55 protein-coding genes and 5 tRNA genes (1 of these 60 running past the window's edge) are annotated in these 57,671 nt (G+C 39.3%); 40 read left to right on the top strand and 20 right to left on the bottom strand.

The window, feature by feature from the left end:
• Positions 1-129 precede the first annotated feature (129 nt).
• The 3 genes from AC5YCE_RS09340 to htpG all read left to right on the top strand — a co-directional run bounded on the left by AC5YCE_RS09340 (position 130) and on the right by htpG (position 3,314).
• A complete protein-coding gene (locus AC5YCE_RS09340; RefSeq protein WP_496125737.1) occupies positions 130-747 on the top strand; it encodes an OmpW/AlkL family protein in 618 nt (205 codons plus the stop codon).
• A gap of 172 nt (positions 748-919) precedes the next feature.
• The gene (locus tag AC5YCE_RS09345) at positions 920-1,267 is read left to right on the top strand and encodes a lysozyme inhibitor LprI family protein (RefSeq protein ID WP_496125738.1); all 348 of its coding nucleotides are present in this window, start codon (positions 920-922) and stop codon (positions 1,265-1,267) included.
• Positions 1,268-1,394: 127 nt separating this feature from the next.
• A complete protein-coding gene (gene htpG / locus AC5YCE_RS09350; protein ID WP_496171862.1) occupies positions 1,395-3,314 on the top strand; it encodes a molecular chaperone HtpG in 1,920 nt (639 codons plus the stop codon).
• Between the two features lie 376 nt (positions 3,315-3,690).
• Here the strand turns inward: htpG and AC5YCE_RS09355 are convergent, their stop codons facing one another.
• Positions 3,691-4,791, bottom strand: coding sequence for a hypothetical protein (locus AC5YCE_RS09355; protein WP_496171912.1), 1,101 nt, complete (start codon positions 4,789-4,791; stop codon positions 3,691-3,693).
• 676 nt (positions 4,792-5,467) lie between these two features.
• Between AC5YCE_RS09355 and AC5YCE_RS09360 the strand changes: the two genes are divergently transcribed.
• Positions 5,468-5,668, top strand: a complete 201-nt coding sequence (locus AC5YCE_RS09360) for a dodecin family protein (protein WP_496125742.1) — start codon at positions 5,468-5,470, stop codon at positions 5,666-5,668.
• 285 nt (positions 5,669-5,953) lie between these two features.
• Here AC5YCE_RS09360 and AC5YCE_RS09365 read toward each other — a convergent pair whose 3' ends face one another.
• Positions 5,954-6,685 (bottom strand): DsbA family oxidoreductase, encoded by a 732-nt coding sequence (locus AC5YCE_RS09365; RefSeq protein WP_496171863.1) that lies wholly within the window; start codon positions 6,683-6,685, stop codon positions 5,954-5,956.
• Between the two features lie 420 nt (positions 6,686-7,105).
• Between AC5YCE_RS09365 and AC5YCE_RS09370 the strand changes: the two genes are divergently transcribed.
• The 3 genes from AC5YCE_RS09370 (at position 7,106) to AC5YCE_RS09380 (ending at position 10,446) form a co-directional block, all read left to right on the top strand.
• On the top strand, positions 7,106-7,894 hold the full coding sequence (locus tag AC5YCE_RS09370) for a hypothetical protein (protein ID WP_496171864.1): 789 nt from the start codon (positions 7,106-7,108) through the stop codon (positions 7,892-7,894).
• A gap of 394 nt (positions 7,895-8,288) precedes the next feature.
• A complete protein-coding gene (locus tag AC5YCE_RS09375; protein WP_496171865.1) occupies positions 8,289-9,620 on the top strand; it encodes a GGDEF domain-containing protein in 1,332 nt (443 codons plus the stop codon).
• Between the two features lie 310 nt (positions 9,621-9,930).
• Positions 9,931-10,446, top strand: coding sequence for a hypothetical protein (locus tag AC5YCE_RS09380; protein ID WP_496171866.1), 516 nt, complete (start codon positions 9,931-9,933; stop codon positions 10,444-10,446).
• A 37-nt stretch (positions 10,447-10,483) separates the two neighbouring features.
• Here the strand turns inward: AC5YCE_RS09380 and AC5YCE_RS09385 are convergent, their stop codons facing one another.
• The 4 genes from AC5YCE_RS09385 to fadB all read right to left on the bottom strand — a co-directional run bounded on the left by AC5YCE_RS09385 (position 10,484) and on the right by fadB (position 15,825).
• Positions 10,484-11,593, bottom strand: a complete 1,110-nt coding sequence (locus AC5YCE_RS09385) for an ImmA/IrrE family metallo-endopeptidase (RefSeq protein WP_496171867.1) — start codon at positions 11,591-11,593, stop codon at positions 10,484-10,486.
• A gap of 39 nt (positions 11,594-11,632) precedes the next feature.
• The gene (locus tag AC5YCE_RS09390; protein ID WP_496171868.1) at positions 11,633-12,334 is read right to left on the bottom strand and encodes a hypothetical protein; all 702 of its coding nucleotides are present in this window, start codon (positions 12,332-12,334) and stop codon (positions 11,633-11,635) included.
• Between the two features lie 152 nt (positions 12,335-12,486).
• A complete protein-coding gene (gene fadA / locus AC5YCE_RS09395) occupies positions 12,487-13,659 on the bottom strand; it encodes an acetyl-CoA C-acyltransferase FadA (protein ID WP_496171869.1) in 1,173 nt (390 codons plus the stop codon).
• A gap of 12 nt (positions 13,660-13,671) precedes the next feature.
• Positions 13,672-15,825 (bottom strand): fatty acid oxidation complex subunit alpha FadB, encoded by a 2,154-nt coding sequence (gene fadB, locus AC5YCE_RS09400; RefSeq protein WP_496171870.1) that lies wholly within the window; start codon positions 15,823-15,825, stop codon positions 13,672-13,674.
• Positions 15,826-16,439: 614 nt separating this feature from the next.
• Between fadB and AC5YCE_RS09405 the strand changes: the two genes are divergently transcribed.
• From AC5YCE_RS09405 to AC5YCE_RS09430, 6 genes are all read left to right on the top strand, one after another.
• Positions 16,440-16,856, top strand: coding sequence for a PH domain-containing protein (locus AC5YCE_RS09405; protein ID WP_496171871.1), 417 nt, complete (start codon positions 16,440-16,442; stop codon positions 16,854-16,856).
• Positions 16,857-17,085: 229 nt separating this feature from the next.
• A complete protein-coding gene (gene uvrC, locus AC5YCE_RS09410) occupies positions 17,086-18,885 on the top strand; it encodes an excinuclease ABC subunit UvrC (protein ID WP_496171872.1) in 1,800 nt (599 codons plus the stop codon).
• Positions 18,886-18,955: 70 nt separating this feature from the next.
• Positions 18,956-19,279 carry a DOPA 4,5-dioxygenase family protein gene (locus AC5YCE_RS09415; RefSeq protein ID WP_496171873.1) on the top strand — a complete coding sequence of 108 codons (324 nt, stop codon included), beginning with the start codon at positions 18,956-18,958 and terminating at the stop codon, positions 19,277-19,279.
• A 177-nt stretch (positions 19,280-19,456) separates the two neighbouring features.
• The gene (locus AC5YCE_RS09420) at positions 19,457-20,251 is read left to right on the top strand and encodes a thioesterase family protein (protein ID WP_496171874.1); all 795 of its coding nucleotides are present in this window, start codon (positions 19,457-19,459) and stop codon (positions 20,249-20,251) included.
• Positions 20,252-20,351: 100 nt separating this feature from the next.
• Complete coding sequence (pgsA, locus tag AC5YCE_RS09425; RefSeq protein WP_496171913.1) at positions 20,352-20,936, top strand: CDP-diacylglycerol--glycerol-3-phosphate 3-phosphatidyltransferase; 585 nt, start codon at positions 20,352-20,354, stop codon at positions 20,934-20,936.
• 82 nt (positions 20,937-21,018) lie between these two features.
• A complete protein-coding gene (locus AC5YCE_RS09430; RefSeq protein ID WP_496171875.1) occupies positions 21,019-21,396 on the top strand; it encodes a T6SS amidase immunity protein Tai4 family protein in 378 nt (125 codons plus the stop codon).
• Between the two features lie 23 nt (positions 21,397-21,419).
• On the opposite strand, the gene AC5YCE_RS09435 is transcribed toward AC5YCE_RS09430, so the two are convergent.
• A complete protein-coding gene (locus tag AC5YCE_RS09435; protein WP_496125755.1) occupies positions 21,420-23,222 on the bottom strand; it encodes an ABC transporter ATP-binding protein in 1,803 nt (600 codons plus the stop codon).
• A gap of 132 nt (positions 23,223-23,354) precedes the next feature.
• Between AC5YCE_RS09435 and AC5YCE_RS09440 the strand changes: the two genes are divergently transcribed.
• Positions 23,355-23,978, top strand: a complete 624-nt coding sequence (locus AC5YCE_RS09440) for an alpha-ketoglutarate-dependent dioxygenase AlkB family protein (RefSeq protein ID WP_496171876.1) — start codon at positions 23,355-23,357, stop codon at positions 23,976-23,978.
• Between the two features lie 129 nt (positions 23,979-24,107).
• Here the strand turns inward: AC5YCE_RS09440 and ruvX are convergent, their stop codons facing one another.
• The 3 genes from ruvX to recN form a co-directional block, all read right to left on the bottom strand.
• Positions 24,108-24,551 (bottom strand): Holliday junction resolvase RuvX, encoded by a 444-nt coding sequence (gene ruvX, locus AC5YCE_RS09445; RefSeq protein ID WP_496125757.1) that lies wholly within the window; start codon positions 24,549-24,551, stop codon positions 24,108-24,110.
• Positions 24,544-25,098: a YqgE/AlgH family protein gene (locus tag AC5YCE_RS09450; RefSeq protein WP_496125758.1), complete on the bottom strand. Its 555-nt coding sequence runs from the start codon at positions 25,096-25,098 to the stop codon at positions 24,544-24,546. The genes ruvX and AC5YCE_RS09450 overlap by 8 nt, the downstream gene beginning before the upstream one ends.
• A 245-nt stretch (positions 25,099-25,343) precedes the next feature.
• Positions 25,344-27,005: a DNA repair protein RecN gene (gene recN, locus AC5YCE_RS09455; RefSeq protein ID WP_496171877.1), complete on the bottom strand. Its 1,662-nt coding sequence runs from the start codon at positions 27,003-27,005 to the stop codon at positions 25,344-25,346.
• A 115-nt stretch (positions 27,006-27,120) separates the two neighbouring features.
• Here recN and AC5YCE_RS09460 point away from each other — a divergent pair, with 115 nt between their 5' ends.
• The 4 genes from AC5YCE_RS09460 to AC5YCE_RS09475 all read left to right on the top strand — a co-directional run bounded on the left by AC5YCE_RS09460 (position 27,121) and on the right by AC5YCE_RS09475 (position 30,808).
• A complete protein-coding gene (locus tag AC5YCE_RS09460) occupies positions 27,121-28,434 on the top strand; it encodes a tetratricopeptide repeat protein (protein ID WP_496171878.1) in 1,314 nt (437 codons plus the stop codon).
• 70 nt (positions 28,435-28,504) lie between these two features.
• Positions 28,505-28,828 carry a pyrimidine/purine nucleoside phosphorylase gene (gene ppnP, locus AC5YCE_RS09465; protein ID WP_496125761.1) on the top strand — a complete coding sequence of 108 codons (324 nt, stop codon included), beginning with the start codon at positions 28,505-28,507 and terminating at the stop codon, positions 28,826-28,828.
• 169 nt (positions 28,829-28,997) lie between these two features.
• Positions 28,998-29,747 carry a 23S rRNA (guanosine(2251)-2'-O)-methyltransferase RlmB gene (rlmB, locus tag AC5YCE_RS09470; protein ID WP_496125762.1) on the top strand — a complete coding sequence of 250 codons (750 nt, stop codon included), beginning with the start codon at positions 28,998-29,000 and terminating at the stop codon, positions 29,745-29,747.
• 140 nt (positions 29,748-29,887) lie between these two features.
• Positions 29,888-30,808 (top strand): DMT family transporter, encoded by a 921-nt coding sequence (locus AC5YCE_RS09475; RefSeq protein ID WP_496171914.1) that lies wholly within the window; start codon positions 29,888-29,890, stop codon positions 30,806-30,808.
• Positions 30,809-30,841: 33 nt separating this feature from the next.
• Here AC5YCE_RS09475 and coaE read toward each other — a convergent pair whose 3' ends face one another.
• Genes coaE through pilB form a run of 4 tightly spaced genes read right to left on the bottom strand, consistent with a single transcriptional unit; the run spans position 30,842 to position 35,306 of the window.
• Complete coding sequence (gene coaE / locus AC5YCE_RS09480) at positions 30,842-31,447, bottom strand: dephospho-CoA kinase (protein ID WP_496171879.1); 606 nt, start codon at positions 31,445-31,447, stop codon at positions 30,842-30,844.
• 31 nt (positions 31,448-31,478) lie between these two features.
• Complete coding sequence (locus AC5YCE_RS09485; RefSeq protein ID WP_496171880.1) at positions 31,479-32,339, bottom strand: prepilin peptidase; 861 nt, start codon at positions 32,337-32,339, stop codon at positions 31,479-31,481.
• Positions 32,339-33,565: a type II secretion system F family protein gene (locus tag AC5YCE_RS09490; protein ID WP_496171881.1), complete on the bottom strand. Its 1,227-nt coding sequence runs from the start codon at positions 33,563-33,565 to the stop codon at positions 32,339-32,341. Before AC5YCE_RS09490 ends, AC5YCE_RS09485 begins: the two co-directional genes overlap by 1 nt.
• Before the next feature lie 28 nt (positions 33,566-33,593).
• Positions 33,594-35,306 carry a type IV-A pilus assembly ATPase PilB gene (pilB, locus tag AC5YCE_RS09495; RefSeq protein WP_496171882.1) on the bottom strand — a complete coding sequence of 571 codons (1,713 nt, stop codon included), beginning with the start codon at positions 35,304-35,306 and terminating at the stop codon, positions 33,594-33,596.
• Positions 35,307-35,572: 266 nt separating this feature from the next.
• Between pilB and tpiA the strand changes: the two genes are divergently transcribed.
• The 18 genes from tpiA to AC5YCE_RS09585 all read left to right on the top strand — a co-directional run bounded on the left by tpiA (position 35,573) and on the right by AC5YCE_RS09585 (position 50,022).
• Positions 35,573-36,364, top strand: a complete 792-nt coding sequence (tpiA, locus tag AC5YCE_RS09500) for a triose-phosphate isomerase (RefSeq protein ID WP_496171883.1) — start codon at positions 35,573-35,575, stop codon at positions 36,362-36,364.
• A gap of 13 nt (positions 36,365-36,377) precedes the next feature.
• The gene (gene secG, locus AC5YCE_RS09505) at positions 36,378-36,707 is read left to right on the top strand and encodes a preprotein translocase subunit SecG (protein ID WP_496125768.1); all 330 of its coding nucleotides are present in this window, start codon (positions 36,378-36,380) and stop codon (positions 36,705-36,707) included.
• Between the two features lie 53 nt (positions 36,708-36,760).
• Positions 36,761-36,845, top strand: a tRNA-Leu gene (locus AC5YCE_RS09510).
• Between the two features lie 50 nt (positions 36,846-36,895).
• Positions 36,896-36,972: transfer RNA gene (locus tag AC5YCE_RS09515), tRNA-Met, on the top strand.
• Positions 36,973-37,042: 70 nt separating this feature from the next.
• A tRNA-Met gene (locus tag AC5YCE_RS09520) sits at positions 37,043-37,119 on the top strand.
• Positions 37,120-37,283: 164 nt separating this feature from the next.
• Positions 37,284-37,360: transfer RNA gene (locus tag AC5YCE_RS09525), tRNA-Met, on the top strand.
• A 303-nt stretch (positions 37,361-37,663) separates the two neighbouring features.
• Positions 37,664-37,740 (top strand) — tRNA-Met (locus tag AC5YCE_RS09530).
• A 204-nt stretch (positions 37,741-37,944) separates the two neighbouring features.
• Positions 37,945-38,478, top strand: coding sequence for a ribosome maturation factor RimP (rimP, locus tag AC5YCE_RS09535; protein WP_496125769.1), 534 nt, complete (start codon positions 37,945-37,947; stop codon positions 38,476-38,478).
• Between the two features lie 41 nt (positions 38,479-38,519).
• Positions 38,520-40,004 carry a transcription termination factor NusA gene (gene nusA / locus AC5YCE_RS09540; RefSeq protein ID WP_496171884.1) on the top strand — a complete coding sequence of 495 codons (1,485 nt, stop codon included), beginning with the start codon at positions 38,520-38,522 and terminating at the stop codon, positions 40,002-40,004.
• Positions 40,005-40,014: 10 nt separating this feature from the next.
• A complete protein-coding gene (gene infB, locus AC5YCE_RS09545; protein WP_496171885.1) occupies positions 40,015-42,717 on the top strand; it encodes a translation initiation factor IF-2 in 2,703 nt (900 codons plus the stop codon).
• Positions 42,717-43,121 (top strand): ribosome-binding factor A, encoded by a 405-nt coding sequence (locus tag AC5YCE_RS09550; RefSeq protein ID WP_496171886.1) that lies wholly within the window; start codon positions 42,717-42,719, stop codon positions 43,119-43,121. Before infB ends, AC5YCE_RS09550 begins: the two co-directional genes overlap by 1 nt.
• Positions 43,122-43,210: 89 nt before the next feature.
• Entirely contained in the window at positions 43,211-44,011 is an 801-nt protein-coding gene (locus AC5YCE_RS09555) for a tetratricopeptide repeat protein (RefSeq protein ID WP_496171887.1), read from the top strand.
• 117 nt (positions 44,012-44,128) lie between these two features.
• Positions 44,129-44,719 (top strand): LemA family protein, encoded by a 591-nt coding sequence (locus AC5YCE_RS09560; RefSeq protein ID WP_496125774.1) that lies wholly within the window; start codon positions 44,129-44,131, stop codon positions 44,717-44,719.
• Positions 44,720-44,818: 99 nt separating this feature from the next.
• Entirely contained in the window at positions 44,819-45,886 is a 1,068-nt protein-coding gene (locus AC5YCE_RS09565) for a TPM domain-containing protein (RefSeq protein WP_496171888.1), read from the top strand.
• Complete coding sequence (locus AC5YCE_RS09570) at positions 45,880-46,440, top strand: TPM domain-containing protein (RefSeq protein WP_496171889.1); 561 nt, start codon at positions 45,880-45,882, stop codon at positions 46,438-46,440. Before AC5YCE_RS09565 ends, AC5YCE_RS09570 begins: the two co-directional genes overlap by 7 nt.
• 200 nt (positions 46,441-46,640) lie before the next feature.
• Positions 46,641-47,129, top strand: coding sequence for a pilin (locus tag AC5YCE_RS09575; protein WP_496171890.1), 489 nt, complete (start codon positions 46,641-46,643; stop codon positions 47,127-47,129).
• Between the two features lie 52 nt (positions 47,130-47,181).
• Complete coding sequence (locus AC5YCE_RS09580; protein ID WP_496171891.1) at positions 47,182-48,318, top strand: serine hydrolase domain-containing protein; 1,137 nt, start codon at positions 47,182-47,184, stop codon at positions 48,316-48,318.
• A gap of 204 nt (positions 48,319-48,522) precedes the next feature.
• The gene (locus AC5YCE_RS09585; RefSeq protein ID WP_496171892.1) at positions 48,523-50,022 is read left to right on the top strand and encodes a PglL family O-oligosaccharyltransferase; all 1,500 of its coding nucleotides are present in this window, start codon (positions 48,523-48,525) and stop codon (positions 50,020-50,022) included.
• Positions 50,023-50,130: 108 nt separating this feature from the next.
• On the opposite strand, the gene bfr is transcribed toward AC5YCE_RS09585, so the two are convergent.
• From bfr to gmk, 6 genes are all read right to left on the bottom strand, one after another.
• Positions 50,131-50,595, bottom strand: a complete 465-nt coding sequence (gene bfr, locus AC5YCE_RS09590) for a heteropolymeric bacterioferritin subunit Bfr (protein WP_496125796.1) — start codon at positions 50,593-50,595, stop codon at positions 50,131-50,133.
• Between the two features lie 307 nt (positions 50,596-50,902).
• Positions 50,903-51,097, bottom strand: coding sequence for a bacterioferritin-associated ferredoxin (locus tag AC5YCE_RS09595; RefSeq protein ID WP_496171893.1), 195 nt, complete (start codon positions 51,095-51,097; stop codon positions 50,903-50,905).
• Between the two features lie 217 nt (positions 51,098-51,314).
• Positions 51,315-51,701, bottom strand: coding sequence for a RidA family protein (locus AC5YCE_RS09600; RefSeq protein ID WP_496171894.1), 387 nt, complete (start codon positions 51,699-51,701; stop codon positions 51,315-51,317).
• Positions 51,702-51,818: 117 nt separating this feature from the next.
• Positions 51,819-53,921, bottom strand: coding sequence for a RelA/SpoT family protein (locus AC5YCE_RS09605; protein WP_496171895.1), 2,103 nt, complete (start codon positions 53,919-53,921; stop codon positions 51,819-51,821).
• A gap of 202 nt (positions 53,922-54,123) precedes the next feature.
• Positions 54,124-54,405 carry a DNA-directed RNA polymerase subunit omega gene (gene rpoZ, locus AC5YCE_RS09610; protein ID WP_496125781.1) on the bottom strand — a complete coding sequence of 94 codons (282 nt, stop codon included), beginning with the start codon at positions 54,403-54,405 and terminating at the stop codon, positions 54,124-54,126.
• A gap of 75 nt (positions 54,406-54,480) precedes the next feature.
• Positions 54,481-55,101 (bottom strand): guanylate kinase, encoded by a 621-nt coding sequence (gmk, locus tag AC5YCE_RS09615; RefSeq protein WP_496125782.1) that lies wholly within the window; start codon positions 55,099-55,101, stop codon positions 54,481-54,483.
• 134 nt (positions 55,102-55,235) lie between these two features.
• Between gmk and ispH the strand changes: the two genes are divergently transcribed.
• The 4 genes from ispH to pilV form a co-directional block, all read left to right on the top strand.
• Positions 55,236-56,186, top strand: coding sequence for a 4-hydroxy-3-methylbut-2-enyl diphosphate reductase (gene ispH, locus AC5YCE_RS09620; protein WP_496171896.1), 951 nt, complete (start codon positions 55,236-55,238; stop codon positions 56,184-56,186).
• Between the two features lie 163 nt (positions 56,187-56,349).
• Positions 56,350-56,793 carry a prepilin-type N-terminal cleavage/methylation domain-containing protein gene (locus tag AC5YCE_RS09625; RefSeq protein WP_496171897.1) on the top strand — a complete coding sequence of 148 codons (444 nt, stop codon included), beginning with the start codon at positions 56,350-56,352 and terminating at the stop codon, positions 56,791-56,793.
• A gap of 133 nt (positions 56,794-56,926) precedes the next feature.
• Positions 56,927-57,370 carry a GspH/FimT family pseudopilin gene (locus tag AC5YCE_RS09630; RefSeq protein ID WP_496171898.1) on the top strand — a complete coding sequence of 148 codons (444 nt, stop codon included), beginning with the start codon at positions 56,927-56,929 and terminating at the stop codon, positions 57,368-57,370.
• A protein-coding gene (gene pilV / locus AC5YCE_RS09635; protein WP_496171899.1) for a type IV pilus modification protein PilV crosses the window boundary here: on the top strand, positions 57,367-57,671 show its 5' portion. It continues 241 nt past the right edge of the window; only the first 305 of its 546 coding nucleotides appear in the window; it begins with the start codon at positions 57,367-57,369; its stop codon lies beyond the right edge, outside the window. Before AC5YCE_RS09630 ends, pilV begins: the two co-directional genes overlap by 4 nt.

The raw sequence follows: 57,671 nt of genomic DNA on the forward strand, positions 1-57,671 counted from the left end.
AAATATCAATTGTATATAAATATTGATAGATTGTTTTATTTAATGCTATTGCATATTAAGTCGATCAATGTTTATTATTGTTTTAAATATTTATTTAAATAGTAATATTCTTCCAGAGGTTAATTTAAAATGTTAAAGCAAGTTGCTCTCGTTGCGTTAATGGGTCTTTCTGCATCTGCAATGGCAGGTCAATGGCAAGTTAAGTTAGGTGGATCAGCAGTTGCGCCTACTCAAGAATCAAATGTAAATTCATTGGTTGGCCCAATTACTGTTGAGGCTGATAGTGAGTTGGCATTTACCCCATCGGTAGAATATTTCTTTAATGATAATTTTTCTGCAGAATTACTTTTAGCTACGCCGATTAATCATGATGTAGATGTAACAGCGGCAGGAGCAAATATCGCTGGTGTTAAATTAAAGCATTTGCCACCAACATTGACTGCAAAATACAACTTTAAAAACTCTACAGGGTTCACACCTTATATTGGTGTAGGTGCTACAGCATTTATTCCTTGGGATGAAGAAACTTCAGGTGCTTTAGCTGGCACAACAGTAAAAGTTAAAGAAGATTTTGGATACGCAGGTCAAATCGGTTTTAATTTCCAACCTGCTGATGCTAAAAATTGGGGTGTATTTGCAGATGTACGTTATGCAGATTTAAATCCAAAAGTTGAAACAGCTGTTGGTAATTTCAAGTTAGATATCGATCCAGTGATTTATACTTTGGGTTATAGCTACAAATTCTAAGTTCTATTTAGAGCTTGAAAAACCTTATCGAAAGATAAGGTTTTTTTTTGACAGTCCATTTTTAAGAATTTGGGGGGCATTAAAAGAGCTTCGAATATTAATGTGAACAATTTTACCATTTCTTTGATTTTATAAAGGCAGTAAGCTGTTTATAAGTCATGGGTAAAATAGAATGAAAAAAAATCTAAGCATTGGCATCGTTTTGACAGCTTTAATATTTATGGTGGAGTCCCATGCAGCAAGTTTTAACTGTTCCAAAGCACAAACAGGCACAGAACAACGCATTTGTAACACTCTGAGTTTGAATGATGCAGATGTGAAAATGGTGACTACTTATAATATTGTACGTCGTTTAGTCCCGATGGGAACACGTTCTGAGATTCGTTCAGAACAAGTACGTTGGTTGGAATTGAGAGATCAATGCCAAGATAATACTGAATGTTTGAAGCATGTTTATGAGATGCGCCAGCAGAAATTAGAAATGTATATGGATAGAGTCTATAAGCAGGGTCCATTTTAAGATCGATCAAATTTTATCGATCTCATGCTTTATGCTAATTTTTTTATCTATAGCTATTGAAAAATCAAGAAGTCACTCCATTCATTATGCATAAGTAAAATTGATGCTTAATTTTAAGGAGTGATTCATGAGCGAGAGCAGTACACAAAAGCATAGTTTCCAAGCAGAAGTAGCTCAACTATTACATTTAGTGACGCATTCTCTCTATTCAAACCCTGAAATTTTCCTACGTGAATTGATCTCAAATGCTTCGGATGCATGTGACAAATTACGTTTTGAAGGGATCAACCATCCTGAATATTATGAAAATGACTCTGAACTTCATGTTCGTGTCACTTTAGATAAAGAAAATAAGACCATCACCATTTCTGATAATGGAATTGGTTTAAGCCAACAAGAAGCGATTGATAATCTCGGTACGATTGCGAAATCGGGGACCAAAGACTTTATGTCTAAATTGAGCGGAGATCAAAAATCTGATGCTCAGTTGATTGGTCAGTTTGGTGTAGGCTTCTACTCAGGCTTCATCGTTGCGGATAAAATTACCGTTGAATCTCGACGTGCTGGAACAGATGCATCTGAAGGTGTGCGCTGGATCAGTGGCGGGACAGGGGATTTCGAAGTTGCTCAAATTGAAAAAGCTTCACGTGGAACAGATATCATTCTGCATTTACGTGATGATGCTTTAGATTATTTAGAGTCTTATAAAGTTAAGCAAATTATCAATAAATACTCTGACCACATCAGCTTGCCCATTGAAATGCAAAAAGAAGTTTGGCAGAAAGAAGAAGCTGCTGAAGGTGAGGAAGCAAAACCTGGTCAGTATGTGAAGACCGATGAATGGGAAGCCATCAACTCTGCGAGCGCACTTTGGACACGTAACAAAAGTGAAGTGACAGAAGAGCAGTACGTTGAGTTTTATAAGAACCTGAGTCATGACTATGAAGCCCCATTGGCTTGGGCACATAACCGTGTTGAAGGTAGCACTGAATATACGCAATTACTCTACATTCCAAGCAAAGCACCGCACAATATTTTCACACGTGAAGCAAAAGCAGGCATCAAACTGTATGTCAAACGCGTGTTCATTATGGATGATGCAGATAACTTGATTCCGAACTATTTACGTTTTGTGCAAGGTGTTGTAGATAGTGCAGACCTGCCACTCAACGTCAGTCGTGAATTACTGCAAGAAAGCCGTGATGTAAAAACCATTCGTGAGGGGAATGCGCGTCGTATCTTGACGACTTTAGATGCTTTAGCAAAATCAGAAGATGAAGCAGATCAAGAAAAGTTCAAAAAATTCTATGCTGAGTTTGGTTCTGTGATCAAAGAAGGTTTAGGCGAAGACATGGGTAACCGTGATCGTATCTTAAAACTTTTACGCTTCTCAACTTCAACCAATGATGAGGTGACAACTTCTTTAACTGCTTATAAAGAAGCAATGAAAGAAGGTCAAAAAGCAATTTACTACGTGACGGCTGATAGTCTGGCTGCTGCGAAGAACTCACCACAACTTGAATTATTCAAGAAGAAAGGTATCGAAGTTCTACTCATGGCAGATCGTGTCGATGAGTGGGCAATGGAATTCGTCCATGAGTTTGATGGCGTACCAATGCAGAACGTGTCTAAAGGTGCTGTTGATCTAGGGGATCTACAAGATGCTGAAGAGAAGAAGGCACTTGAAGCTGCGGCAGAACAGTTTAAGCCTGTGGTTGAGAAGCTGTCTGAGTCACTTAAGGATAAAACCAAAGAAGTACGTGTGACAACACGTTTGGTTGATTCACCAGCGTGCTTGGTCACTAGTGATGGAGAATTGTCTCCGCAGTTGATTCGTATGCTGAAACAAGCAGGTCAAGCTGTACCTGAAAGTAAGCCCATTCTTGAAATTAACCCTGAACATCCGTTGGTGAAAAAACTTGAAGGTTCAGCTCAGTTTGATGATCTAGCCAATGTGATCTTTGATCAAGCAGTGATTGCAGAGGGTGGTCTACCTGAAGATCCTGCGAGTTATTTAAAACGAATCAATAGTTTGTTATTAAAATAATCTGAATCAATAAAAAACCTCCTTCGGGAGGTTTTTTTATTGGATGTGATCGAATCGCATTTTTTGTCTTTAAATGTGCATCATCATTTCATGAATTGGAACGTTCAATTAAGCCTATAGCGCAATATGATATTAATCCGTTCTCTGATCAACAGCACGTTACTTATCATGGAATGATCGATTAAGTGAGACATTTTCGGATGCTGGAAAACTATTAATTGCAAAGGAAAACCGTATCAGAGCGAATGATGGAGTTTCAGTGATTCGATAATTGAATATGCGATTTGATCGAGATTTTTTTCGTAGTGTGATAAAAGCCCATGATGAGATGGGCTTTTTTTATAGTGTGCTATAACGTACGAGATATGTTTAAAAATTAAAAGATCGCTTCGAGTCGTACCAGCGCACGTGCATAGTGATTACGATCCTCACGACTATCATTGTAGTAATTCAAGTCGCCTTGTACAAAGAACCATTCACGCCAAACAGGTTGACGCCATGATACAAACGGCCCCCAACTGTTAAGTCGCAAATCGTCGTTGTTGTAATAACCACCTGTATAAATCCCATAGTTAAAGGTATTGCCATGGAAAAATTGATGTTGGCGATAGGTGCGGTTATCCCAAGTCAAGTCATCCTCTACTTCATCTGCATAAGTGAGATAAAACTGATTCGATAAAAAGGCTTCACCTGGTCGAGCATGAGTTAACTCTAAGTTAGTTCTCAGATAATTTTCGCTGTCGATTCCATAACGATAGAGTTGCTCTGCATGGAAGCTAAAATCATTGCTGAGTTCCCAATCTTTAGTGGCTTTAAGACGTGCGTAGATATCATCACCTGAACGGATACCAAGATCGGCATCCATATCAAATGGTAAAGATTTTGACAGTTGTGACCAACGGAGGGCAATAGAGCTATTGGCATCTCGTGTACGCTCTGAATCAAACTTTTTATCGGCAGCATTCGATGGGTTTTCGTCTGTAATTGCCACATTATTTTCGATTTCATTGTCGAGAGAGTCATCACCAAAAACGATACTGACCTTTTTCTCTAAGGTGGGTAAATCAATTTTTCCTCGAATTCTCGGCTTAATTTCATAGCCATCGTGTTTATCCCAACGGTTGTCAAAAATGACTCTTAAGGTCGCTTTAGCAGGATCGTTTGGATCGGTTTCACCAAACCAATGATCCATTTTTTGTGCAGTGCGATCAGCCCAATTGCGGATCGATTTTTGTTTACGATCTGCCCATGTTAAGTCTTCAGTCACAGCAGTGTCTTGTAATATTCGATGATCGGATTGTTGAGGTAAGAAAGTAGGCGTCAAATCGATTACATGTGGAATCGATTGAAGTAAACCCCAACTTTGCTTGGCACGTTGATCGATGGTCTCAACATTATTGGAAAATGTCGATAATCCATCTTCATTCACCTTTTTTTCTTTAAAAGAAAGAGGCGCTGTTTGTTGAGTCTCAACTATAGGTAGGGCTATATGTTGTGGTGAATCCTGATTATTCGCTAAAGCGTGTTGCATGGAAATCAAAGTAACTGCAAGCGTCAATATTGTTGGTTTAAAGGTTATTTTTTTGATCTTAATCATCATAATAAGTTCATGCTGAATGGTTGAATGAGGGGAATAATCCACATCAGATGAAGGATTTGTATTCTGTATAAAATTTAGGTTGCTTTATGGTTTTAACAAATTTTATGAAATGAATAAAGTTATTTTGAATCGTGTGAAAGATTCAAACTGTGATTCATTGATATCAATCAAGACAAGGCTGAATCCCAAGTTTTTTAAAAAATATATAAATAACAACAGGATATTATTATTTATAAGGATTCTGTGTGAAAAATAGGCATAAAAAAGCCTCCAAATATGGAGGCTTTTTTATCTTATAGAATAAGAAAAATAAATCAAAGAAATTACAGCGCGAGTAATTTGATAAACCAATTCTAAATCAAAATAACCGTTTGAAAGACATCATTTATGCAACGCTGTATTCTATTTCTGTAGTCTTGTATACAGGCGATGTACATGGATGAGAGGATTGTATTTTATCTGTAATTTTACTTTGTATAATTTTTAATCATGCGTTCTTTTTCAGGGATGAGGCATAAGATAAAAACTCACATTTTTAAAAGAGTACAGGGAAATGGCAATTGCAAAAGTCGTTGAAGTAAATTCAAGTAGTACCAAAAGTTTTGAAGATGCAATTCAGTCTGGAATTGCAAAAGTAACAGAAACGGTGAAAAACGTCCAAGGGGCTTGGATCAATGAGCAAAAAGTCATTATTAAAGAAGATAAAATTGTAGAGTATCGCGTTAATCTTAAAATTAGTTTTTTGGTCGACTAGGTTAAGGATCAATCTTGTTCATCCACGCCTGATTCATTCTTAGACGTTTTTTTCTTCGACATTGTGTTTGGCGATTAATCAGGATCAGAGTTTATCCATTTGACAATCATCACGTTGAAACCTGTTCATAACGATTGTTTGACCCTTTAATTCAACATCTAAGATAAAAACTTCAGATAAGATAAAAACTTTAGATAATAATAAAGCCCTCCATAGAGGGCTTTATGGCTGTTGATGGAGACCACACTGATTTATTTGTTGCTTAGTCATCAGCCAATGAGAAAATTAACTTTTTGGTACTTCACATGAATCATCAGAACAGATCAATGCATCATTTGGAGATGTGTTTTGAACGTTCTCTTCTTCTTCACGTTCTTCATCCGTTTTCATGCTTGCAACGGCTTTGGTTAAAACCTCTTTCATGACTTCAACAGGTTGAGCACCTGCCAAGGCAACACGTTGATCGAACACAAAGAAAGGAACACCTGTCACCTTTAACTGATCACGTGCAACTTCTTCATCGTATTTCACGAATTCAGAAAACTCATCTGAATTCAGTACGTCTTCAACTTGATTTGGATTCAGTCCAATTCGAGCAGCAACATCTTCAAGTGTTTCACGTTCACCGATTGCTAGACCTTGAGTCATATAGCTATAGAAGAATGCTTCTTTCGCTTCATTTCCTAAATTCAAGCTTTGAGCCAAGTGAATAATCCGGTGAGCATTAAAGGTATTGCCTGAATTGGCATTTTCCCAATTAAACTCAATCCCTTCTTCTTTTGCCATCGCTGCGATATTGCGTTGCATTTCTTCAACTTCAGCAATGCTACGATTATATTTTTCAGCAAGACGTTCAGAGTTGGATTTTTCTTGACGTATAGGTGCATCTGGATCAAGTTGATAGCTATGCCAAAATACTTCAAGCTCAACACCCGCTTGCTCAGCTGCTTTTTCTAGACGTTTTTTACCAATAAAACAAAAAGGGCATACTACATCTGACCAAATATCAACACGCATATTCTTTCTCTAAACCATAATCATTACGCATATAGTGTGGGCAATGAGATAAAAATTAAAGGGCTAAATCGGCAACACATCGTTTTATCTGTTTGATTGAATATATGATGACTCGATTTATTTGGATTTTTAGGGAGGTGTCTTGTTGATAGATTCGAAATAAATAATGTATTAAGGATAATAAGTTGTTTTTGTATGGTAAATAAGCGATAAAATATCAATAATTCAATGATATTATGAAGAATATATTCAACGTAGAACAAGTAAAAGTTAATAAGTGTGATGCATAACTAAATATTTCATAAAAGTGTTAAAATTATCATAACTTTATGATATAAAAGCCTAATTTTTAAAAGAGAAAGTCTATTGGCTGGATCTGCCTCAAGACATTAAAAAAACTGCTGAGTATTGGAGGTGCGTATGCGCCGCATCTTGATATTGATTACGCTCTTGATTCTGTCTCTGTGTGGGTATTTTTTCTATCAGGATCATTTAAACAATAAAGTATCAGACCAAAAAGTGTTTGATAAAGTCATGACTGAAAAAATGGAAACTTTGTATGTCCAAGCCAAAAATTGGAAAAAGCCGATTACATTGGATGTTGAAGATGATCGCTTAGATGGTGATTATAAAATCATGTCTGAATTTATCCTGAGCTATTGGGTGGATAATATTGAGGCGCGCAATAGCTATTTACGTCAGTTGGATGGAGCAGAATGGGATCAATTTCTCAATATTGCACGTTTAAATCAAGACCGGCAGCAAGCATACCAACAAACCAAGTCGATGCTGAATACTGTACGTAAGTCCACAGATGAGTTTCAAGCGAAGAATAAAGCCATTACTGAAAAAGCCATTGCTGACGTTGAAACGCTTCAGGTCAATACAAAGCTGAAACAAGCCATGTTGGATAAACTCAAGTTGACTCGTGATGCAAGCAATGAGGTGGCGTTATTGCATATCGAGCTTGAAGTTCTTAATCGCGCAGAAGAAATGTTTGAAATGTTAAAATCTAAAAAATGGGTTAAACAAGATAATCTGATTTTGTTTGAGCAAGATGAAGATGTGCGCAAGTTCAATGTGTTGTATGCAGAAGTGATTGAGTTCCAAGCTCAGATTGAGGAACTGAAAAAGCAAAACGCTTCAGTTTTTGAATCTGATGAGGAGACTTCATCACAAGCCGTTTTGAATTCACAGGTGGCTTCCTAATCGAACTCAATGATCAGATGAATTTCACTATCTCTAGTTCAATATCCCTAGCTCAATGTATATGACTAAAAATAGGTCAAAAGGTGAAGGTCAACTTTATAGAGTTAAATATTGTGATTAAATTAATCACACAATTGTTTCGACTAAATTGTTTAATATAAAAGCCAGTCAAATGAGGCTAATTTTTGAAGATTTTAATTTTTTTCAATTAAGTATGAGTTAAATATCAAATTCCTAGTAAAACGTGAGTGTCTTAAATTTCATATTCTTAAAGCTTATAGACTAAACAGCAAATGTTTCATTGAGTTATTATGCTTATAGTTTCTGCGACACATCTATCGCCTGTCTTTTTAGATCGGCTTTTCAGTGATGCCTACAAAAGATCATTATCCGCATGAAAAATATTGTTGTGCTTTGGCTGGTTGTTTTTATTCTTTCATCGTTGTCGATTGCCTATACGCATGAATGGATGATTAGCCCAGTTTGGATCATCAACATCATCACCGCATACTATTTGATTCAAAGTCGAAAAGTAATCAATAGCACACTGTTCACATTGTTATTTTCATTCAGTTCTATTTTTATCGCGTCTTTTCTCTTTGATCGAACAAAACCCATTGATTTTAAAGTACTACTGAGCTTGATTAGTGCGGTTCAAGTGGTGACTTTTATATGGGTGTATTACTGGATTGCTGAGCGTGCATCGCAATTTAAGTATTACCTCACTTTTGTGATTACTTTTTCAAATATTATCAGTGCTGCCGTCGGTGCCGTACTGTTCATGATGATCTTTGAATTCGGCTTAAATTATTACGAATTTTTGGATTATTTTCTGGAACAGTTTGCGACAGGCATGAGTGTAATGTGCATTTTGTATGGCATGAGTCACTGGAAAAATATTGCTTGGACTGATTATGCGTTGATTGGATTGGCATGGGTGATTCAGTACCTTATTTCGACTGATCCGATTTTTTATGCGTGTTTTATTTTTCCATTTTTGATGTGTTATTTCATTTTTAAATACAAGCTTCGAGAGTTTAGTTTTCTGATCGGGCTAATGTGTTTTGTGTGTAGTGTCTATGTCTCTTTACCGCTGGCAGGCGAATATTGGACAGCATTTGAAACGCATATGTTGTCACGTCTCAGTTCGTATCGACTGGCATTGGGATGTTGTCTCATTATTTTTCTCTTTGTTTGCGAAATTTCTTTGAACAATAAGCGCTTAAGTTCAAGCTACGAACGCCTGATGTTTAGAGATGAACTTACAGCGCTGAAAAATAGACGTTATGTGCATGAAAAAGTCCTCACAGATGAACATTTCAAAGCAGGCTATCTGTTACTTATAGATATCGATAACTTTAAAAAAGTGAATGATCAATATGGTCACTATGTCGGTGATTTGGTGATTAATCACATCACATCAATTCTTCGTCAGTTGCAGATTAAGCGGAGCATGATTGCGCGTTGGGGTGGGGAAGAGTTTTTGTTCATGGTGCCTGATGCGACAGCTCAACAATGTCGTGACACTTGTGATGCGATTCTCATTGCCTGCAAAAATCAGCCCTTTCGCTACAAAGGCGAGCAGATTGAGATTACCGTCAGTATTGGTGCAACGGTGTTTAATCAGTTTAATACCGATACACATATTGGGTTATTGCAACGTGCAGATCACGGGCTATATAGCGCGAAAGCCAATGGTAAAAAGCAGTACGTTTTTAATCATTGATCATTCTTAAGCATTAAAGTTTGAATGACATAGAGGGTGCGAGAGAGCACCCTTTTTCAATCGTGCTAACTGTACTATTCCAATCGTGATTACATCATAATCAGGTTTATCTCAATATTCTAAGCAGGAAGAGTTGAGCAGAGCTTGAGTCATTACCGCTTTTATAGATTTGTGAGCTGTCCCACCGTTTATCTGAGCTTACGTGAATCATGGTTATGATTGTTGTAGCCTATTTAATAGATTATTTTCTATTCGGCATTCTCCCGATGGCTCGATGTGTTTTGAGTTGTTCTGATCAAGAGGTCAGCTTATGAATTTTTCTAAATTTTGTTTGATTCTCAGTGTTGTCGCTTCTATCCCTTTTATCTTTGCGCAAGCTGAGGAAGTTGCGAGTCTGCCGTCGATTCAATTGATGGCAGATGATGAATTACGTGATGAAGTCGTGACGACGGTGACGCCGTTTCAGGAAGATGAAAAAGTTCGTAAAGCTTTACAGCATCAGATGATTAAGAAAGAGCAAGATATTCAGAATACGACATTTAATGATCAAATGGGTGCTTTGAATATTCAACCGCAAACGCCATTGCCTGATATGAGTCAGTTGACGCCTTTACAACAAGAGTATGTGTTGAGTGTGGCGGCAGGTTTTAAATCGACTGACCCGAGTTCTGGAATATTTAAGATACTTGAGCCATTGGGCATTGATCGTGAAAAAGCGTTGGATCATATACGGCATGGTGGAGGCGCGATTCAGATTAATTTTGATGAGCAACGTTTAAATCAGTTGTTTGGTGATCAATGGCGTGGTGGATTGAAAGGCAATTGATTTTTAATCTGATTTAAAAAAAAGCCCGGCAGGGCTTTTATTTAACGATAGTAAGTTTCGGTCTCTTGGATTTTTTGTACTCACTGAAAGCATCAAGAGATCGAAAAGTTAAATTATTGAAATCATTATAAGAAATACCAATTTCATCTAGCATATTATTAACTGAAAAATTCCCTTTAGCGTCTAGTAGTTTCAATAGCTTAAGATATAAGACAGATTGATCATGATGGGTCGGCTCTGGCTCATTTTTGTGATATCCCAAAGAGTTAATTTTCATGCAGTTACTTCTATATATCCAATCGGTAAGAAGATTTAATTTATGAGATTTGTAATTAATGGCTTGTAATGAAACACGCCAATAACTTTTGTATTTAAGCATATTACCGATACTCATTTCTTTAGGAGCTAAAGAAAGAAAGCTTTCATCAGGCATTAAAAAACATGATGCAAAGCGATCAGCTTCACTTTCACGCTTTTTATAATCAATATCATCATTAGGAGTTTGCGTATCGTAAATATGCAGAAAAATATGAGCCAATTCATGAGCAGCATCAAATCTAGTTCTCTCTGCCGATTTAAATGTATCTAATAAAACAAATGGTTGACCATCCAAAGAAATTGATAGGGCATCCACTTCTCGTACATTTAATGGGAGTGAAAAAACTTTAACTCCCTTAACTTCTAACAATGAAATAATATTGTTAATAGGTTGCATACCTAATCCCCATTCACTTCTCACACGTAGAGCTGCTATTTCTGGAGAGTCTTCACTATCTGGGTCAAGGTTATAGTCATCAAGAATATTAAAAACAGGTAGGTTTTTAATATTCCTATTAAAGTAATGACTTATTGATTCGGCTAGCGTGATATATTCAGCAATAGCATTTGAATACGAAGCTTTAATTCGTGCCCTAGCTCTAAAATTAACTTCAGTCATGCTGAAAGTTGTAGGGTTTTTATCTTTAAAGTAGGTTGTCGGTACATTGAAAATCTTAGATGCCTTTTGCCAGAAATCATGAGGTAATGTTCTGTCGCCACTTAGATACTTTTTGAAAGTAGCCAATGAGATATCTAAAGCTTCCGCTGTTTTTGAATGACTAAAACCGCGCAGATTTTGCGCGGCTTTGATACGGTCAAGTTGATACATACAAATTCTCGTTAAAGCAAATTATTTAACTAATACGTGTTAAATAGCTTGTAAGTCTCCGAAATCATCTTCGGTAATCGGATTATTTTCATCCGGAATAGGTGCTTCATATGCTTCGGGAGCATCTAGAGAGCTAGAAAAAATCAATCTTAAAGTATGATTAATAGGGTAGCACTTAGTTTTTTGACCTTCAGTAGATAACTTATAAATACCCGTGGCATATGCGATTTCAAAAGGTAAAAAGTCACTATTTTCTAGATCTATTAAATTGCTTGGCTGATAGTAAACTATAAAAGTTCTGAAAAAATTAGCGTCTGCATAATGTGATTTGTTTGCTAATAATTTGAGTTCAGTTGCACGCCCTTTATGACATTTAGAAGTAATAACATTTAATTCATTACCAAAAGCTTCATCATTAGGTGACATGAATATTAGTTGTAAATTTTTCTCAGAGTTCACAAGGCAAGGTTGACCATTTTTACGAATTAAAGACCAACCAAATAGTTCTAATACCGTATCAGCATGCTCACATATATCACCCCATCGCCCCATAGCGCGCCCAGGATTCTTTTTTTTGCGAATAGCATAAGCATTATTGGACAATCGAAAAGCAAGTTGTAGCTCTTTTATAACATCAATACCGAGTTCGATAAGTTTATTGTGGGCATCAGATCCGCTTAATATTTCGGAGGGAACTTGGTTTAACTCATTCCAATCGACGCTATGAAGTGTACGTTGCATAAATATACTCTAAGAAAATTTGTACACAAAATATAACATCAAATGATGAAAAAAAAAGTATACAAAATAGAGTTGTTACTTAAAACTTGTATCTAATTATTTCAAAAAAACCCCGCAATAAGCGGGGTTTTTATTGGTTACGTATCTAAAACTTAAACACGTTCGATCACTGTAGCAATACCTTGACCCAAACCGATACACATCGTTGCAAGACCGATTTGTGTATCTTGCTGTTCCATTACGTTCAACAACGTCGTTGTAATACGCGCACCAGAACAACCCAATGGATGACCCAGTGCAATTGCACCACCGTTCAAGTTGATGATGTCTTGCTTGTCATAGATCCCCAAACCTTTCATGACAGAAAGACCTTGAGCAGCAAACGCTTCGTTCAATTCAATCGTTTGAATATCACCGATGCTTAAGCCAGCACGTTTCAGCGCTTTTTGAGTCGCAGGTACAGGACCGTAACCCATGATCGCAGCATCACAACCTGCAACCGCCATAGAGCGAATCACAGCACGAGGCTTAAGACCTAAAGCTTGAGCACGCTCATAAGACATCAACAACATCGCAGAAGCACCATCAGACAATGCTGAAGATGTTGCAGCTGTTACCGTACCGCCTTTCGGATCGAATACAGGACGTAACGCTTTGAACGCTTCAAGGTTTGCATCTGGACGAATTACTTCATCGATATCGCAAAGTTGAAGTTTACCTTCAGCATCATGACCTTCAATGCCAACGATTTCATTTTTGAAACGACCCGCTTCAGTTGCAGCCCAAGCACGACGGTGAGATTCAACACCGAACGCATCTTGTTCTTCACGCGTAATGCCGTTCATACGACCGAGCATTTCAGCGGTTAAGCCCATCATGTTAGACGCTTTTGCATAATGCTTAGACGCTTGAGGGTTCAAGTCGATGCCGTGCATCATACCAACGTGACCCATATGCTCTACACCACCGATGATGAACACATCACCTTGGTTGGTTGCAATTTGAGCCGCAGCAGTATGAATCGCTTGCATAGAAGAACCGCATAGACGGTTCACCGTTTGACCTGCAACAGTCTTCGGTAAATCAGCCAATAACACAATGTTACGACCAATGTTCATACCTTGTTCTAGGGTTTGGTTGACACAACCCCAGATCACATCTTCAACTTCATTCGTGTCAAACTGGTTACGAGCAACCAAAGCACGTACGAGTTCAGCAGATAAATTGTCGGCACGGACGTTACGGAACATACCATTTTTGGTTTTACCCATTGCTGAACGAACGCCATCAACGATGACAACGTCACGTGGATTTAAATTAGCCATTCACGTTGCTCCTTAACCGTAGAATTTTTTGTTGTTAGCAGCCATGTCACGCAACAATTGTGGCGCTTCATAAGCTTTACCTAAGTGAGCATATTTGTCGCAAAGCGCAACATACTCAGCCACACCTGTTTGATCAATATAACGCGCTGGACCGCCACGGAATGGAGGGAAACCTACACCCATGATCATTGCCATATCCGCTTCGTTCGGTGTTGCGACGATATTATCTTCTAGGCAACGAACTGTTTCATTACAGAAAGCAAGCATCATACGGTCAATGATTTCTTGTGCATCAAATTCGCGTTTTTCACCTGTTACTACAGGGGCAATCACGTCGTATGCTGTTGGATCAACGGTTTTTGCTTTCTTGCCTTTACGGTCTAATTCATATTTGTAGAAACCAACGTCGTTCTTTTGACCCAAACGTTTTGCTTCATACATGGTTTGAATAGACCCTTTGAAACTTGGTTTCATACGGTCAGGGAAGCCTTCAGCCATCACTTCTGCACCGTGAACGCCAGTATCAATACCGACCACGTCCATCAAGTAAGCAGGACCCATCGGCCAGCCGAATTTCTCCATCACTTTGTCGATTTGTTGGAAGTCAGCGCCGTCTTTTAGAAGAAGGTCGAACGCACCAAAGTAAGGGAACAATACACGGTTCACAAGGAAGCCCGGGCAGTCATTCACCACGATTGGTGTTTTACCCATTTTCTGTGCAAGTACCACAGTTGTCGCAATCGCTTCAGGTGAAGTTTTCTCACCACGGATCACTTCAACCAACGGCATCATGTGTACTGGGTTAAAGAAGTGCATACCGACGAAGTTTTCAGGACGTTGTAAGCTTTCAGCCAAACGTGTGATTGAAATCGTAGAGGTATTTGATGCAATGATCGTGTTTTCACGAACATTCTTCTCAGTATCCGCAAGAACCGCTGCTTTGATTTTCGGGTTCTCAGTCACCGCTTCAATCACAATGTCGACTTCTTTGAATTCGTCATAGCTTAAGGTTGGACGGATACGCGCTAAGGTTTCACCCATTTTCGCAGCAGTGATTTTCTTACGTTCAACTTGTTTCGTCAGTAAACCATTGGCTTCTTTCATACCTAAAGCAAGTTGCGGATTACCAATGTCTTTCATGATGATCGATGTGCCTTTGCTTGCCGCTTGGTAAGCAATACCACCACCCATGATACCCGCACCTAGAACAGCTGCTTGGTTGACTGGATGTGCACCTTTCTCATGCTTTTTAGACGTTTTCTTTACCACTTGGTCGTTGATGAATAAACCAATCAATGCACCTGCTTGTGGTGTTACCGCAGCTTTAGCAAAATGCTCCGCTTCTTGACGGATGGCACCCGCGCGGTCAAGGCTCGAACCTGCTTGCATAGAATCAAGCAATAGTTTTGGCGCAGGGTATTGAGCTGGGTTTGCTTTTGCTAGAACCACACCTTTAGATGAGTTAAATGCCATCATCTGTTCAAGTGGGTTTAACTTGATTGGATCAAGTTTTTCTTGGCGTTTTGCTTTCCAGTCTAAACGACCGGCGATCGCTTGTTTAACCAAATCAATTGCAGCATCTTGTAGTTTATCTGCAGCTACAACTGCATCAACAGCACCGTCTTTCAGTGCAGCATCAGGGCGTTTAGGATTCGCCATTGCCATCCATTCAACGGCATTGTCGATACCGATGACACGGCTTAAACGAACCGTACCCCCGAAACCTGGGATGATCCCTAACTTGATTTCAGGTAGGCCCACCTGAGCTGCTTCTGACATGACACGGTAGTCACATACCAGACACATTTCAAAACCACCGCCCAATGCCATACCATTGATTGCAGCAACTTTAGGAATGTCTAAATCTTCAAAGCTGTTGAAAATGTCATGAACAGGCATTGCCCATTCCACGATTTTGTCAGCACCGAGTGCGAAGTTTTCACCAAATTCTGTGATATCGGCACCAACGATGAACGTTGATTTGCCTGAAGTAACGATAAGACCTTTAATCTCAGCGTTTGATTTGACAGCAGCAATTGCAGCTTTGAGATCTTCAATTGTTGCGCGGTCGAATTTGTTAACCGACTCACCTTGTAAGTCAAAGCGGAATTCTGCGATTCCGTCCGAAAGCATTTGGACGGTAATGGCATTGCCAGCGTGGATCATGCCCTGATCTCCTTTTTTTGGAGGACTTCTAAGTTGATGTTTTGAAGCGTGTGCGTATGTCCTGCGCACATGTATGCTTCGCTAATCTTACGATAACTATATCCAAAAAGAACATAACAAGTTGTATCAAGCCGTGACGCAAGGGTCATCTATTTTTATCTAGTTTTCCTTTGGTATTGTCATGCCTAGAGCAGCTTTAAAATGGGTATACGATATGAAGTTTTTGTTTCAATTCAAATTTTTATCATATCCCTTGTTTAATATAGGGGGTATAAACCGAAAATCAAGCTCAAACTAAATAAAATATAATTGTCAAAAAGGTCAATTGAGTTCAATACAGGCTCAGATAGTGTTTTAAACCGATTTCACAATGATCTTATGGCGATAAAAGCGGTGTCCAATCATTCATTCCATCAAAAGGTTTGAGCCAAAGTCTATGTGCCAAGTTTTTGACCAAAGGAGTTAGCCACTCATAATCAGGATGAACTAAAAATGATATGCATAATGATGTGCTGAGATTGATGAGAAAGCTGATCAATAATTCAGTACATTTTTTATCATTTATGATTGTGGTTCAGGTATGATTTGTTCATTAAGGCTTTTGGGGAAGGGCATTGCAGGTATTTTATTCTAAGAAAGATTGGTGGGTATTGGCATTTCTAATTTGCATGACAGGCTTATTGCTTCAACTGTTGATTACCATGTTCACCAAAGGGACAGCCTACCAATTTCCAGTGCATACCGCGGTTTATGTGATCACCATCTTGATGTTGTGGTGGCCAATGTTCAATACCAAATATACGGTGAACGCGGGTCAACTTCAGATTCGTTGCTTATTTTTGACGTGGAATATTCCATTAGCAGATATTCAATGCGTCTCTGAGACCAATAACTCAGTGGCTTCACCTGCATTGTCTTTGGATCGACTCAAAATTGAATATTTGAAAGAGGGAAAGCCTAAATTTATTTTGGTTGCACCGCGTAACAAAGCAAAGTTTTGTGAGGCGATTGGACAGAGTCTTTCCACCTAAAAGTGTATTCAAAGGACTGATCCCTACTGTTAGGCTAAGTTCATATGGATAAAGTGTTTGCGCTCTCTAGGCTTAACTTAAGCTGATCTAGTGGCTGATTCAGTTTATCGCCCTAAAAAATAACATTTCAACTCTGCGTCATGATTTGTCCTATATATAAATGTAGGGCTTGGAAATGTAGGTAAATTGCCCCATCATCTAAACATCTCTAATATTTTAAAAGCCGACAGTGAACGAAAACGCACGAGATAATATTGAAAAGATTTTAGCCAATATGACCACTTTGCCAGGTGTGTATCGCATGCTGGGAAAAGAGGGTGAATTGCTCTATGTGGGTAAGGCCAAAAATCTCAAAAATCGTGTATCGAGCTACTTTGTTAAAAATATCGAGCATCCGAAAACCTTAGCATTGGTTTCACGGATTTATGATATTGAAACCTTAGTCGTGCGTTCTGAAACCGAAGCCTTATTGCTCGAACAGAACCTGATTAAACTGCATCGTCCGCCGTATAACATCATGCTGCGAGATGATAAGTCCTATGTTTATATCTTCGTGTCCAGTGACAAACCTTATCCACGTATTGCCAGTGGGCGAGGTAAAGGCAAACATCAAGTCGGTAAATTTTTTGGACCCTATCCAAGTGCATATAATGCTAGAGATACCTTGGTCGTGTTACAAAAATTATTCAATGTACGCCAGTGTGAAAATAGCTATTTTTCACAACGTAAACGACCGTGTTTGCAGTATCAAATTAAACGCTGTTCGGCTCCTTGTGTTGGGCTGATCTCACCTGAAGACTATAAAGAAGATGTCAATAACTCGATTCGTTTTTTACAAGGCGATACCAAAGAGTTGAATCAAGAACTGATTTCAAAGATGGAAGCCGCTGCGGAAGCCTTAGAGTTTGAAAAAGCCGTGTTTTATCGTGATCGAATGGCTTTACTTCGGGATGTGCAGACGCAGCAAGCGATTTACACAGTTAAAGGTGAGGCTGATATTCTCGCGATTGCGTATCAGGCAGGGGTGACCTGTGTGCAAATTATGCATGTGCGGAATGGCAAAATGTTGGGCGGGAAAAGTTATTTCCCCGATATGTTGGGCGATGATTTGGGGCAAATGCTGGCAGACTTCATTGCTAACTTTTATTTCCAAGTGGCAGATGAAATACCGAATGAATTGATCGTGAATGTAGAGCTGCCGGATACCCAAGAGTTAGAACAAGCTTTACAGCAAAATTTTGAAAAGAAAATTCAAGTTAAACACAAGGTCAGAGAAACACGCTCCGAATGGCTTGAACTTGCTACCATGAATGTTCAGCATGCGATTAAAGGTCAATTGGGAAATCACTTTGAGTTGAATGAACGGTTTCATCAGCTTGAACAGGTGGTGGGACGCCCGATTGATCGGATTGAGTGTTTTGATATTTCACACACCATGGGTGAAGCCACGATCGCCTCATGTGTGGTGTTTGATAGTGGCGGTATTCGTAAACGTGATTATCGTCAATTTTCGATTGAAGATATTACAGGTGGCGATGACTATGCAGCTATGCGCCAAGCGCTTACGCGACGTTATAAAAAAGCCATGCTTCCCGATTTGTTGTTGATTGATGGGGGTAAAGGTCAGCTTCATATGGCCATGGATGTCATGAAAGATCTGGGACTAGATGCATTTATGATTGGGGTATCTAAAGGTGAAGGGCGTAAACCCGGCTTAGAAACGCTTCACTTTACCGATGGCACTAAGATTCAACTGCCAGAAGATCATAAAGCCTTACACCTGATTCAACAGGTTCGAGATGAAGCCCATCGTTTTGCGATTACCAAACACCGTGCGAAACGTGATAAACGCCGTGGACAGTCGGTTTTAGAAGCGATTCCGGGGCTAGGACCTAAACGCCGTCGTGATTTGTTGACTCATTTTGGTGGCATACAAGGGGTATTAAAAGCCTCTGAGAATGATTTGAAATTGGTCCCCGGCTTTGGGGATCTGTTGGCAAGAACCGTTTATAAGGTATTGCATGAGTAAGTCAGCATCGTTTGAATGGCTTGAAACAGCTTTAAAACTGACTTTGAATACTTTGGAATCTTAGAAATTTATGAAATATCACGCCCATGTCTATTTTGATTTAAATCAAATTCAGAGCATCAAATTATTGTACTCCCAGCTCCAGCAAGCATTTGGTGAAAACGTCAGATATGGTCGAATACATCAAAAAATGGTGGGTCCACACACCAAGCCGATGTTTCAACTGGAGTTTGATCAATTGATCTTATCGCAAATAAAAACCTCACTCAGTTCCAATGATCTAAATTTATCAGTATTGATTCATCCTTTATATGAGGATGCATATTTGGCACATACTCAAGGTGCTGAGTGGTTAGGAGAGCCTTTGGCATTAAACTTGGCTATCTTTTCATAAATTTTTAAGCTTATAAATATTCAGATTTACACATGTTCAAGCTCTATATAAATATTTTGCATTGAATAAAAGTGCTGAGATTTGCATAAATGTTCATTGACGCTTGAGTCATTGATCATTTACCTCGCTATGCTTTTAAATCATGCTCGAAAAAATGAATTCGATTGAGCATGTGAGATGCCTTTAAGTCAATTATTCAATGACCTAGAACACAAGGAATGGGTGGATATTCCGCAGGGTTGGTTGCAAGGTAGAACCATTTATGGTGGTTTAGCCACTGCGATGATGTTGCACAAATCTATATTGACGGTAAATGATCCGCTTAAACGTTTATTGACGGTCAGTGTTACCTTTGTCGCACCCGTTCAGCAAAAACCCGTTAAGGTCACGGTTGAAATTCTAAGACAGGGTAAATCTGTTACCTCTATCGAAGCACGCCTCTGGCAAGACGATCAAGTGATGAGCATTATGCTAGCAACGTTTGGTTCTGGACGCGAATCAACGCTGAATGTGCATCAACAGCGACCTGCACCACAATATCCTCAGCCAGAGCAATTAAAAATTTTGCCGTATCATTCACTCATGCCCGAGTGTTATCAAAATTTTGATTTAGTTTGGGCAGAAGGTGGCTATCCATGTACAGGAAATGAGCAAGCTGATTTTGGTGGATTGTTTAGGTTTACTGAAAAGTCGTTTAGGCAGGGGAAAATGAGTCCAGCTGAATTTTTAGCACTTTTGGATATCTGGCCTGCTGGTGCATTCACGGTATTAAAGACCCCTGCGCCTGGGAGTTCTTTGTCTTGGTATGTAACATTGTTAGACCAAATCGATTTTCAGCGTTTAGATTGGTTTAAATATAAAGTATTTACGGATTATGCTGAAAATGGCTACGCGACTGAATATGCACATATTTGGGATGTGAATGACCGCTTAATCGCCATTTCTAGACAAACGGTGACTATCTTTGCCTAGTCGACAGCGGATAATGAATCGTTTAAAGTATGCGAATTAAATATCTATGCTCAAGTATATTGCTGAATTTAAAGCAGTAGGGGACAAACTGGCGGTGTCTATGTCTACAGGTCGTATCCTGAATATTCCAAATATCTTGACGTTAGCTCGTATTGCGTTGATTCCTGTTTTTTTAGTGATTGCCTACTGGCCACCTGCGATTGGTGCTGATCAGGAAGGCAGTATGACGCGTCATATTGTTTTGACTGCGATTTTTGTGATTGCAGCAGTCACGGATTGGTTCGATGGTTATTTGGCTCGCACGCTGAATCAGACTTCAGCCTTTGGTCGTTTCCTTGACCCTGTTGCGGACAAGCTCATGGTGGCTGCGGCCTTAATTGTCTTGGTGCAATGGGTTCCCACCATTTCGATGGCATTTGCTGCGATTGTGATTATTTCACGTGAAATCACGGTGTCTGCTTTGCGTGAGTGGATGGCGGAGTTGGGCGCACGGACCAATGTGGCAGTTTCTACAGTCGGTAAATATAAAACCGCCTTTCAAATGATTGCGATTTCAGTGTTCTTGTTGAACTGGCCACCTTTAGAAATGGTCGCATATGGTTTGCTTTATACCGCTGTGATCTTAACGCTTTGGTCGATGTTTATTTATCTAAAGGCTGCATGGCCCTACCTAAAACAACCTTGATCTTAGAACAACTCCATATTGAAAAGCGCCATAAGGCGCTTTTTTATTGATAAATTCATTTAAAACAACACTTAAAAAAAATATGATTAAACTCAAAACATCCAAAATAATCGCTTATGCTGGACTATTAATTTCATTTAGTGGTTTAGCGCAGGCCAATGAAAATGAAAGAACGGCTGAATATTTGCATAATTATGGCATCGCATACTGTTTATCAAACTCAAAAATCTATACATATGAGGCAGATATTGCACAAGGTGGCTATTTTCAACTCGGTCATCATAGTATTGAGGCACAGAGCCATATTCAACGCTACATTGATCAGCAATTAGAAATCGAATTGCATGGATATCAAGATTCAAATATCAAAGCATACTTAATGCGCTGTTTAGAAATTTCCTATTCGAAAGACTATCAAGAACAGATCAAACTTGCTCTTGAATTACGGATCCCAGAGTAACCGTTGACTCATCTTGGCTGGGATTAACTATGCGTTTCTTCATCGCCATCATCTTCAAAGGTTTTGGCAATTTTTTCGATATTTAAGCTCTTTGCCATCGCATCAAAGATTTGTTTATACACGCCTTCTTGGCGGTAAAGTTCATTATGCTCACCATGTTCTGCAATTGCTCCCTCTTTCATCACATAGGTGTAATCGGCATCAATAATCTGCGATAAGCTATGCGAAATAATAATCACGGTTCGACCTTGTTTGATTTGATCTAAGCTTTGTTTAATTTGTTCGGAGGCAATGGCATCCAGACTTGCTGTAGGTTCATCGAGGAAAATAATCGGTGGATCTTTTAAGAACATGCGTGCAATCGCGATACGTTGCTGTTGACCACCTGAAAGCTGTAAGGCATCAGATTCATAGCCCTCAGGCAATTGTAAAATTTGCTCATGAATCGAGGCTTTCTCTGCCGCCTGAATCACTTGTTCTTTGGTTGCATCCATTTTTCCATAGCGAATATTGTCTAAAATCGTGCCTTGAAAAATATGATTTTTCTGTAAAACCAGTCCAATATGATCACGCAAATATTGGGTATCAATCTGATTGAGATCCACACCATCCAGTTCAATACAGCCTTGTTTTGGCTCATAAAATTTGTCTAAAAGACTAATCAAAGTTGATTTCCCCGCACCTGATAATCCAACCAGTGCAGTGATTTTATTGGGACGTATTTCCATGCTGATGTCTTTTAAGGCATGATGACCATTCGGATAAAAAAACTCGACATTTTTTAAGGTAAATTTACCTTCAATCTTAGGTTTCAGCGCACCACTGGGTTCGATTTGATCATCAGCTTCCAAAATTTTAAAGAAGCTCTCTGAGTAAATCATCGCATCATTGACTTCATCATAAATGCGGTGCAAAGAGCGAATCGGTGCAGAGACATTGTTAAACAGCAACACATGAAACATGATCATGCCGATGCTCATTTGCCCATCCAAAACAAAATAAGCGGTCAAAATGATGATCAAGACAATGCCGATCTGTTCAATAAAGGTCTTTACGCCGTCAAATAAAAAACTAATTTGACGCGTTTGCATTTGGTTGTCGGTCAGTTCTTTTTGCAGTTTGAGTTGTTTCGTCGATTCAATCGTTTCGCGATTAAAGGATTTAATCACGGTAATCGAGTTGATAATGCCTAAAATTCCTTGGCTTTTTTTCTCCCGGCCATCGCGTAGATTCCGTCGCCATCCACCGAGTTTTTGTGCTTGTTTGTAGGTGAGCCAAAAGTAAAGCGGGACAATCGTGGTTGCCACCAAACCGACATAGACATTGGCATAGTACATGAGCCCCAGTGCAACAAATGCACTGGTAAATAAAGGTAAAATATCAATAAAAAAGATTTGAACCAAACGGGTGAGTGAGCCGATGCCACGGTCAATACGGGTTTGTAATTTTCCTGCTTGGTTGTTGTCTTCATTAAAAAAAGCCAAACGATAGGTGAGGAATTTTTCAATAATGCCTTGAGCCAAATCTTGAGAAACCAAGATCCGAAGCTTTTCACCGTAAAATTTTTGTCCAAACTGCACAAAGGCATTCAGAATCTCTTTACCGAGTAAAATGGCAGAAATGGTGATCAGAATATTCCAACCTTCAGCCAGCCCAAAACCATTTTCAACCAATTCATTGATACTATCGACCGCATACTGAAGCGTGAGCGCATTCACCTGAGCAGTAAAAGAACCGATTAAGGTCAAAATGAGGGTTGCGATGACCAGTAGGCGATAGGGGCGTACAAAAGGTCTGAGTTTTTGAAAGAGTTGCCAAAGATTCATAAGCGATTGTTTTTATTGTCTCAATGCGCTAAGTCTAAGCTTGAATGTTCGATGTCACAAGCACATACAATGTTTCAATTTGTCAGCTTGAAAATTGAATTAAAATCATGTGATGCCTATGAGAGTGAAACTATGAATTTTGAATTATTTGCACCAGAGACTTCGGAGAATCTTTTGCCCCAAGATGGGATTGTTCAAGATTTCGGATTGATCTTAAATGCAGATGAAGCACAGCAATATTTTGATTATTTTCACCAATATCTGGCTTGGCAACATGATGAAGTGATTTTATATGGGCAACATTATCAAACTGATCGTAAGGTGGTTTGGTATGGCGATGAGGATTACCAATATCAGTATTCAGGCATGGCGAAGCAGGCACATCAGTGGAATCCATTGCTTTTTAATTTAAAACAGCACATTGAGGAATTAACAGGTCATTCGTTTAATTCGTGCCTCGCCAACTTGTATGAAAATGGCATGCAAGGTGTAGGCTGGCATAGTGATGATGAGCCATCCTTATTGTCCGAGGCGGGGGGAGATACAGTTATTGCTTCGCTGAGTTTAGGGGCGACTCGAAAGTTTCGCTTTAAACATAAATTCCAAGAGAAACATGTCGATATGATGTTGGTCAGTGGTCAATTGATCGTGATGAAAGGGCAGACTCAAAAATATTGGAAACATATGATAGCCAAATCGACAAAAATCATCGAACCACGTATTAATCTGACATTTCGATATTTTTATCCCCGCTAAAACGGCTGATGTACATAAAAGCGGATTTAAAAAAGCATTCTGATGAATGCTTTGGTCATCTTAAATTACTCAAAAATGCGTTTAGACAACTAGGTTTTATAGGATTAGATTTCTTTAGAATAAAATCCTTTAAGGTTGAATCCCTTCAGGATTGCGATACCAACTTTCAATAAATAAAGCTGCCGCAATACTGTCCGCAGAGATGTTTTTGCCACGGCCTTGTGCTTGATAATGATCAAGTTCATCTCGGGCTTCACGTGTGGTTAAGCGTTCATCCACCATTTGCGTCGTGATGTTGGTTTGATGACGTAAACGACGTGCAAATTTACGAGCGCGTGCTGAAAGTTCAGATTCAGAATCATCCATGTTTAAAGGTAATCCGACCAAAAACAAATTGGGTTGATGCTGTTTTACGATTTTTAAAAGCGCATCCCAGTTTGGAATACCATCTTTCATTGGAAATAGCGCCAATGGAGTCGCACTTTCAATCAGTGATGACCCAACCGCCATTCCCATTTTTTGTGTACCAAAATCAAAAGCCATAATGAGTTGTGGCTGTGACGTTTCAGGCATGTCCAATCTCTGAAGATAACCAAGTCCGATCTATGCCAATTTTCTTAAAGGCAGCATCCCAGCGATCGTCATAAGGTAAGTTAAAAATTAAATCCATGTCAGAGTCGCAAATGAGCCAATCACCACGAGACATCTCTTCTTCCAATTGGTTTTTATCCCAACTGGCATAGCCTAAAGCAATTTGATAGCGACCAACACCTTCATTGTGTGCAATTGCATCTAAAATGTCTTTGGAAGTGGTAATACAGATGTTTTCACCAACAGCGATAGACGAGTGCCATGTCGGTTGACCGGTATGGAGCACAAAACCCGCTTCGGGACGTAGAGGACCACCTTGCAGCACTTCGTGTGGATGCACATGGTCTGCTTCGATGTCTAAGTCATTTAATAATTCTTTGACTTGAATCCCTGAAGGTCTATTGACGATGATTCCTTGAGCACCATCTTCATCATGGCGTGCAATATAGACGACAGTATTGGCAAAAAAGTCGTCGGCCAAATCTGGTGGGGCAATAAGACAACGGTGGGTCAGATACTGTTTGCTCACCTAGTGGCTTCTCCTGTTTTTATATTCGAGTGGGTTAATTTTTAGCTATCTGATTTTTAGCGTGTTTTCATTCAAAATACGCCAGAATTGAACTGAGGACAATGTATTTTATTTGATGGATCAGTTATTTATTCAATCATTGAATGAAATGCATTTGCTTATGTTTAAATTGAGCACTTTTCTTTCACATGCTGTTCATACGGTCAGTGGCATATTTAAAACGGAGACGTCATTTGAGATGTAAATCAGCCCACTTGAAATTTAAGCTGTCTGAGCTGTCTTGCATGTTGTAATGTTGTTTCACTGATTTCAACGCCGCCGGTCATACGTGCAAGTTCTTGAATACGATCTTCTTCTTCAAGCGTTAGGATCGTACTGCTTGCAGGATCAGTTTGTCGTTTTTTCACCAATAGATGTTGATCAGATTGCGCTGCAACTTGAGCTTGATGGGTGATACATAGAATTTGAACATGTTCACCTAAACCACCGAGTAAACGACCGACTATCTCAGCCGTGCCACCACTGATACCGACATCAATCTCATCAAATACCAACACTTCAGCTTCTGTCTTTTCTGCATTCATGACTTGCATGACCAAGGCAATACGGGACAATTCACCACCTGAAGCGACGCGACCGAGCGGTTGTGCAGGGATGCCTTTGTTTGCAGTAAATAACAGTTGAATAAAGCTAAAACCTTCAGCCGATGGCTGTTCCAAAGGTTCAAATTTGAACTCAAAATAGGCTTCAGGCAGCGCAAGTTGTTTGACTTGCTCTGTGAGTTGTTTTGCCAGTGGTTCTGCCGCTTCACGACGAATATCATCCAGATATTGTGCTTTTTCCAAGAACACTTGATGCGACAGTTCAACCTGCTCAGCTAAAGTTTCAGGGTCTTCGAGTTGATTTAACTGTTCCAGTTCAGTGTGCCAAGTTTCATATTCTTGCTTCAATGCTTCGGGTTGAGTGCGATATTTCCGTGCTAAACGATGGAAAACTTCTAACTGTGTATTCAGTTCTTCCATTCGCTCAGGGTCAAAACTTTGCCGATCAATGAATTGCTTCAGATTGGCACTGGCATCATTTAACTCACTTTGAGCATTCACTAAAGACGTATAAATTTCGGAGAGTTGCTCACTACGACCCGCATGGGTTTCCAAGCGACGGATGATAGAAGACAGTTCTTGGGTCAGGTTTTGCTCTGCTTCGTCTAAAGAATTGATGGCATAACTACAATCCAACATGATGTGCTCATGATGGCTTAAACGATCAAACTCTTGCTCCGTCTCTTTGTAATCAATACGAATGACATCTTCAAGTTCTTCAATTTGAAGATTTAAACTCTCTATTCGCTGTAAACGTGTGGTTTGTGCATCAATCGCAGCTTGATGCTGACGAATATTTTTTTGCCATGTGTTATAGCTGTCTTTGACCGCTTGAGTGTGCGAAGCAAAATTACTATAACGGTCTAACCAATGCTTTGGGTAAGGTGGTTCTAAGAGTTGTTGCTGACTGTGCTGACTATACAGTTGAACCAATAAGCGCCCAATTTCTTTAAGTTCCGACAAGCTACTTGGGCGTCCATTAATCCACGCTTTACTACGTCCTGTGGCAAAAATCACACGGCGTAAATGAATTTCACCAGACTCATCATCCAGTTCATGGGTTTTGAGCCATTCTGCTTCAGGGCTGTGTTCTTGATAACTGAAAACTGCGGTAACATCTGCTTTATCAGAGCCATAGCGGACATAATTGGTATCGGTACGCTCACCTAAACATGCTGATAATGCATCAAGCAATAACGATTTTCCCGCACCAGTTTCACCAGTCAGGACGTTGAAACCTTGTTCGATATCGATTGCAAGGTTATCAGCTAGAGCAAAATTGATCAGGTTTAAGTGTGTCAGCATAAACGCATCCAAAGTGCGAGAGTGTTATTGCAAAGATAGTGAACTTTTGTTTTGGTAACAAGTCACTAAATATTCTAATATTCAATTAACTGGATAATTCTAACTTAAAAATAGCATGAAAATGAAACTACCTTTGCCGATTGCACCGGTAAAAAAGCAGAATAAACCGCAAGGAGCCAGTGGTCTGAATAAAAAATTGGATGATGCTTCAAAAGCATTTCGTGTTGCACTGGCTAAAAATGATTTTGAAGAAGCCTATCAACAAATTTTGCCCGCGTATAAATTGGTGCCTCAGCATCCGACCATTTTGATGGATATGGCTTATACCGAATTGCGTCTGGGGCAATATGAAAAATCCTATAAACGTTATTTAAGCGCAATAGAACACAGCAAAAATGCTGTTGATACTAATATTTATGATGGTTTGACAGAGGTATGTCATTTTTTAAAGGATCAAGAAGCACTAAAAAAATATGGTGGCTTAGCAATTGAATCAAAAAAGAAACAAGTTGCCAATCAGCCTAGGGTTGCTGAAATAACAGAACATCCGCCTGCTTTCAATCCGAGCCACCCACAAGAAAATATTATTGCTTATTCGTTGTTTGGCGCCTTGCCTCGTTATTGTGAAACATCCATCATCAACGTTGATCTCGCCAAAGAAATTTATCCCGAATGGACATGCCGTTTTTATGTCGATGAATCTGTACCAGAGAATATCCTAAAGCGTCTTCAAGAAAAAGGAGCTCAAGTCATGCTGGTCAATGAACAGCAGAAAAAATTGTCAGGGCTATTTTGGCGTTTCTTGGTGATGGATGATCCAACCGTCAACTGTTTCTTGATTCGTGATGCTGATTCTTTAGTGTCTTATCGGGAGCGAGCAGCAGTGGATGAATGGCTCAATAGTAAAAAATGGTTTCATACCATGCATGACTATTATTCACATACTGAATTAATTCTGGCAGGGATGTGGGGTGGTTTTAATGGGGTGTTCAGCAATATTGAACAACATATTTGTGACTATATTGCGACCGGTAATTTTCTCGCAGCACGTGTGATGGATCAGCACTATTTACGCCATTGTATTTGGCCAACGCTTCAATACAGTGTATTGAATCACGACAGTCAGGGGTTTGATCAGGGGGCAGCACCATTTCCAAGCTATAGCAAACAGACTGATTTTGAAGATTTAGAACAGTTTCATGTGGGCATGAATGAAGGTTCTTCACAAGTCTATGCGCAAGTGACTTTGCCGCATGCACGCTATGTAGAATGGGTGTTGAACGATGAACAGCAAAATGAGGTTTGTCGCTATGCTGCAGAGGTGCTCAGTACCCAACAAATTTTAGTGGAATTGCCGAGAAGCTATGCACGAAAACTGAATGCTAAGCAATGGAGTTTACACATGTATTTAGCCCAAAAGGATGATTGATTAGTTGTGAACTCGCATTTAAACTAGCTCAATTAAAATTCATACAATGCGCATTATTTGGAGAATACGCATGTCTACACAGTTTGATCATGTTTCTGTCTTAAAAAAATCAAATGTATATTTCGGCGGAACATGTATTAGCCATACTGTTCAGTTTGAAGATGGTACAAAGAAAACGCTTGGGGTGATTCTTCCAACTGAACAAGCACTCGTGTTTGAAACGCATGTACCTGAACGTATGGAAATTATTTCGGGTGAATGTCGCGTGACGATTGCTGACAATGAAGAGCATGAACTGTTCCGCGCAGGTCAGTCTTTCTATGTACCTGGGAGTAGCCGTTTTAAAATCGAAACGGATGATGTTTTAGATTACGTCTGCCATTTTGAAGGTTAAACCTTTTAAATCTGCTTTTAAGAAAATCGTTTCTCTGAATTTAGGCAAAGAAATTTTGACCTAAATCAGGTAAACTAGAATCCATATTAAATCCTGTAAAGTTGGCTTTGCGGGATTTTTCTTTTTTGTCGCTGTTCTCCTTTTTAAATTAAGTCACTTGAGGTTGTTCATGGCTAAGCCCGAATATTTTTATGGCGTGCATTCAGTTGAGTCATTATTGGAGTTAGAACCTGAACGTGTTTTAACTTTATTTGCTTTGAAGGGGCGTGATGATCAGCGTCTAAAACGTATTTTTGAATTGGCTGAGCCGTTTGGCGTCAGTATTCAAAAAGCCAGTCGCGATAGTTTAGAAAAATTGGCAGGTCAGCCTTTTCACCAAGGCGTAGTTGCTGCGGTTCGCCCACATCCAACATTGAATGAAGCGGATTTAGAAAAGCTGATTCAAGACAATAGCAATGCATTTTTATTGGCATTGGATCAAGTGACTGATCCACATAACTTGGGCGCATGTATTCGTACGGCTGCTGCAATGGGCATCCACGCTGTAATTGTAGCACGTGATCGTTCAGCAAGTTTAACGCCGACTGCACGTAAAGTTGCTGCGGGTGGTGCTGAAAAAGTGAAATTTATTCAAGTGACTAACTTGGCACGTACTTTGGATAAGATTAAGAAAGAGTTTAATGTTCGTGTTGTCGGTACAATGTTGGATGAAGAAGCATTACCGATTCATGAATGTGATTTGACGGGTCCAATTGCGATTATTATGGGTGCAGAAGACACAGGCTTACGCCCGATTACGCAAGCGCAATGTGATTATAAAGTTTATATTCCAATGCAAGGCAACTTACAGAGTTTGAACGTGAGTGTGGCAACAGGGATGGCACTGTATGAAGCATGTCGTCAGCGTCAAGGTCAATAATTTAAGTTAAAGATCAGTAATTTAAGTTAATTGAAAGACAATGACGTTGACTGAGTTAAAGGGTTTGATGTCATTGTCTCGATTGATTCTTTTGAGCAATACATTTTCATAATTAAGATTGATGTTAAGAGAATAGAATGATGATCCCGACACGTTACCAAGGTTATGCATTTGTAGCGATTACAATGTGTATTTGGGGAGGGTTCACCATCAGTTCTCGCTTAGGTGCGCTTTGGCATATCAGCCCTTGGGATATCACCGCATTACGCTTTATTCTGGCATTTTTGATTTTGATGCCCATTTTAATTTATAAAAAAGATACTGCCTTTTTACTTAAAAAAGAGCCATTTATTCTGGCTATGCTGGGTGGTGTCGCCTATTGCATCACTTGCTATAGCGCTTTTCATTATGTGCCAGCTGCACATGCTGCTATTTTTCTGAATGGCTTTATTCCACTGTGTACCGCCGTAGCAGGTTTGCTCTTATTTAAACAACCTTTCGATAAGCATATCTGGTTGAGCTTAAGCATTATGCTGTGTTCAATTATCGTGATGAGCTTTCTAATGTATCGCGCGACAGGCGTCGCATTTAGTTTTGGAGATGTGCTTTTTGTGGTCAGTGCAATGTGGTGGGGTGCTTTCACTGTTTTATTAAGACAATGGAAACTCTCTGCATGGCATGCCATGTCTGGGGTTGCGATTTGGTCTGCGGTTGTTTATGTGCCGATTTATCTGCTGTTTATTCCAAAACATTTAACAGCAGTTGAACCCCTACATTTGATCGGGCAAACTATTTTTCATGGCATATTTGTGGTGATTGTCGCCACATTGACCTATGTAGAAGCGATTAAACGTTTAGGTGCATTCAAGACCGGGAGTATCGTGACTTTGGCACCGTTTATTGCGGCGATTATTGCTGTACCACTATTGGATGAGCCTTTAAGTGTTGCGATGATTTTTGGCTTAATCGGGATGGGGATTGGTGCTTTACAGCCTTGGCGTTGGTTTCGTAAAGACAGTTTGACACAGCAAATCAGCCAACAAAAAAAACAGTCTGATTAGACTGCTTTGTTGATTCATGATTGCTATGTTGATCTATTGGGTACTTTGACTGAGCTGTAAATAATTCAGATGCAATTTTTGAAGTTCACTATACAGGTGCTCAAGATGACCATCATTGACAACGATATCATCAGCTAGGTCGAGCTTTCGATCTCTAGGCATTTGCGCTCGAATAATGTTTTCAATTTGCTCAATGCTTTGACCATCTCTTTGACTTGCTCTCTGGATTTGAAGTTCAATCGAGGCATCAATTAAAAGCGTTCGCTGAGTCAGTAGATGCTGATTGGTTTCAAATAATAGTGGTGAAACTAAAATCACATAAGGGCTGGTCGCTTGGTTTAATTGCTCAATAATAGATTGTCGAATTGCAGGATGTGTAATGTCTTCGAGCTGTTGGCGTGCAGAAGGGTGTTTAAAAATATACTCTCTTAAGGCTGGTCGATTGAGCTCACCATTCTCAAGCAAAACCCAATCACCAAATATGGATTGGATTTGAGTCAGTGCAGGTTGACCTTTCTCAACAACTTCCCGTGCAACAACATCGGCATCAACGACATTGATTCCTTGACTTTCAAACCATTGGCTGGCAGCTGATTTTCCGCTACCAATACCACCTGTTAATCCTACAATCAATGTCATCGTATTCCCTATGCTTTGAGTAAGTTCTCGTTTAACCGCCCAAATAGACCTTCATAATTTGCTCACCCCAAAGAAATGCAATCCAACCTGCAATGGCAATATAAGGACCGAACGCGAAGGGTTGATTCTCTTTTTTAATTTTTAACAGAATGATTCCAATAATCGCACCTACCAATGAGGATAGTAGAACAATCAGTGGAAGCATTAATGGCCCCATCCATGCACCTAAGGCTGCAAGGAGTTTAAAGTCTCCATAGCCCATCCCTTCTTTACCTGTGATGATTTTGAATGCGTAATACACCACCCACAGACATAAGAAACCAATCACATAGCCCCAAATCGAAGAGGTCGGAGACGTGTAAATTGAATAGCTGTTAATGGCTAAGCCTAATGCTGCTAGGGGGAGGGTATAACGATCTGGTAAAAGTTGTGTATCAAAATCGATAAAGGTCAGCGCGATGAGCACCCAAGTAAGAATCAAGCCAAACAGCATTTGGATCGTTGGACCTAATACAGCAACAACAACCAAGGAGCATACAGCGGTCAGCAATTCAATCAATGGATAACGAATGCTGATCGGGTTTTGACAAGATCCACATTGACCGCGCAGCATCAACCAACTGATCACTGGAATATTTTGAAACCAACGAATTTCAGTTTTACATTTTGGGCAAGTCGATGCAGGCTTGCTCAGTGTAAGTTTGGATGGGTCGATAATGGGTTGTTCTGGATGAAGTAGCATCTGACATTCTTGATGCCATTCTTGCTCCATCATTTTCGGTGTGCGGTAAATCACCACATTTAAAAAGCTACCGATACACAGACTGAGTAAACCTACTGCAAGATAAAGAGCAATAGGATTTTGAATAAAATAATCGATGATCTCGTACATTAAACCACAGAACCCATTTGGAAAATTGGAAGGTACATTGCAATCACCAAACCACCGACAAGGACGCCAAGCACTGCCATAATTAAAGGTTCCATCATTGAGGTGAGACCATCGACGGCATTATCCACTTCGTTTTCAAAGTGAGTTGCAACCTTATCGAGCATGGCATCTAGTGCTCCAGATTCTTCACCAATCGCAACCATTTGAATGGCCATAGAGGGGAATAGATTTGTTGCACGCATGGCAAATTGAAGTTGCTGACCTGTAGACACATCATCACGAATACGCATCACCGCTTCTTCATAAACGACATTGTTGGTTGCACCCGCTGTAGATTGAAGCGCATCAATTAGAGGAACACCCGCAGCGAAAGTGGTGGACAAGGTACGGCTATATCGCGCAATAATGGCTTTATAGACCAAATCACCAAAGATAGGCGCTTTCAGTGCCATCTTGTCCAAAGTATCACGGAACTTTTTACTGCGCTTTTTAGTTTCCATGAACGCTGTGATGGTCATGGCAATGACGATCAACAATATAAACCAATATTTCTGAGTCCAATTTGACATGCCAACGACCATTTGAGTGAAAGCAGGAAGCTCGGCACCAAATGAAGCAAACATTTCAGAGAATACAGGAACCACTTTAACCATCAAAATAACGGTTACGATTAAAGCAACCACAATCACGGCAATTGGGTATTTCATGGCTTTTTTAATTTTTTGCTTGAGTAACTCACTTTTTTCTTTATAGATCGCAACACGATCCAGCATCGTTTCAAGCGCACCCGATTGTTCCCCAGATTCTACCAATGAACAGAATAACTGATCGAAGTATTGTGGGTATTTTTTCAGTGCCCCAGCAAAAGTATTACCGCCTTCGACCTCACCTTTAATACCTAGTACCACTTCACGCATGGTGGGATTATCTAGACCCTCAGCCACAATTTCAAAGCTTTGTACTAAAGGCACACCTGCTTTCATCATGGTCGCCAATTGACGAGTGAAAATGGTGATGTCTAAAGTGGTGACTTTCTTTTTCATTAAACCTTCGAGAAGGTTTTTACGCTTTTCCCGAATATTTTTAATGGTAATGCCTTGCTTACGTAAGGTAACTTTTGCAAGTTGCATATTACGTGCAGGCAATTCCCCTTTAACTTTTGCCCCTTTACGATCAACCCCATCATAAGAAAAAGTTGGCATCATTTGCGCTTTCTTGACCGCCATAATATTGTCCTTTTTTAATCTTTTTTAATTATTCACTGGTCACTCGGTTAATCTCTTGTAAAGAGGTCAAACCACTGATCACCTTTTTAAGCCCTGAGCGACGAAGATTATTAAACCCCATTTTTTCAGATGCAGCTGCGATTTCTAGCGCATTTCCATCTTCCATAATAATCTTTGAAATCTCAGGAGTGACTTTCATGACTTCGTAAATACCTACACGCCCTTTATAACCTTCACGGCATTCTTCACATCCTACCGGTTGGTAAATTGTTAATTCAGGATCAGCCAAATCTTGTTCTGTGAAGCCCATTTCTAAGAGACTATTTTTAGGAACATCGACAGGTTTTTTACAGTGACTACACAATCTACGTGCAAGACGCTGTGCAATTACGAGATTGACTGAGGTTGCAATATTAAAAGAGGGAACCCCCATATTACGTAATCGAGTCAGTGTTTCAGGCGCACTGTTGGTATGCAGTGTAGACATGACCATATGACCTGTTTGCGCAGCTTTAATCGCAATTTCAGCTGTTTCTAAATCTCGAATCTCACCGACCATGATAATGTCTGGATCTTGACGTAAAAATGATTTAAGTGCAGCCGAGAAGGTGAGTCCAACTTTGGTGTTGACGTTGACCTGATTGATGCCTTCTAAGTTAATTTCGACTGGATCTTCGGCGGTTGAAATATTCGCACTTTCTGTGTTGAGAATATTTAAGCCGGTATATAACGATACCGTTTTACCAGAACCTGTAGGACCTGTGATAAGCAACATACCTTGAGGTTTTTCTAGCGCATCCATAAACAATTGCTTTTGGTCTTCTTCATAACCCAAAGCATCAATACCCAGCATGGCACTCGATGGATCCAAAATACGCAGTACCATTTTCTCACCAAATAATGTGGGTAGAGCATTGACACGAAAGTCAATCGCTTTAGTTTTGGAGAGTTTTAATTTGATACGACCATCTTGCGGAACACGTTTCTCAGAAATGTCCATTTGCGACATGACTTTTAAACGCGATGCAAGACGGTTGGCCAGTTGAAGCGGTGGGTTGGCAATGTGTCGCAAAACCCCATCGACACGATAACGCACGCGGTAAGATTTTTCATAAGGTTCAAAGTGTAAGTCCGAAGCCCCCATACGAATCGCATCAACTAATAATTTATTGATGTATTTGACAATCGGTGAGTCTTCCTCAGATGGTTCGTCTTCTTGCTGAGTCGCGTTATTACCATCGCCACCGACCAAATCAACATCAAGATCTTCACTGCCAAAATCAAAGGTTGAGGTATCAGCAAAGCTTTTTTCAATGAGCTTCTCAAGTTTATTTGCTTCAACGATGACAGGCGTAACATTGAGTTTGGTATTGAATTTAATCGCATCAAGTGCCTCAATATCTGTCGGGTCACTGGTTGCCACGTATAACATTTGACCGCGTTGGTAGAGCGGGAGCACTTGATATTTGGTAATGAGATTAGAGTCTGTAATTTCTTTAGGCAATAAATCAGGGTTGAATGCATCTAAATTTAGATAAGGCTCACCAAATTCTTGCGCAACTAAAGCTGCAATGACACTTGGATTAATCTTAAGATGCTCAATCAGATAAGGAATGAGTTTCTTTTTATTTTTTCTTGCACCCTCAATGGCCGCTTGCATTTGTTGCGCGGTCAGATGTCCCTCATCCACTAAACGACGATTGAGCCCCGAAAATTTTGGTACATTTGGTTCTAATGTCATCACCAACACGCCTTAAATTCATTTTATAATTTGAATACGAAAATTATACGTTTCTTCTTCAATAATTCTATACTTAAAACAATTAATGTATACAGAAATTAAAGTAAAAGAATGACTCATGAATTATTTTTGAGATTATCTTTGCTCAAATACTGCTTTATTTTTAAAGATCAAATTTTTAATTAAGAATTGAGTGATATTAAAAATTACTTTAATTGGGGAAATTCCGTGTAGAATGTGCGCATTTTAGAAAGAAGGTTAGATGTATGTCGGGTTCGACAATTACTCCTTGGGTTGTAGGCAATTGGAAAATGAACCCAATGCAGGCTAATGCTCAACAATGGGTTGAAGATTTTATTCAGCTTTTACAAGAACAGGCGATTGACTCTCAAAATTGCCGTATCGGTGTAGCACCGACGACTTTGGCATTGCTGAATATTAAAAATCAACTCAAAAATAGCCCGGTTGATATCATGACAGTGGCTCAAGATTTATCTCGTATGGCAGGCACTGGTGCATATACAGGTGATGTCAGTGCAGAGCTATTAAAAGACAGTGATATTGATTATGTCTTAGTTGGGCATTCTGAACGTAGAGAAATTTTTGGCGATCATACGCAAATTTTAAATGCAAAAATTAAAAATGCACTAAATGCAGGGTTAACTGTGATTTATTGTGTTGGCGAAAGCTTGGAGCAGCGTGAGTCAGGTCAAGCAGAGGCTGTGGTTTTACAGCAAATTTGTGATATTGCTGCAGTGGTTGAAGCAGAACAGTGGAAAAACATTGTGATTGCATATGAGCCGATTTGGGCGATAGGGACAGGCAAAACTGCTTCACCTGATGATGCACAAAACATGCATGCGAAAATTCGTGAGGGTTTAACTCAAATTACATCCGAAGGTAAAAATACTGCGATTTTATACGGTGGTAGTGTAAAGCCTGAGAATGCAGTAGAGTTGGCAGCTTGCCCAGATATTAATGGTGCGCTTGTTGGTGGTGCGTCATTAGATGCAAAATCTTTTTATCAAATTGCTCACGCATTTGCTCAATCAAAATAATTAGGAGTGCAGCATGCAAACATTTGTGCTGGTGGTACATATTATTTTAGCTGTTTTAATGATCGTGTTGATTTTGGTTCAACATGGTAAAGGTGCAGATGCAGGAGCTTCCTTCGGTGGCGGTGGTGCAGCGACTGTTTTTGGTGCTTCGGGTTCAGGTAATTTCTTAACTCGACTGACTGCGATTTTGACGGCATTGTTTTTTATTACCAGTATTACGCTGGCAGTATTTGCAAAAAAACAAACCACAGATGCTTATGGCTTAAAAACTATTAATACCACTGAACAGGTTGAGCAAAAAACGCCTGAAACTTCGACAACTGCACCAAAAACTGCTGAGTAATTGAATATTTCCCTTTCATTTTGATGCTGATGCTACTAGAATGCGACACAGCTGCGGTGGTGGTGGAATTGGTAGACACGCTACCTTGAGGTGGTAGTGCTTTCGGGCGTGGGGGTTCAAGTCCCCCCTTCCGCACCAACTTATAATCCAGAACATAAGTTGGTGTATGTGGCTAAGTTTTCTGTTGTTGCGGGATGGAGCAGTCTGGTAGCTCGTCGGGCTCATAACCCGAAGGTCGTTGGTTCAAATCCAGCTCCCGCTACCAATCCTTTTTAAAGAAACAAACTTTTTAAAGGCAGTTTATTTTAAGCTGAGAAACATAATTTGTTATTTGTTGCGGGATGGAGCAGTCTGGTAGCTCGTCGGGCTCATAACCCGAAGGTCGTTGGTTCAAATCCAGCTCCCGCTACCAATCTTTTGGTGGATTTATTTTATAAAAATTTCAGCTCATCGGGCTCAACACTTTATAAAATCTCGAAGGTTGTTGGTGAAAATCCAGCTTCCGCTACCAACTTATTTAAGATACAAACTTAAATAAGCAACTTATTTCTAAGTTGAACGTAAATTTGTATTTGTTGCGGGATGGAGCAGTCTGGTAGCTCGTCGGGCTCATAACCCGAAGGTCGTTGGTTCAAATCCAGCTCCCGCTACCAATTTTTTAGAGTGATTGTGGTATCGTTATTTTATAAGAGTTTAGCTCGTCGGGCTCAACTCTTTATAACAGGGCGAAGGTCGTTGGTTCAAATCCAGCTCCCGCTACCAAGTTTTTTTAAAGAGTGGTTTGTTTTAATTTTAGGTATAATGTCTAAGCTAGGCTTTAAGCTTATTTGAATAAACAAAGGTTCTTGGTCTAAACCAGTTCCAGCTACTCATCTGATTAAGATGCAACTTAATCAGTCGAATATGAGTTATTTGTTGAAAAATGCTTCATATTTGGTTATAATTTTGCACGTTGATGCGGGATGGAGCAGTCTGGTAGCTCGTCGGGCTCATAACCCGAAGGTCGTTGGTTCAAATCCAGCTCCCGCTACCAAGTTTCTTAAAAGAGGCTCACAACTAGGTGGGCCTTTTTGCACAGTGGACTTTGGTTTTCTGTGCAATAATAGGGGCGATTTCGCCCTTTTTTGTTATCTATCGTGTAGTGTGGACATCAATTGGTCAAATTATCATGCTATCACTATAGTAAGTTTATTACGGTCGTAGGGCCGGTTGAATCCCACGGAAATGACGAGAGTAAATGAAGTTATCAAATAAAACCCAAACACTCCTAGACTTAATCACACCTGCAGTAGAAGCATGTAATGTTGAGCTCTGGGGTCTTGAATTTACAGCTCAAGGTAAACGTTCATTATTGCGTATTTTTATCGACAAGCCAGTAGGTGAGAATGAATCTGCTGAACAAGGGGTCATTACCGAAGAAGGTGATATTGAGCTTGGACGAGGTGTAGGTGTACAAGATTGTGTACGTGTTACACAGCAAGTTGGTGCAATTTTAGATGTGCATGATCCGATTTCAGGTGAATACGCTTTAGAAGTATCTTCACCAGGTTGGGATCGTCAATTTTTCCATTTGGCACAGATGGAAGCCTATGTTGGACAGCAAGTGGCTTTACGCTTGATTTCTGCTGTAGAAAATCGTCGTAAATTCCAAGCCAAGCTTGTAAGTGTTGATGTGGCAAATGAACTGATTCAAGTCGAAGTAGAAAATCAACATGTGATTGAAATCGATAGTCATAATATCGACAAAGCCAATTTGATCTTTCAAGACTAAATTTAATTTTAATGAAGAAGAATTTGAATAGTAGGTGACTTATGGGCCGTGAAATTCTTACCGTTGCTGAAACGGTTAGTAATGAAAAAGGTGTTAGTCGTGAAGCGATCTTCGAGGCACTTGAGCAAGCTTTAGTTGCTGCAACGAAGAAAAAATTCTACGAAGGCACAAATTCTGAAGAAGCACAGCTTCGTGTTGAAATTGATCGTAAAACAGGTGAATACCGCACTTTCCGTCAATGGACAGTGGTTGCTGATGAAGATCATGAAATGCCGGCTTGTCAAGATGCAATTTCTGATGTTGATCCAGCACAGTGGTCAATCGGTGATGTGCGTGAACTTGAAGTTCCTTCAATTGAGTTCGGTCGTATTGCTGCACAAATTGCAAAACAAGTGATCGTACAAAAGATTCGCGAAGCTGAGCGTGCACTGATTGCTGATGCGTATGAAGCGAAAGTTGGCGAGTTGATTTACGGTGAAGTGAAAAAGCAAACTAAAGACGGTTTTATTATCGATCTTGGTGAAAATGCTGAAGCTTATCTTGCACGTGAAGAAATGATTGCAAAAGAAATTTTGCGTCCTAAGCAACGTGTCAATGCAATTCTGTACAATGTAAATCGTGAAGGTCGTGGTGCACAACTGCAATTAACACGTGCTAAGCCTGAAATGCTAATCGCTTTGATGAAGAAAGAAATTCCTGAAATTTCTGAAGAAATTATTGAGATAAAAGCTGCTGCTCGTCAGCCAGGTGTTCGTGCTAAAATTGCAGTGAAAACCAATGATCATCGTATTGACCCAGTGGGTGCATGTATTGGTATGCGTGGTACGCGTATTCAAGCAGTACAATCTGAGTTAAATGGTGAGCGTATTGATGTTGTTGTATGGTCTGATGATCCAGCTCAATATATCGCAAGTGCTTTAGAGCCTGCTGATGTATCGGGTATTGTGATTGATGAAGAAGAACGTACCGCAGATATCATTTTCGCTACCAGCGATCAATTGGCTCGTGCGATTGGTTCTCAAGGTCAAAACGTACGTTTGGCATCAGAACTCACAGGTTACAAGCTGAATATGATGCTAGAAGATGAATACCGCGCGCGTCAGCAAAATGAAGCGCAAGTGTATTTGGATATGTTTGTAAGTCGTCTTGATATTGAAGAAGATCTTGCAATGGCATTGGTGGAAATGGGCTTCACTTCTTTAGAAGAGATAGCTTACGTTCCTGCAGACACATTTGATGAAATCGAATTGGATGCAGAAACAGTTGAATTATTGCAAAGTCGTGCGAAAGAAATTGCATTGGCAGATGCTTTAAAACAACAGGAAGATATTCAAGACCCAAGCGCAGAATTATTGGCAATGGAAGGAATGACTTCTGAAATTGCATTTGCACTTGCGGCACGCGGTGTAGTAACAGTGGATGATCTTGCAGATCAAGCAACTGATGATATCTCTGATATCGAAGGTTTGGGCGCTGAGAAAGCGGGTCAATTCATTATGAAAGCACGTGAATCATGGTTTAACTAGGAGATCGTATATGACGGATAAGTCAATTCAAGAGTTAGCAGTCAGTGTCGGTCTTCCAGTTGAAAAACTATTAGATCAGGTCCGAGAAGCAGGATTGCCTCAGGCGAAGGCAGAAGACACAATCTCGATTGAACAGCAAGACCGCCTTGTTTCACACTTGAAAAAAGTGCATGGACAAGACAACGGCAGCGCAGGAAAAATCACGTTGAAACGTAAAACAACCAGTACTGCAAAAGTTGCAAGTACTTCAGGTAAAGCTAAAACGATTAATGTAGAAGTTCGCAAGAAGCACACATTTACAAAGCCAGACCCTGAACAAATTAAAGCAGAAGCTTTGGCTAAAGCTGCTGCTGATACACAAGTAAAAGTTGAGAACAAGGCATCTACACCTGTAGAAACCAAGCCTGCTCAGCCTGTAAATAACGCAAGTGCAGCATTAAATGCGATGCGTGCTGCGCAAAACAAAGAAACTGCGAAACAAGAAGTTTCTAAGGCAGCCGTTGTTGTTAAACGTAAATCGACCAATAAGCCGATCGTTAAACAAGTCACTAAGCCGACTGAAACCGCTGAACAGAAAAAAGCGCGTGAAGCAGAAGCAGCTAAATTAAAAGCAGTGGAAGAAGCAGCACGTCGTAAATCAGCTGAAGAAGCACAACAGCGTACGCTTGAGCAAATGCGTCAAATGGCAACCAAGTATTCAAATGAAGATACGACGGCAACCATTCGTGTAGTCGATGATTCTCCATTGGCAGCTGGTCTTGTAGGTCAGGCTTATGAAGATTCATTTGCAAAAGAAGACCGTGATATTAAGCGTGGTGCGAATACACCAACGACACGTGCACCGAAAAAAGGTGGACGTCGTGGTCAAGAAGAGCAAAGCTTTAGCAAACAGCCTAAACGTGGTTTGAAAACAAGTTCCTCAAACAAACATGGCTTTGAAAAACCAGTTAAAAAACAAGTATATGATGTTGAAATTGGTGAAACTATTGTTGTTGCTGATTTGGCATCGAAAATGGCAATCAAGGTTCGCGAAGTGATTAAATCACTTATGAAAATGGGTGAGCTCGTTACACAGAACCAAGCCATTGAACAAGATATTGCTGCACTTGTAGTTGAAGAAATGGGTCATAACCCAGTTCGTGTGTCTGATACTCAAGCAGAAGATAACTTGCTTGAAGCTGCTGAAGAAGCCCGTGGTGCTCAGTCAACTCGTGCGCCAGTGGTTACGATCATGGGTCACGTTGACCATGGTAAAACATCACTTCTTGACCGTATTCGTCGTGCGAAAGTTGCACAAGGCGAAGCAGGTGGTATTACACAGCATATTGGTGCTTACCACGTGACCACGGATAAGGGAATGATTACTTTCCTTGATACTCCGGGACATGCGGCATTTACTGCTATGCGTTCACGTGGTGCGAAAGCAACTGATATCGTTGTTTTAGTTGTGGCAGCAGATGATGGTGTAATGCCACAAACTGCAGAAGCCATTGATCATGCTCGTGCTGCGGGTACGCCGATCATTGTTGCAATCAACAAAATGGATAAAGAATCTGCTGATCCAGATCGCGTATTAAATGAATTGACTGTAAAAGAAATCGTACCTGAACAATGGGGTGGTGACGTTCCAGTGGCAATGGTTTCTGCGCACTCTGGTCAAGGTATTGATGAACTTCTTGATTTGATTTCAATCCAAGCTGAATTGTTAGAATTGAAAGCATCTGAAGAAGGTGCGGCTCAAGGTGTTGTTATTGAAGCGCGTGTAGACAACAGCCGTGGTGCGGTAACGTCTATTCTTGTTCAAAACGGTACATTGAAAGTAGGTGATTTGGTTCTTGCTGGTGCATCTTACGGTCGCGTACGTGCAATGACAGATGAAAACGGTAAACGTATTCAATCTGCAGGTCCTTCGATTCCAGTAGAAATCTTAGGTCTTCCAGAAGCGCCAATGGCGGGTGATGAAGTTCTTGTTGTAAGCGACGAGAAAAAAGCACGCGAAGTTGCTGATGCGCGTATGGATCGTGAACGTCAAAAACGTCTTGAGCGTCAATCTGCAATGCGTCTTGAGAACATCATGGCGTCTATGGGCAAGAAAGATGTGCCGATTGTGAACGTTGTATTGAAAACTGACGTACGTGGTACGTTGGAAGCTTTACATGTTGCGCTTGCTGACCTTGCAACTGACGAAGTTAAAGTCCGTATTATTGGTTCGGGCGTAGGTGCAATCACTGAATCTGACGTAACACTGGCTGAATCTTCAGAAGCGGTACTTCTAGGCTTTAACGTACGTGCGGACAATACTGCACGTCAAAAGGCAGATGCGGATAGTATCGACATTCGTTACTACTCAATCATTTACCAATTGATTGATGACGTGAAAGCAGCAATGAGCGGTAAGCTTGCTCCTGAGCATCGTGAGACGATCCTCGGTGTTGCACAAGTACGTGAAGTCTTCCACTCAAGTAAATTCGGTGCGGCTGCGGGCTGTATGGTACTTGAAGGTATGTTGTACCGTAACAAACCGATTCGCGTATTACGTGATGACGTGGTTGTATTCCAAGGTGAGCTTGAGTCTCTTCGTCGCTACAAAGAAGTGGTTGAAGAAGTTCGTGCGGGTATGGAATGTGGTCTTGCGGTTAAAGGTTATAAAGACATCAAAGCACTTGATAAAATCGAAGTGTACGATGTTCAATTGATTAAACGGAGTCTTTAATGGCGGGTAGTCAACGTCTTAAGCGTATGGCTGATACAGTTCAGAGAGAACTCTCTGAACTGATTCGTCAAGAGCTCAAAGATCCGCGCTTAGGTGGTCTAGTGACCATCTCTGCGGTGAAAGTGAGCCCAGATTTGGGTTACGCAGAAGTTTACGTGACTGTAATGGGTCGTGAACTGGGTGATGAGCAAAACGAAGAGGCAAACAAAGAAACACTTGATGTGTTAAATAAAGCATCAGGTTTCTTACGCCATGAGTTGAGCCGTCAAATCAAAACACGTATTACACCGCGTTTGCGTTTCCACTATGACAAAACCAATGCATATGGTAACTACATGTTTGGTCTAATTGCTGAAGCTGTGAAGGATTTACCTCCAGAAGAAGCAAAGAAAGATGACGAATAAGAGTTATTGATAAGAAAGCCACCTTCGGGTGGCTTTTTTATGGGTTAATTTATAATTTAAAAAATTACAAATAATGATAACTTCTTAAAATGAATTCTAAATTAGTATTGTCTATTGCACTTTTGCTGAATATTTCTCTTTCACACGCTTGTATAAATACTTATGAACAAGAATTGAGTTGGGGGTATACAGATGTTAAGCATGAACTTGCACAGGCAAAAAAAAATCCGCCTAAAACCTTTGAGCAATTAAATGACTATGGCGTAGTGCTCATCCAAGCACACCGTTATCAGGAAGCCATTGAGATTTTTCAACAGCTTGAAAAACAACGTCAAAATGTTGCTCAAACTGCTGCAAATTTAGGTACAGCTTATGAGTTAGCAGGTCAAATATCAAAGGCAAGATATTGGATTCAACAAGGAATAAAACGAAATGCTAAAATTCATGAAGGAAGTGAATGGATCCACCTTAAAATTTTAGATGCCCAGATTAAACAAAATGAAAACCCAGAATGGATTAAACAAAATGACGTCCTTGGTTTAAATTTTGGGAATGGTATTGCGCCAAGAGCCAAAGTAAAGCAAGTTGAGTTTAAAGGTGAACGTTATAATCTAGATCAAATTTTTGAGCACAGTAAAATTCAGATGGTGCAACGTCTTAGGTTGGTAGATAAAGATCCAATTACTGCACAAATTTTATTTAATATGGCAAATATTGAAGTGATTCAAATGAGGCAAGAGGATGATGCCGCACTTGTTCTATATTCGACTGCGAGCCGTCTAGGTTATCATCATCCTGAATTGTTGCAGATGCGCAAAGATTATATTTCTAATTCAAAATGGTATGCGTTCAAACGCTTTTTTGCTGAAATTATTCACATTTTTTCGTGATGATGAGTTTAAGCTGATAGTATCTGATTGAGTAAAGAAAAAATACAATAGAACTTAAAAATCTGTTTAAAATGCTTTTATATGAACAAATACAAATAAATAATGAGGATGAACTGAATGAAAATGTTAAAAATGACCATGGTTTCAATTGCACTCGCAAGCACACTCACACTGTCAGGTTGTGGCTATAATACTTTACAAGCCAAAGATGAGTCAGTCATTGGTGCATGGTCAGAAGTCCAAAACCAATATCAACGTCGAGCAGACCTTGTTCCAAATTTAGTCAATGTCGTGAAAGGCTATGCCAAGCATGAAGAGCAAGTATTGACTGAAGTGACGCAAGCACGTGCCAATGTCGCAGGTTTGAAAGTCGATAAGGAAGTATTAGAAAATCCTGAACTGTTTAAAAAATATCAAGAAGCGCAGTCTCAAATGACAAGTGCATTGTCTCGCTTATTGGCTGTGACAGAAAACTATCCAGATTTGAAAGCCAATGAACAGTTCCGCGACTTACAAGTGCAACTTGAAGGAACAGAAAACCGTATTGCGGTTGCACGTAATCGTTATATTTCGACTGTTCAAGATTACAACACGTATGTGCGTCAGTTCCCTCAAGCCATGACAGCCAAGGTGATTGGTATGGATACCAAAGAAAACTTCAGTGCTGAATCTAGTGCTCAAAAAGCACCGACTGTGTCATTCAATTAATATGAATGAATCAACTTCAAATCTGGGTCAAATTCGCTTCAATGCTGTATTTGATCCAGTATGAAAGACTGAGGAACATCTATGCTTGATCGGCACGTCATGAGAACTTTAAAAAAGCTGAATGCGATTATCGCTATGAGCCTTGTATTGCTTGCGGGGATTTCTACGTCAGTGGTCAATGCTGAAACAGCAACGGCGATAGATCAAGAAGAAGCGCTAGTTCTTAAAAAGATCATTCAACCTAATCAACAACAACAAGCAAACACAACGCAAAACAATACAGATCAAGTCACAGCAAATCAAAATTCAACAAGTACCGTTACTGTTGCCAATGATATGGCGGATGGTGAATCCATTCGCACACTGCCGACTTTAAATGCTCCTGTGATTGATCAAGCCAATATATTAACTGCCAATGAAAAAGCGGTGTTAGACAGCCAAATCCGAAATTTATACGAGCAGGGCAAAGGTCAAATTGGCATTGTGATTGTGCCAACAACAGGTCAAGAAGGTATTTTTGATTTTGCCATGCGCACAGCAGAACAATGGAAACTCGGTTCTGCCAAGCAAGACAATGGTTTACTGATTGCGGTTGCAATTAACGATCGACGTTTACACATTGCTACAGGCTACGGTTTAGAAGGCGTGATTCCAGACATTGTTGCGAATCGTATTATTCGTGAGCAGATCACACCTTATTTTAAAGCCAATCAGTATGGTCAAGGCTTAATTTCAGGGGTCACTGAGATTGAACGAATATTAAATTTAGATCCTGAAACTGCACAAAAAGCAGCACAAGATTTAAAAGATCGCCAAGAAGTAGCAGTCAAAGAGCAACAAGCGAAAGACCAAACGTTAAGTGCGGTATTTTTTATTCTGATAGCAGGAATTGTGGCGTCTTTTATCATAGGTAATCGACTGAGTGCATCGGTTGCAGGGGTAACTGCTTTTGCTGCCAGTATGATCTTTGGCTCTGGTCTAATCATGAGTTTAATCTTTGGGATTGGTATTTTCTTTTTATTGTTTACGTCTATTGCTCAGCTTTTATTTCAAGCATTTCTATCAGGTGCTGGTCGTGGTGGAGGTGGCGGTGGACTTGGCGGCGGTGGTGGTTTTAGTGGCGGCGGCGGCGGTTTTGGTGGGGGAGGGGCATCAGGCTCATGGTAACAAAGACAGAAACAACTGAAATTATTACTAAACCTAAGCTACAGCAAGGTGTATCACCAAGTTTGAAGCGCTGGTTTAAGCATTTCTTTTATATGCCTGCATCTAAACGCTATTTCACCAAACAAGATCAAACCAAGATTGCGCAAGCAGTAAAAGAGGCTGAGCATGGTCATGTCGGGGAGATCCAAGTGGTGATCGAGGGGTATATCCCCAGTGGTGTTGCTTATAGGCAGGACACGCGGTTACGCGCAAGACAGCTTTTTGCTGAACTGGGTGTTTGGGATACTGCATATAATAGTGGGGTTCTGTTGTATTTAAACTTATGTGAACAAGTTGTTGAGATCGTGATTGATCGTGGGATTGATCAAGCCACTGAACAACAAGAGTGGCAAGCAATATGTGATCATATGATTCAAGAGTTGAAAGCCAAGAATTATACGCAAGGTGTCATCAAAGGTGTAATTGAAATTGGTCAAATATTAGATCGTTTTTATGATGATCAAATCGAAGACTTGGAAAATGAATTAGGCAATGCGCCAATTATATTGAACTAAAAAGTATGGAAACTGACAAAAAATGTCAGTTTTTTACTTAAAATTACATATAAAAACATAATGTAAAATAAATATTGAAAAGCTCATCACAAAAATTAGAATAGGCATTAAGAAAGTTAGCAATGAAACATTTAAGACACATAATTTGCTAATTTAAATCAAACAAAAAGCTATTTAAATTTTTTCTTGGGAGAAAAGTTATGAACGCTCAAAAAGGTTTTACCCTTATTGAATTAATGATCGTTGTTGCGATTATCGGTATTTTGGCTGCGATTGCGATTCCGCAATATCAAAACTATATTGCTAAATCACAAGTGAGTCGTGTAATGGGTGAAGTTAGTTCACTTAAAACTACGATTGAAACATGTTTGTTGGAAGGTAAAAAGTCAGAAGCAACCTGTGAATTGGGTTGGACTGCCTCTAATTTAGTAACTGGTTTTGGTGCTTTTGGTTCATTTGGTGAAGAAGCGACATCTAAACTACAGTCTGGATTAAAAATTAATTGGCCTGGTGAAGGTAAAAATGGTATGACTGTTGTAGCACAATTTGGTTCTTCAGCTGCTACAGCAATTTCGGGTAAAGATTTAACTTGGACACGTTCAGAAGAAGGTTCATGGACTTGTTCAACTACAGTAGATGCTAAATATGCACCTGCAGGTTGCCCAGCTAAAGAAGCTGTAAAAGAATAAAAAATATTTCTTGAAAAAGCACCCTTAATGGGTGCTTTTTGATGAATAAATTATGAAAAAACTCCTGCTACTTTTATTGATAACTTTTTTTGTGGTTATCGTTCCTTTTGCATACGTATCTAATGCATATCATGCATATCTGCTTGAAAGGCAGATTACCTACCTAAAAGCTATCTCTTCAATTTCTTGTAAAGAAAACAGTCCAAGATTCTTAAAAAAAATATTGTTGAAAAGAATTTATATGGATTCTGTGAGTAATCAAATTATTTTTAAAAATGGAAATGAAATTTTCTGGTGTGTAAGTGGGTGGAAAGATCAAAATCATAAAATAAGACTAAAAATTTCGGATAATTATAAAATTGCAAGTTTATCAAAACTCTATACTTCTTCATTAATTGTAGATTTGCTTAATAAAAGAAAAATAAAACTAGAGGATAAAATTACAAAGTTTTTTCCTATGACTCAACCTAAAGATAAAGAGGTTTTAAATATAAAAATTATAGACTTACTTAGACATTCGGCAGGATTTGATCGTGGAGTATCTGGTGACCGTATATTTAGTGATCAAGAGTGGTGTGGTAAAAACTTAGTCTCTAGTTTGAATGAAGTAATTCTAGACTATAAACCAGGTTCAAAAATGGTGTATTCAAATGAAGGATACTGTATTTTAGGAGTGATTTTAGAGAGATATTACAATGAAAGTTTACATGAAATTATTTTAAAGAAATATAAAAATGTAGATTTGAAAATGCTTAGGATAGAAAATTATAATAGTGAGGTTTATTATAATTATAAATATAGCCCTGTTGACGCTCAATTTTATAGAAATATACCATTAGGTAATTTAAAAGGTTCAGCAGATATTGTGACTAATGCAGAGGCTTTTTTGAATTCTTTAGAAGTCATGGTGGAACAAAAGCCTTTAAATATTCTTTCCATGAACTATATGTTGCCTTGTGATGTGATGGCTTATAAAAGTTGCTATGGTATAGGTATGTCACCCTTAGAAAGAAATGGTTCTATTTTTTATACTCGTGATGGTGTGTTACCTGGTGTAATGACATATTCAGTTGTCGATAGCCAGAAAAATATTTTAATATTATTTACCAATTCAATGCCTTATAATATAGATAAGAAAAATGATGGTTTCAAAGATTTTATAATATCGGAATTGCATAACTTTAAATAGAATATATTTTTTATCACGTAATGTAATGATATATTAAATCTCGATATAATCTATTAGAAATTAAATTTTGCTGCTATGAGTTCTATTTTTTCATATTTTATTATTTTCTTATTGAGTATATCTTGGCTCATCCCATTCCATAAAACCCCATGGCCAACATTCTCCTCTGAGATTCTGACCTTTCTTTCAGCTTCATTTTTGCTATTGAGCTTTTATAAACAAAAAATAGACATTCCTAGACCACAACTAATCGCCATACCATTACTGAGTATTCCACTGCTACAGTTGGCTACAGGGCAGATACTGTATGCTTCTAATGCAATCTTATGCTTTGCCTATGTATTGATGTTTTGGTTGATGGTTATTACAGGATACAACCTCTCAAAAAATACTCAACAACGTGAAAAAGTATTTTCAGTCTTTTCACTTGTAGTCTTAATTGTTGGTCTAATTTCAAGTGTGATTGCTATTTGTCAGTGGTTGAATCTGAATGGATATTTTTCACCGTGGATGTACACCTTTAAAGGTAATCGCCCTTATGCCAACTTGGCACAGCCTAATAACTTGGCGACCTTATTGACGGTAGCATTGTTAGCATGTCTGTATTTCTATGAAAAAAAATGGCTCAAAAATATCTACTTGGTGCCTTATGCTCTCATCTTGATGTTTAGTATTGCCTTAACCCAATCACGCACGTCTTGGGTGGTGTGTCTATTTATCTTAATTTTCTTAGGCGTTAAACAATTTAACCGAAATAAACGATTTGGCTTTTTGAAATTGCTGAGTTGGGTTGCTGTATTTGCACTGATGATTGCTAATCTTCCATTTATTCATCAATTGATTGCAGACCTGTTTGGTTTGAAAATGGTAGAAACAGCCTCAGTCGTAGATCGAGCATCATCAGGTTACTTGCGATTGGATATGTGGCAACAGCAGTGGATCGCTTTGTTGCAACAACCTTGGTTTGGCTATGGTTGGAATCAAACGGGCATGGCGCAAATGGCTGCGTTCGATGCTTATCCCTCGCATGAGTGGTACAAGAGTGCGCATAATATTATTTTTGATCTATTGATTTGGAATGGAGCGATCATTGGTGGATTGATTGTTGTGTATTTAACGGCTTGGTTATTTTGGTTAAATAAAGGGGTTAAAGATACCATCTCGATTATTGCGACCTTAATGGTCTGTGCAATTTTGATTCATGGTCTGTTGGAGTTTCCACTGCATTATGCCTATTTCTTATTACCTGCTGGATTCTTGTTAGGTGTGATTCAAGCACAATATAAGAATCTACCTGCCATTCAGCTCAGTTCAAAAATAACCTCTGTGATTGCAATTGTATGTATTGTCGGTTGTGTGGTTTCTGTTCGAGATTATTTTTTGTATAAAGAACAAAGTAGTATTGCGAGTCTTAAAACACCTCTAACTACGTCGCAACAACAAGTGATGGATAAGGATATTATTTTACTGACGCAATTCAAAGAGCGTATTTGGTGGATTCAACTTAATCCAAAGACTCAAATGAATGATGCACAGCTCGCGCATATAGAGCGTATGGTTGCCAATATGGCAGCTAAATATGATTTATATAAGCATGCTCAAATATTGGCATTTAACGGAAAAGAGCAACAAGCAAGACAGCAGCTTTGGGTATTGGAAACGCTACATGGACAAAAACGCGCTTATGAAGACCTTTTAAAATAAAGTGAATCAAGCACTTTTAGAAAGTGTTGATCTTTTTAAAAAGTGAAGCCCAATAAAAATCCCCATTATGGTGTACATAGCGGGGATTTTTATTGCTCAATTTGAAACTTAAATTTGGCTTTGAATATAGTTTTCAATACCAACGCTTTCAATCAAATCGATTTGAGTGGTTGTCCAATCTAAGAATTCTTCTTCTTTCTCTAAAATTTCTCGCAATAAATCACGGGTCACATAATCCAGAGTCTGTTCCGCAAGTTTGACCGCAGATTGAATCGCTTCGATATTTTCTTTGACTTTACGCACGTCGCAATTTAAAACTTCAGCCGTGTGTTGGCCAATATAAAGTTTACCGAGATGTTGTAAGTTGGGTAGACCTTCTAAAAATAAAATACGCTCTATGACTTTATCTGCATGTTTCATTTGGCGGATTGACTCTTTGTATTCAGCAGAGCCTAGCTTTTCGATCCCCCAATCATTAAACATGCGTGAATGTAGGAAGTATTGATTGATCGCGGTTAAGTGGTGATACAACACTTGATTCAGTTGGTGAATAACGTCACGGTTGCCTTTCATTGTTCTTGCTCCAAAATCATCTTGTGCCTTATCAAGGCAATCCATAGGGAGCATCTTACATGATCTAGAGGGATACTGACGAGTGATTTATAGAACAGCAAATGAAAATCGCAATCAAATCCACTTGGGATCACTATCTATCAAGTTCGAAAATGAACATGGGAAAAATTAATATGGATAGTTGAATAAAAAATAACCCCGCTTGAGTCAAAGCGGGGGGAGAAATTTTTTTCAGCGTATTATTGTTATTCGGTATTATGTTTTGGTGTTGTATTTTTAGTTTCGACAATCAAAAAATAGTTTGGCTTTAAGCGGCAATCGAAATTTGAGCAGCGATTAATGATAGCTCTTCGTTGATAATACTTTTCGCTTCAGGAGCACAGCGCCCACAGCACGTGCCTAAATCTAATAGCTCACGAACTTCACGATAAGTCTCAGCACCATTTGCCATGGCATCTTTAATATCTTGATCTGTAATACCACGACATAAGCAAACGTACATTTTTGTAGAACCACAATGTTAAATGCGATAACTAATATTATTGATAATTATTATCGTTTGTCAATGAAATTCATTTAAATTCTCATTGATAGTGATTGGGTTTTTGAATAAAAAGATACCAACTTATCGGTGGTATCTTTTAAATATCTGTATCTATTTGAATTAAAAATAGATATATAAAATTTAATTTATTGTAAATTCAATTCTTGCTGCTTGCTTATGATTTGGTGATGATGACTACACCATCCATTTCAACCAAGGCACCTTTCGGTAGACTTGCAACACCCAAAGCTGCACGAGCTGGATAAGGTTGAGCAAAGTATTCGCCCATGATTTGGTTAACCAATTGAAAGTTTGAAAGATCAGTGAGGAAGATATTTAGCTTTGCAATATCAGCCAGCGACCCACCCGCAGCTTCACATACTGCTTTTAAATTATCAAAAACACGACGAATTTGAGCTTCGATGCCTTCAACCAATTCCATGCTATACGGATCTAAACCGATCTGACCCGATAGATAAAGCGTTTCACTGACGAGAATCGCTTGAGAGTAAGTACCAATCGCAGCAGGCGCATTTTCAGTATGAATCACTTGGCGGGACATCAATTTCTCCTTTATTTCATCTCATTTCATCATAAAGGATCAAAACGTTTCGTCAAACATTAAAGTGACTTAATTTAGTCATTTTGATTAAGCTACTGTATTCAATTGAATATAGGATTAGCCAGCTTTTGAAACTTCAGGTACAGCCAATGGCATGTGCTGACGTGATATACGTGGGAAACCGAATTGCATACGTAATTCACGAATGATTTGCGCAATTTGCTGACGGTTGTGTACCACAATATCTAAATAGGTTTTTGATTCGTATTTACGGACAGACTCGATCCCAATTTTTGCTTTTCGGCAAATGTAGATCAGTTCAGACACCTGTTCATCATTTAAAACAATATCGATGCGAAGGTAAGCATTAAAGTTAATCTCTGCTTCCTCCTCATCGTTCCACTGTAGTGGCATGATGTTTTCAGGGTGTAAATGTTGCTCATGCAATAAGTTATGACAACGCGAACGATGCACAATCAAACCACGACGGGATAAATGCCCTTGAATAGGATCGCCTAACACAGGGTTGCAGCAATGTGCATATTTTACATCGACGCCGTCTGTGCCTAAAATCAGACGAGAACTTTGGTTTTGATCGGTTTGATCTTGGGAAAAGAGGTGATTTGCAACCAATTGAGGCAATAAGTCGCCTACAGCGATTTGTTCATATAAATCGTTTCGATTTTGGATATGACGCCATTGTAAAAGCTCATGCCAATCCGCTGGACTCAAATCTTTTACGGATAAATTAAATAGCTTCAAAGCACGATTCAGGGCTTGTTGACCGACTAATCGCTGCTCCTCAATATCTTGTTCTTTCAATATGTTTTGGATGGAGCGACGGGCTTTTTGAGTATTAATGAAACTTAACCAATCTGGATTAGGTGAAGCAAGAACATCGGTGATCACTTCAATCACTTGCCCACTGGTAAGCGGGGTCGATAAAGGTTTTGTTTCACCATTAATCTTTACGCCGACCGCATGGTTGCCCAAAAACAAACTGGCAGAATAGGCAAAATCAACTGCGGTCGCACCTTGTGGTAACTCGTGAAGTTGACCATGCGGGGTGTACACCCAAATTTTGTCTTGATGTAAATAATCCAAAAGATCACTAAAGGTCGTCTTCGCACAATCACCACCGACCAAGGTGTTTAGGTTTTTCATGGATGCTTGAATGGCAGAACGACAGGTTTGAGGTGCATTTTCACCCAGAACAACACCGAAACGAGCTGCTTTACGCATCAACTCTGTTTGAATGGTGAGTGATAATGTAGTTTTTTCACCTTTTAAGCGAAGCATCAGCGATTGATTGCCACCAGGAAGAGGATAGCGAATATGATCTTGGAAGCTCAAGACTTGGAAGTTTTCCTTTAAAATATCAACCAAGCGGTCACAGTCTGCGATGCTTTGTAAAATAATTTCAAAGGCATGACTATGTGTTAATTCTTGCAGATCAATTTCATTTTTAACAAAGTGTCGGATCAGCTCAATATTGTTATTTTTCTTTTTAATTCGACCTGGAACGCTAAATTCGACGAGGAGTTGATTGAGGTTGATCTCCCAAGTCGTTTGATATTTACAACGTTCAGGTTTTGTCTGTAAGAGCGCTTCTTGGACATTATTAAACATGTCCAAATCTAAGTTTTGATAACACAGATGCTCAAGGTTATCTGCCATTTCATTCATACCCACCAAACGCGCCATCGGTACAAAAATATCAAAGGTTTCTTGAGCGATGCGTGCACGTTTATCTGGACGTAATGATTCAAGCGTAGTCATATTATGATAGCGATCTGCTAATTTAATAATAATGACACGTGGGTCTTGTAGAGTCGCCTGCAATATTTTTCGAAATGAAGCTGCTTTGTTATATTCTTTATCGCTTGAATGGCTCAGTTTGGTCACACCATCAACTAACTCAGCAACGGTCTTGCCAAATTTCTCAGTGATGTCTTGTTTGTTGAAATCAGTATCTTCAATGACATCATGCAGCAGTGCCGCCATTAATGTTTCGGCGTCTAAACGCATGTGCGCTAAAATACAACTGACTGCAATGGGGTGTAAAATATATGGCTCACCACTTTTTCGGGTAACACCATCATGTGCAATATCGGCATAATCGCAGGCAAGCAAAACCCTCTCGACATCAGCTTCAGATAAATATGCGTCGATAATGATTTTCAGTTGTTGCTTGGCTTCGCTGACCATTGGGCCTGGCATATTGCACCTTTTGTATTACAGAATTAACAAAAAATAAAGACATGTATTCATCAATCAGCATATCGCGTGGATTGTCAATTTGCTATTAAATAACTCATCTATTTATTTAACAAATTTTTCGGTTCTTGTCGATTGATTCTCTTAAAAAAAGACAATAAAAAAGCCCAGTAAAAATACTGAGCTCAATTATATAAATTAAAACTTACTGGAAAGAAAATCCGTCTAAGTTCAAGCTGTTAGCAGATAAAGCAAGATCTAAACTTGAAGTTTGATAATCTTGATCACGATGCTTAAGAATATCTTTGCTTACATGACCTTCAGCAATTTCACGCAATGCGACAACAGTCGGTTTATCGTTATCCCATTCAACAGTAGGTTCGATACCTTGACGAGCAAGTTGACGCGCGCGTTTGCTTGCCACTAGTACAAGCTCAAAGCGGTTGTCTACATGGTCTAAACAATCTTCAACGGTTACGCGTGCCATAAGAATTCTCGTTTGTGTGTAAAATTTTAACAGACTGAACAGTATAAATGCCTTCGTCTATAGACTCAAGTTTAATCAACGTTTCGGTGTAATTAATTTTTGAATCAGTTCTTGGTGACGGACTGCTTGCTGGGATAAAGCAAGGCGATTTGCATTAATCACCGATTCAAGATCGTGCAAAGCTTTATTAAAGTCATCATTTAAAATAATGTAATCGAAATTGACGTATTGCTGCATATCTTCAACCGCACAGCTTAATCGGTGTTCAATCACATCCACCGCATCAGTACCACGATTAGATAAACGTTGACGTAAATCAAACTGTGTAGGCGGCAATATAAAAATTTGTTTTGATTCAGGAAATAGTTTGCGAACTTGTTCGGCACCTTGCCAATCAATTTCAAGTAAAACGTCATGTCCTTTAGAGAGTTGCTTCTGCACAGTCTCTTGAGAAGTACCGTAGTAATTCCCAAAAACTTCAGCATATTCAATAAAACCACCTTGGTTTACTTGCTCTAAAAAAACTTCTTTAGACGTGAAGTGGTAATGTACACCTTCAAGTTCACCAGGACGTTGTCCGCGAGTCGTATGTGAAACAGAAACGTGTAAGTTGCTTACGCGCTCAAGTAGGGCTTTTACTAGTGATGTTTTGCCTGTTCCAGATGCAGCAGAAACGACAAACAAGAGACCCGACATGATATTTTTCCTGATATGATAAAATATCTTCTCTATTTTAGAGTAGACGGGTTTCAAACAAAATAGCTATTCGCACATTTGTTTGCAAATTTATTGTGAATCGTCCGAAAAATTAAGTGAGCATCGAGGATCCTATGGAAATTGTATTGGCGAATCCACGTGGTTTTTGCGCAGGGGTAGATCGTGCCATTGCGATTGTAAATCGCGCGCTTGAAACTTTTAGTCCACCGATCTATGTTCGCCATGAAGTAGTACACAATAAATTTGTTGTCGACGACCTACGCCAGCGTGGCGCAATTTTTGTTGAAGAGCTTAATGAAGTACCTGATGATAATATTGTCATTTTTAGTGCACATGGTGTATCTAAAGCCGTTCAAATAGAAGCGCAGCGCCGTGGTTTAAAAGTCTTTGATGCAACGTGTCCTTTGGTAACCAAGGTGCATATTGAGGTCACTAAGTATGCGCGTGAAGGTGTTGAGGCAATCTTGATCGGCCACGAAGGGCATCCAGAAGTTGAAGGGACTATGGGTCAGTATGATCTCAAAAATGGTGGTTCAATTTACTTGGTTGAAGATGAAGATGATGTTCGGGCTTTAGCTGTAAATAACCCTGAAAAACTCGCTTTTGTGACTCAAACGACTTTATCTATAGATGATACGGCGAAAGTCATTGATGCATTGCGTCAAAAATTCCCTGCGATTCAAGGTCCTCGTAAAGATGATATTTGTTATGCAACGCAGAATCGACAAGATGCTGTACGCGATTTAGCAAGTCAGTGTGATGTGGTTTTAGTTGTAGGCTCGCCAAACTCATCGAATTCCAATCGTTTACGTGAGTTAGCAGAACGAATGGGTAAACATGCTTACCTCGTTGATAATGCAGATGAGTTACAACAGCAATGGTTTGCAAATATTGCAACAGTGGGTGTCACTGCTGGTGCTTCAGCACCTGAGATTTTAATTAAACAAGTCTTACAGCGTTTACAAGATTGGGGGGCGAGTGTGCCTCAGGAATTGGCAGGCAGAGAAGAAAATATTACCTTTAGTTTGCCTAAAGAGCTTCGCATAAATGTTATTCAGGCTTAACAATAAAGGTAATAAAAATAAAGGTAATAAATAGCAATAAGGTAGGGTTATTTTTTAAAAATGTGATTCTATCTACTTTTCTATACCATTTATCTGCACTATTTTGTTTTTTTGTAAAAAAGGTTTAAATTTTTATCATTAAATGAACCATATAGTGATAAGAATGAAGACTTTAAATGGTGGTTTCACCTTAATTGAGCTCATGATTACCCTAAGTGTATTTGCTATTGTGTCGACTTTAGCAATTCCAAATATTGTTCAATTTTTTGAGAAAAAGAATAGCTTGAATGAAGCTCAAAAAATTGTCGCAATGATGAATGAAGCGCGGGAACAAGCCGTTAAAATAAAACGCAATGTGAATTTTCATTTTACGTCCAATGATCGTCAAAGCGATTCATTGACGAACTACTATTTGAACTCTAATGAGTTACTTTTTAAAAATTCATATTCAATTCAGTTTGACATGACAGGGCGTGTTAAATACCAACCTTCTATTCAATGTATCGATGTTGCTCATGTAAATCATTCAAATTATAAGATGAAACTTGAGATTACGCCGTTAGGTGATTTTACTCTGGTTGAGACTGATCAAGGTTGTTTAGCTTAATTTGCAACCTTAAAGAATGATAACTAAATCCCAGTTATCTTGAATTTAGTACATTTCATCTAAACTGTATTTATTTTGTGGTATCACAACCATATTATTGTAATTAAAAGATAAGAAGAACTTTGGGGAATAAATGATCAAATTACGTCAGGGTTTTACCTTAGTAGAGCTAATGATTGTGATCGCGATTATCGCAATTATTGCTTCAATCGCAGTACCCAGATTTCAAACATCAATTGAAACACAAAGGTTAAACACCCAAACTAAAGACCTTATTCTTCTTTTAAGTACGGCGAGAAACCAAGCACTCACTTTACGTCAAGGCGTTGCAGTAAATGTAAATTCGTCGAGGGATAATACCAATCTAGAATTTAACTGGATGCCAGAAGATAACAATAAGATCATTGAAAAAACAACAGCTTTCTCAATTACATTTTTACCCAATGGAACAGTTGAAAATTTTAATGCAACAACGACAAGTATTAGTATTTGTAATTCTGTGCTTAAGAAGTCCAAAAGAATAAGCATATCAAGAATGGGTAGTGTTTCAATGCTCACAGATGGGACATGTACATGAATAGAAAAAATCAGACTGGTGTGGGCATGATTGAAGTACTGGTGTCACTACTCATTATCGCAATCGCTGTCATGGGATTTGTGGCTTTACAAGTTCGTGCTATTCAAGCCTCACAAGATGCTGTTATTAAAACCCAGGCAATGCATTTTATGCAGTCAATTTCAGAAAGTATGCGTATAAATAATCAGTCTAAAGCAGATTATTTGACCAGTATTAATACCTATTCTTTGAATACAACTAGCACACCGCTGACAGCAACTAAACAGTGCAACCAAGTGCTATGTACGGGTTCTGAGTTTGC

This window comes from Acinetobacter sp. CY79, assembly GCF_059515845.1.

Coding starts and splice junctions, on each gene's coding strand:
- ruvX (WP_496125757.1), bottom strand. CDS start 24,551: ATGCCTGAAACGTCACAGCCACAACTCATTATGGCTTTTGATTTTGGT.
- rlmB (WP_496125762.1), top strand. CDS start 28,998: ATGGCTAAGCCCGAATATTTTTATGGCGTGCATTCAGTTGAGTCATTA.
- AC5YCE_RS09560 (WP_496125774.1), top strand. CDS start 44,129: ATGAAAATGTTAAAAATGACCATGGTTTCAATTGCACTCGCAAGCACA.
- AC5YCE_RS09385 (WP_496171867.1), bottom strand. CDS start 11,593: ATGTATCAACTTGACCGTATCAAAGCCGCGCAAAATCTGCGCGGTTTT.
- coaE (WP_496171879.1), bottom strand. CDS start 31,447: ATGACATTGATTGTAGGATTAACAGGTGGTATTGGTAGCGGAAAATCA.
- AC5YCE_RS09570 (WP_496171889.1), top strand. CDS start 45,880: ATGGTAACAAAGACAGAAACAACTGAAATTATTACTAAACCTAAGCTA.
- AC5YCE_RS09340 (WP_496125737.1), top strand. CDS start 130: ATGTTAAAGCAAGTTGCTCTCGTTGCGTTAATGGGTCTTTCTGCATCT.
- fadA (WP_496171869.1), bottom strand. CDS start 13,659: ATGGCTAATTTAAATCCACGTGACGTTGTCATCGTTGATGGCGTTCGT.
- pgsA (WP_496171913.1), top strand. CDS start 20,352: ATGTCTACAGGTCGTATCCTGAATATTCCAAATATCTTGACGTTAGCT.
- AC5YCE_RS09420 (WP_496171874.1), top strand. CDS start 19,457: ATGCCTTTAAGTCAATTATTCAATGACCTAGAACACAAGGAATGGGTG.
- AC5YCE_RS09360 (WP_496125742.1), top strand. CDS start 5,468: ATGGCAATTGCAAAAGTCGTTGAAGTAAATTCAAGTAGTACCAAAAGT.
- AC5YCE_RS09490 (WP_496171881.1), bottom strand. CDS start 33,565: ATGGCGGTCAAGAAAGCGCAAATGATGCCAACTTTTTCTTATGATGGG.
- AC5YCE_RS09440 (WP_496171876.1), top strand. CDS start 23,355: ATGAATTTTGAATTATTTGCACCAGAGACTTCGGAGAATCTTTTGCCC.
- AC5YCE_RS09555 (WP_496171887.1), top strand. CDS start 43,211: ATGAATTCTAAATTAGTATTGTCTATTGCACTTTTGCTGAATATTTCT.
- AC5YCE_RS09460 (WP_496171878.1), top strand. CDS start 27,121: ATGAAAATGAAACTACCTTTGCCGATTGCACCGGTAAAAAAGCAGAAT.
- AC5YCE_RS09485 (WP_496171880.1), bottom strand. CDS start 32,339: ATGTACGAGATCATCGATTATTTTATTCAAAATCCTATTGCTCTTTAT.
- AC5YCE_RS09435 (WP_496125755.1), bottom strand. CDS start 23,222: ATGAATCTTTGGCAACTCTTTCAAAAACTCAGACCTTTTGTACGCCCC.
- gmk (WP_496125782.1), bottom strand. CDS start 55,101: ATGTCGGGTCTCTTGTTTGTCGTTTCTGCTGCATCTGGAACAGGCAAA.
- AC5YCE_RS09580 (WP_496171891.1), top strand. CDS start 47,182: ATGAAAAAACTCCTGCTACTTTTATTGATAACTTTTTTTGTGGTTATC.
- AC5YCE_RS09565 (WP_496171888.1), top strand. CDS start 44,819: ATGAGAACTTTAAAAAAGCTGAATGCGATTATCGCTATGAGCCTTGTA.
- htpG (WP_496171862.1), top strand. CDS start 1,395: ATGAGCGAGAGCAGTACACAAAAGCATAGTTTCCAAGCAGAAGTAGCT.
- AC5YCE_RS09605 (WP_496171895.1), bottom strand. CDS start 53,921: ATGCCAGGCCCAATGGTCAGCGAAGCCAAGCAACAACTGAAAATCATT.
- secG (WP_496125768.1), top strand. CDS start 36,378: ATGCAAACATTTGTGCTGGTGGTACATATTATTTTAGCTGTTTTAATG.
- tpiA (WP_496171883.1), top strand. CDS start 35,573: ATGTCGGGTTCGACAATTACTCCTTGGGTTGTAGGCAATTGGAAAATG.
- AC5YCE_RS09595 (WP_496171893.1), bottom strand. CDS start 51,097: ATGTACGTTTGCTTATGTCGTGGTATTACAGATCAAGATATTAAAGAT.
- rimP (WP_496125769.1), top strand. CDS start 37,945: ATGAAGTTATCAAATAAAACCCAAACACTCCTAGACTTAATCACACCT.
- AC5YCE_RS09475 (WP_496171914.1), top strand. CDS start 29,888: ATGATCCCGACACGTTACCAAGGTTATGCATTTGTAGCGATTACAATG.
- nusA (WP_496171884.1), top strand. CDS start 38,520: ATGGGCCGTGAAATTCTTACCGTTGCTGAAACGGTTAGTAATGAAAAA.
- recN (WP_496171877.1), bottom strand. CDS start 27,005: ATGCTGACACACTTAAACCTGATCAATTTTGCTCTAGCTGATAACCTT.
- AC5YCE_RS09370 (WP_496171864.1), top strand. CDS start 7,106: ATGCGCCGCATCTTGATATTGATTACGCTCTTGATTCTGTCTCTGTGT.
- AC5YCE_RS09380 (WP_496171866.1), top strand. CDS start 9,931: ATGAATTTTTCTAAATTTTGTTTGATTCTCAGTGTTGTCGCTTCTATC.
- AC5YCE_RS09430 (WP_496171875.1), top strand. CDS start 21,019: ATGATTAAACTCAAAACATCCAAAATAATCGCTTATGCTGGACTATTA.
- AC5YCE_RS09625 (WP_496171897.1), top strand. CDS start 56,350: ATGAAGACTTTAAATGGTGGTTTCACCTTAATTGAGCTCATGATTACC.
- rpoZ (WP_496125781.1), bottom strand. CDS start 54,405: ATGGCACGCGTAACCGTTGAAGATTGTTTAGACCATGTAGACAACCGC.
- ispH (WP_496171896.1), top strand. CDS start 55,236: ATGGAAATTGTATTGGCGAATCCACGTGGTTTTTGCGCAGGGGTAGAT.
- AC5YCE_RS09415 (WP_496171873.1), top strand. CDS start 18,956: ATGAAATATCACGCCCATGTCTATTTTGATTTAAATCAAATTCAGAGC.
- AC5YCE_RS09550 (WP_496171886.1), top strand. CDS start 42,717: ATGGCGGGTAGTCAACGTCTTAAGCGTATGGCTGATACAGTTCAGAGA.
- fadB (WP_496171870.1), bottom strand. CDS start 15,825: ATGATCCACGCTGGCAATGCCATTACCGTCCAAATGCTTTCGGACGGA.
- AC5YCE_RS09600 (WP_496171894.1), bottom strand. CDS start 51,701: ATGTCCCGCCAAGTGATTCATACTGAAAATGCGCCTGCTGCGATTGGT.
- AC5YCE_RS09390 (WP_496171868.1), bottom strand. CDS start 12,334: ATGCAACGTACACTTCATAGCGTCGATTGGAATGAGTTAAACCAAGTT.
- AC5YCE_RS09575 (WP_496171890.1), top strand. CDS start 46,641: ATGAACGCTCAAAAAGGTTTTACCCTTATTGAATTAATGATCGTTGTT.
- ppnP (WP_496125761.1), top strand. CDS start 28,505: ATGTCTACACAGTTTGATCATGTTTCTGTCTTAAAAAAATCAAATGTA.
- pilB (WP_496171882.1), bottom strand. CDS start 35,306: ATGACATTAGAACCAAATGTACCAAAATTTTCGGGGCTCAATCGTCGT.
- AC5YCE_RS09345 (WP_496125738.1), top strand. CDS start 920: ATGAAAAAAAATCTAAGCATTGGCATCGTTTTGACAGCTTTAATATTT.
- AC5YCE_RS09630 (WP_496171898.1), top strand. CDS start 56,927: ATGATCAAATTACGTCAGGGTTTTACCTTAGTAGAGCTAATGATTGTG.
- AC5YCE_RS09375 (WP_496171865.1), top strand. CDS start 8,289: ATGAAAAATATTGTTGTGCTTTGGCTGGTTGTTTTTATTCTTTCATCG.
- infB (WP_496171885.1), top strand. CDS start 40,015: ATGACGGATAAGTCAATTCAAGAGTTAGCAGTCAGTGTCGGTCTTCCA.
- AC5YCE_RS09365 (WP_496171863.1), bottom strand. CDS start 6,685: ATGCGTGTTGATATTTGGTCAGATGTAGTATGCCCTTTTTGTTTTATT.
- bfr (WP_496125796.1), bottom strand. CDS start 50,595: ATGAAAGGCAACCGTGACGTTATTCACCAACTGAATCAAGTGTTGTAT.